Genomic DNA, 56,878 nt, shown 5'->3' with positions numbered 1-56,878 from the left:
GGGATCAACGCCGACGACTGGACTCCTCGGGAGCTGCGGCACAGCTTCGTGTCGCTGCTCTCCGACAGTGGCGTCCCCTTGGAGGAGATCTCCCGCCTCGTCGGCCACTCCGGGACCGCCGTGACTGAGGAGGTCTACCGGAAGCAGATCCGGCCCGTGATCCAGACCGGCGCGGTGGTCATGGACGGCATCTTCAAGCGGGATCTCAAGGCGTAGTCACGCAGATAGACACGCATGCAGAAACAGGTGAGGCACCTCCGAAAATCCGGAGGTGCCTCACCTGCTGTTTTGGCTGTCGGGGTGGCGGGATTTGAACCCACGACCTCTTCGTCCCGAACGAAGCGCGCTGCCAAGCTGCGCCACACCCCGATGTCGTTGTTCCGGTCTCTGCTGTTCTGCAGGTCGCGGCGACGTCGTTTACTTTAGCGGACTGTCGGCCTGAGACGAAATCCGGTTTTCGGCAGCCCGCTGTGCTGGGCTTCAGGGGGCCACGGGCGCCAGCGTCAGCAGGGTCGCCTCGGGCGGGCAGGCGAAGCGGACCGGGGTGTAGCGGTTGGTGCCGCAGCCCGCCGAGACGTGGAGGTAGGACGTGTTGCCCTCCGCCTCGTGCGTGGACAGGCCCTTCACGCGGTCCGTGTCCAGGTCACAGTTGGTGACGAGGGCCCCGTAGAAGGGGATGCAGAGCTGGCCGCCGTGGGTGTGGCCCGCGAGGACCAGCGGGTAGCCGTCCGCGGTGAAGGCGTCCAGGGTGCGCAGGTACGGGGCGTGCACGACGCCCATCGAGAAGTCCGGGCCCTCCAGGGGGCCGCCGGCCACCTCCGCGTACCGGTCGCGCTTGATGTGCGGGTCGTCCAGGCCGGTGAGGCCGATCTCCACGCCCGCCACCTTCAGCGAGCCCCGGGTGTTCGTGAGGTTCTGCCAGCCGGCCGCGTCGAAGCCCTCGCGCAGGTCCTCCCACGGGTTGTGGATGGCGCCGACGATGGGCGCGTTGCCGTTCAGCCCGTGCTTGCCCGAGATCTGCTGCTTCAGGTAGCGGGCTGGGTTGAGGAGCTTGGGGCCGTAGTAGTCGTTGGACCCGAAGACGTACGCGCCGGGGAACTCCATCAGCGGGCCGAGCGCGTCGAGGACCTCGGGGACGCCCTCCGTGTCGGACAGGTTGTCGCCCGTGTTGATGACGAAGTCGGGGCGGAGTCCGGCCAGCGACTGCAGCCAGCGGCGCTTCTTGTTCTGCCCGCTCACCATGTGGATGTCGGAGACCTGGAGCACCCGCAGCGGGCGCATCCCCGCAGGCAGGACCGGGATCGTGACCCGTCGCAGGCGGAAGGAGCGGGCCTCGAAGCCCGCCGAGTAGATCAGCCCGGCGGCGCCCGCCGCCGCGATGCCTGCCGTCACCTTCAGAGAGGCCTTCAGGGGATTCCCGTATCGCGCGCGCATGGGTCCCATCGTGTCAGACCCGCCCTGCCCCGGAAATCCGCGGGCGTCGGGCCTCCGGCACCTGCGACAATCAAGTCATGACCACGCTCAAGTCGAAGTTGCAGGACGACCTCAACGCCGCGATCAGGGAGCGCGATGAGCTCCGCTCCTCGACGCTCCGGCTGACCCTCTCCGCGATCACCAATCAGGAAGTCGCGGGCACGGAGAAGCGTGAGCTGAGCGACGACGAGGTGCAGAAGGTGATCGCCAAGGAGGCGAAGAAGCGCCGCGAGGCGGCCGAGGCCTTCGAGAAGGCGGGCCGCGCCGAGTCCGCGAGCCGCGAGGAGGCGGAGGGCGTGGTGCTCGCCGAGTACCTGCCGCAGCAGCTGTCCGACGCCGAGCTCGAGCAGATCGTCGCGCAGGCGGTCGAGGAGGCGAAGGCGGCCGGCGCCGAGGGGCCGAAGGCCATGGGCCAGGTCATGAAGATCGTGAAGCCGAAGGTCGCGGACCGCGCCGAGGGCGGCCGCGTGGCCTCCACGGTCAAGCGCCTCCTGGCGGGCTGAGCTCCGCTACGAACGGCCCGGGCACGAACGAAGAAGAGGGCGCATCCCGTGTGGGGTGCGCCCTCTTCTTCGTGTCAGTCGTGTCAGGGGGTACGTAGGGGGTGCGGGGGCCTTAGCGGCCCCAGCCGCCCCCGTGTCCGTTCCCATTCCCGTTCCCGTTTCCGCCGATCAGGTCCGGCGGGATCGAGATGTCGGGCAGCGGGTCGGTGTCGCCGTTGCCGCCGTCGTCCCCGGGCTCGGGCTTGTCGCCCTTGTCCCTGCCCTTGTCCTTCTTCTTGTCCGGGTCCGGGATGTTCACCTTGTTGAAGGTGGGCGCGTCCCGGCCGGACAGCGCGCCGGTCATCGCGTCCCGCCAGATCGGACCCGGCGTATCGGCGCCGAAGACCTTCTCGTGGGGTACGCCGCCGATGGTGATGTTGGTCATCGGTACGTTCTGCATGGCGCTGCCGACCCAGACGGCGCCGGACAGGTTCGGCGTGTAGCCGGCGAACCAGGCGTTCTTACGGCCGTCGGTGGTACCGGTCTTGCCCGCGTTGTCCCGCCCGCTGAGGCCCGCCGTCTTGCCCGTACCGGAGTCGATCACGCCACTGAGCAGCGTATTGATCTTGTCGGCGGTCGACTGCGACATCGCGCGCGAGCACTTCGACTTCGGCACGTCGAGCGCCTTGCCGTTGGGGTCGGTGATCGAGTCGATGGCGACGGGCGTGCAGTACGTGCCGCGGTTGGCGAACGCCGCGTACGCGGAGGCCATCGTCAGCGGCGAGAGGCCCGTCGAGCCGAGGGTCATCGACGAGGGCACCTCGTCGACCTTCTTGCCGTTGCCCTGCACCACGCCCAGCTTGTCGGTCATCTTCACGACCGGGCACATGCCGATGTCGCCGATCATCTGCACGAAGTACGTGTTGATGGACTTGGCCATCGCCTCCTTGAGGCGATACGGCCCGACCTCCGACTCGTTCTCGTTCTCCAGCTTGTAGCCGCCGTCGTTGACCCACGGCTTGCCGCTGCACGTCTGGACCCGGCTCGGGTACGGCATTTGGTACGGCGCCGGGTACTGCTTCGTCACCGACGTGCCCTTCTCCAGGGCCGCGGCCGCCACGAACGGCTTGAACGTCGAACCGGTCGGGAAGCCGAGGTTGGAGCCGCCGTCCCGGTAGTTGACCGAGTAGTTCATCTCGGCCTCGTTCTTGCTGACGTCGGAGCCGTACGGCTTGGACTGGCCCATGCCGAGGACCTTGCCCGTGCCCGGCTCGACGAACGCGCCCGCCGCGTCGACCTTGTCCGTCTTGTAGACGTGCTCCTTGACGGAGGAGTCCACCGCCTCCTGCGTCTGCGGGTCGAGCGTCGTCTTCACCGTCAGGCCGCCGCGGTTCCAGATCTTGGCGCGCTCCTCGGACGTCTTGCCGAAGGCCGGGGTGTTGAGGAAGGCGTTCCTGACGTAGTCGCAGAAGAACGCCGCGCCATGCTGCGCCGTGATGCAGCCGTTCTGCGGCCTGCTGACCTTCAGGCCGATCGGTGTCTCCTTGGCCTTGTCGGCCTCCGCCTGCGTGATGTCGTGCGTCTCCGCCATCCGCTGCAGCACGATGTTGCGCCGCTTCTTCGCCTCGGCCTCGTCGTTGACGGGGTCGTAGCGGCTGGGGGACTGCACGATGCCGGCGAGCATCGCCGACTCCTGGATGTTCAGGTCCTTGGCCGGCTTGGAGAAGTAGCGCTGGGCCGCGGCCTCGACGCCGTACGCCTGCTGCCCGAAGTACGTGATGTTCAGGTAGTTGTTGAGGATCTTCTTCTTGCCGACCTCGTTCTCCACCTGGATCGCGTACTTCAGCTCCTTGACCTTGCGGCCGATGGTCTGCTGAGTCGCCTGCGCCAGCTTGGTCGGGTCGTCGCCCGCCTCTTCCATGAAGACGTTCTTCACGTACTGCTGGGTGAGGGTGGAGGCGCCCTGCGAGACGCCGCCGTTCTGCGCGTTGGCGTTGATCGCGCGCAGGATGCCCTTCGCGTCGACGGCGCCGTGCTCGTAGAACCGCGAGTCCTCGATCGCGACGATCGCCTTCTGCATGTACGGCGAGATGTCGTCGAGCTTCACGACCGTGCGGTCGCGCGAGTAGACGGTCGCGATCTTCCCGCCCTCGTTGTCCAGGATCGTCGTGCGCTGGCTCAGCGGCGGGGTCTTCAACGTCGCCGGGATCTCGTCGAATCCCTCGACCGAGCCCTTGGCCGCGAGGCCGAGCGCGCCTGCCGCGGGCAGGGCGATGCCTGCCAGCACGGCGCCGGCGAGCACGCTGACTCCGAGGAACTTGGCGGCCTGTTGGGCCGGCGACGTACCGCCGCCACCGCCCGAGCGCTTCTTTCCCATACGGGGCAGCCTACGTGTCGATTCTCCGGACAGCCGTATATGCCTTGGCCTAAGCTGCACTCAACTGTCACAGCAGTGCGGTCTCGTATCAAGATGCGGGACGACCCCGAATCGTTCCCGGTACGTATGAAGTGCCTCTTGTAGTCATTCCCGGACCCTTTAGCGCGGCTTCGCGTAGGGCTCAGGGGGTGTCCGACTTCGCCTTGTGTGTCACTCGACGCCCGTTGTGACTCAAGTGAACTGTCCTGGTTTGCCGGGGTTATTACGCATGTCCCTCGGTCACTCCGTCGGGTGATCTGCCGCTCACGCATAGTCCGTTCGGACCATTCAAGATTGGGCCCGAAGGGGGTGTTGCGCTGTGCCCACCTTCCGTAACGTCCTCAACTGGCGGCGGTGAATATGCCGCTGCCGCCGTGGGGGAGCCTCGATTCGGGAGAGGACGGCGCCGGTATGGGCTGGGTAGTCGACTGGAGTGCGCAGGCGGCCTGCCGCACTACCGATCCGGACGAACTGTTCGTTCAAGGAGCAGCGCAGAACCGGGCGAAGGCGGTGTGCACGGGATGCCCCGTGCGGACCGAGTGCCTGGCGGACGCGCTCGACAATCGCGTCGAGTTCGGCGTGTGGGGTGGCATGACGGAGCGGGAGCGGCGCGCGTTGCTGCGCAGGCGTCCGACCGTCACCTCATGGCGCACGCTGCTTGAGACGGCGCGTACGGAGTACGAGCGCGGCGCGGGCCTGCTGCCCGTGGAACTGGAGAACGACGAGACGTACGAGAGGTACGCGGCCGTCGGCTAGCCGGCGCGCGCACCACTGTCCGTCGGAACTGTCGGGGCTGTCAGGTCCGTCGGAACCGTCCGTCGAACCACGGACGTACGGCTCAAGCTCCGGCCGGAGTGCCACCGGCCGCGAGCCGTTCTCCGATGTCCCTGAGGCCTGCCAGGTCGTGTACGTCACCGGGCAGGGCCGCGACCTCGGTCACGGCGACCTCGGGATGCAGCGCGGTGAAGCGGTCACGCGTGCGCTGTTCGCGCGCGACCATCTGCATGCGCTCCGCGTGCAACCGCAGCAGTCCCGCGGTCAGTTGCTCGATGCCGGGCTCGGCCGTGGGGTCGGCCCCGGATGTCTCGGGGGATGCCTCGAAGGGCGCTTCGGAAGATGATTCGGGGGGTGCCTCGGGAGTGGCACGACCCTCTTCCTTCCCGCCCGTCTGATCCACAATGCGGCGCTCGTCAAGATTTTCTGCGGCGGCAAGCGCCCGCTCGGCCGAGAGCCGGCTCGCGCCGCTGCCGTGCACCCGGTTCAGTACGAGCCCGGCCAGCGGCATCTTCTCCGCGGCCAGCCGCTCCACGAAGTACGCGGCCTCGCGCAGCGCGTCCCGCTCGGGCGCGGCGACCACGAGGAACGCGGTGCCGGGCGCCTGCAGCAGCTTGTACGTGGCGTCCGCGCGCGTGCGGAAACCGCCGAACGTCGTGTCCATCGCGGCCACGAACGTCTGCACGTCGCGCAGGAGTTGACCGCCGAGCAGCTTGCCGAGCGTGCCGGTCATCATCGACATCCCGACGTTCAGGAACTTCATGCCCGCGCGTCCGCCGAGCTTCGCCGGGGCCATGAGGAGCCGGATCAGCTTCCCGTCCAGGAACGAGCCGAGCCGCTGCGGCGCGTCCAGGAAGTCGAGCGCGGAGCGGGACGGCGGGGTGTCGACGACGATCAGGTCCCACTCGTCGCGGGACCTGAGCTGCCCCAGCTTCTCCATCGCCATGTACTCCTGCGTGCCCGCGAAGCCCGCCGAAAGCGACTGGTAGAAGGGGTTGTTCAGGATCGCCTTCGCGCGCTCCTCGTCCGCGTGCGCCTCGACGATCTCGTCGAACGTGCGCTTCATGTCGAGCATCATCGCGTGCAGCTCGCCGCCCGCGGAGTCGTCGAAGTCCTTCACCCGGCGCGGGGTGTTGTCCAGCGAGTCGATGCCCATGGACTGGGCGAGCCTGCGGGCCGGGTCGATGGTCAGAACGACGACCTTGCGGCCGCGCTCGGCGGCGCGCAGCCCGAGGGCGGCGGCCGTGGTGGTCTTGCCGACGCCGCCGCTGCCGCAGCACACCACGATGCGGGTCTGCGGGTCGTCGAGCAGCGGGTCCACGTCGAGCGTGCCCTCAGGGGTCAGCGTCATGAATGGCGTCCCGTCGAATGGCGTCCGGTCATGAATGGCGTCCTGTCCTGGATGCGGTTCCCTGAAGCTCCTGGATCCCTTGCTGTCGCAGTTCCTCGGCGAGCGTGTAGAGCCCCGAGAGGTCGAGGCCCTCGGTGAGCAACGGCAGCTCGTGCAGCGGCAGGCCCGCCTCGGCGAGCTGGTCGCGCTGGGCGCGCTCCAGGGCGTAACGCTCGGCGTACTCCCCGGCCTGCGCGAGCAGCGGGCCGACGAGCCGCTTGGCGCTGCCGAGCCCGGCGGCCGTCAGGGCCTCGGTGACCGCGGGCCGGACCTCGCCGTCGGAGGTCAGCGCCAGGGCGGGTTCCCCGAGAAGCGCGGGTCGCACCATGTTCACCATGATCCGTCCGACGGGCAGCTTCGCGGCGCGCAGCTCGGCGACCCCGTCGAGGGTCTCCTGCACCGGCATCTCCTCGAGGAGGGTCACCAAGTGCACCGCGGTCTCACGGGACTTGAGGACCCGCATCACCGCCTGCGCCTGATTGTGTATCGGGCCCATCTTGGCGAGCCCGGCCACCTCGTCGTTCACGTTCAGGAACCGGGTGATGCGGCCGGTGGGCGGCGCGTCCATGACGACGTAGTCGTACACGTAGGCGCCCTGCTTGTCCTTCCGCCTGACCGCCTCGCACGCCTTGCCCGTCAGGAGTACGTCCCGCAGGCCCGGTGCGATGGTGGTCGCGAAGTCGATCGCGCCCAGCTTCTTCAGGGCGCGGCCCGCGCCACCCAGCTTGTAGAACATCTGGAGGTAGTCCAGAAGCGCCAGTTCGGGATCGATGGCGAGGGCGAACACCTCCCCGCCACCGGGCGCGACGGCGATCTTCCGCTCCTCGTAGGGGAGCGCTTCCGTCTCGAAGAGCTGTGCGATGCCCTGTCTGCCCTCCACCTCCACAAGGAGAGTGCGCTTTCCCTCGGTCGCGAGGGCGAGCGCGAGTGCAGCGGCGACCGTGGTCTTTCCGGTCCCGCCCTTGCCGCTGACGACCTGGAGCCTGCTCACGTATTCGAGCCTAACCAGTACATCGGACATCCACGCAGCAGCCTCCGGAACGCTTCGGCCATGTCCGGACGGATACAGTCGGCCCCATGGCAAAGAAGTGGGAATACGCGACCGTGCCGCTCCTCGTGCACGCGACGAAGCAGATCCTGGACACCTGGGGCGAGGACGGCTGGGAGCTGGTCCAGGTCGTGCCGGGGCCGAACAACCCCGAGCAGCTGGTGGCGTACTTGAAGCGGGAGAAGGCCGCATGAGCGGGCAGGTGGAGGCGCGGCTCACCGAGCTGGGCCTGACCCTGCCGCCCGTCGTCCCCCCGGTCGCCGCGTACCAGCCGGCCGTGCAGTCCGGCGTGTACGTGTACACGGCGGGGCAGCTGCCCATGGTCGACGGCAAGCTGCCGCTGACCGGCAAGGTCGGCGACGAGGTCACCGACGAGCAGGCCAAGGACCTGGCCCGCACCTGCGCGCTGAACGCGCTCGCGGCGGTCAAATCCGTCGCCGGTGACCTGGACCGCATCGCGCGTGTCGTGAAGGTCGTCGGCTTCGTGGCCTCCGCCACGGACTTCACCGGCCAGCCCGGCGTCATCAACGGCGCGAGCGAGCTGCTCGGCGAGGTCCTCGGTGACAAGGGCGTGCACGCGCGCAGCGCCGTGGGCGTGGCCGTGCTGCCGCTGGACGCGCCGGTCGAGGTGGAGATCCAGGTGGAGCTCACCTCCGAGGCCTGAACTGCCGTTCTCGTACGAGAGGCCGTCCACGATCTTCGTCGTGGGCGGCCTCTCGAACATCCGGCCGTCAGCAGTTAGCCTCCGGCCATGGCAAATGGGCAGTGGTATCCCCCAGAGTGGCCGGAACGCATCCGTGCCCTCGCCGCCGGCACGCTCACACCCGCGACTCCGCGCCGCGCGGCCACCGTGATGCTGCTCAGAGACGCCTCCCCCGGTGGCCCCGAGGTGCACATGCTCCGCAGACGTACGTCGATGAAGTTCGCGGCGGGCGCCTACGCGTATCCGGGCGGCGGCGTCGACCCGCGCGACGACGACCGGCTGGTCCGCTGGGCCGGTCCTTCGCTCCAGGTGTGGGCCGAGCGGCTCGGGGTGCCGGAGCGGGAGGCCCAGGCGATCGTCTGCGCCGCCGTGCGGGAGACGTTCGAGGAGGCGGGTGTGCTGCTCGCCGGGCCGACCCCGGACACCGTCGTCGACGACACGACGGGCGAGCAGTGGCAGGCCGACCGGCAGGCGCTGATCGACCGGGACCTGTCCTTCGCCGGGTTCCTGGAGAACCGCGGCCTGGTGCTGCGCTCCGATCTGCTCGGCGCGTGGGCCCGCTGGATCACCCCCGAGTTCGAACCGCGCCGCTACGACACGTGGTTCTTCGTGGCCGCGCTCCCGGCGGGCCAGCGCACCAGCGACGACTCCTCCGAGGCCGACCGGACGGTGTGGATCATGCCGGGGCGGGCCGCGGCGTCGTACGACCGGGGCGAGCTGACGATGATGCCGCCGACGATCGCGACGCTGCGCACCCTGGAGGCGTACGACGACGTGCGCGGCGCCCTCGCGGGGGCGCAGGGGCGCGATCTCACTCCCGTACTCGCACAGGCGCGCATGGAGGACGACGAGCTGGTGCTGTCCTGGCCGGGACACGACGAGTTCACCAAGCACATCCCGACCGGCGGACAGGGCCGGAACGGGCAGAACGGGGGAACCTCCGCATGACCGAAGCAGCCGCCCTCCCGGGCCAGCCGCGCGGCGGGGTCTTCACGGGCCCCGCCACCGCCCGCGCGGTGAACGTCCTGGCGCCGAACCCGTCCGCGATGACCCTCGACGGCACCAACACCTGGATCGTCGCCGAACCGGACAGCGACCTCGCCGTCGTCATCGACCCGGGCCCGCTGGACGATGCCCACCTGCACGCGGTCATGGACGTCGCCGAGAAGGCGGGCAAGCGGGTCGCGCTCACCCTCCTCACGCACGGGCACCCGGATCACGCCGAAGGGGCGGGCCGGTTCGCCGAGTTGACCGGGACGAAGGTGCGGGCGCTCGACCCGGCGCTGCGGCTCGGCGACGAGGGCCTGGCCGCCGGTGACGTGATCACCACGGGGGGCCTGGAGCTGCGCGTCGTACCGACCCCTGGCCACACCGCCGACTCCCTCTGCTTCCACCTCCCCGCCGACCAGGCGGTGTTGACGGGCGACACGATCCTCGGGCGCGGCACGACGGTGGTCGCCCACCCGGACGGCCGCCTCGGCGACTACCTGGACTCGCTGCGCCGACTGCGCTCCCTGACGGTCGACGACGGCGTGCACACGGTCCTGCCGGGCCACGGCCCGGTCCTGGAGGACGCCCAGGGCGCCGTCGAGTTCTACCTGGCCCACCGCGCGGGCCGCCTCGCCCAGGTGGAAACAGCCGTCGAGAACGGCTACGTGTCCGCCCCCGACGTCGTGACGCACGTGTACGCGGACGTGGACCGCTCGCTTTGGCCAGCGGCGGAACTTAGCGTGAGGGCGCAGTTGGACTATCTGCGGGAGCACGGCTTGATCTAGAGCGGAGGTTCAGGCTTCCGCGGGGCCTGAGCAAATCAAGCCCCCGCGGCGATTGAGCGGCGGGGTCCGGGGCGGAGCCCCGATCTTTTCAGCCCGCTCTTCGGACGAGAGCCCGCGGGGTCCGGGGCAGAGCCCCGCGACCGCAACCACGCCGGGGCCAAGGCCGCGGGGCTCCGCAACTCACTCGCCGCCAGGCCCCACCCACCCCACGCCAAGCGCAGCGAGCCGCCGCGGATCCGCGATGATGTCGACCCCGACGACCAGGCCCTCCCGGAACGTGAAGCCGAGTACCGCGACGACCTGGCCGCGAGGCGCCTGCACGATGCCCAGGCCGTCGCCGACGAACGCCGGGTACGCCGCCTGCGCCAGCTTCCCGTAGAACGCGGCCTGCTTGGCCACGGCCAGGTTGCCCCGCAGCAGCCCGGAGGCCGTGCCGCTGCCCGCGTCGACCCGCAACAGGACGTCCGGGTCGAGGAGTTCCAGCAGCGCCTCGAAGTCGCCCACGCGCGTGGCGGCCAGCCAGGCACGGACGACCTCGCGCTGCCGCGCCAGCGGGGTGTTCCGGGGCGCGGTCGCACCCTGCACACGGCGCCGCGCCCTGCTCGCCATCTGCCGGGTCGCCGCGGGCGTGCGCTCCACGATGGGGGCGAGCTCCTCGAACGGCACGGCGAACATGTCGTGCAGCACGAAGGCGAGGCGTTCGGCGGGCGCGAGCGTGTCCAGCACGACGAGCAGCGCCAGCCCTACGGAGTCCGCGAGTTCGGCCTCGTGAACGGGGTCGGCGGGCCGGATCACCGGGTCGGGGACACGGGTCTCCGCGGGCCCGAGCGCCGCGTGCTCGAAGGGCTCCTCGCGGCGCGCCGTGCGGGAGCGCAGCATGTCCAGGCAGATCCGCCCGACGACGGTCGTCAGCCAGCCGCTCAGGTTCCGTACCTCGTCCGTATCCGCCCGCTGGAGCCGCAGCCACCCCTCCTGGACGGCGTCCTCGGCCTCACTCAGCGAACCGAGCATCCGGTACGCCACGGCACGCAGCCGCCCGCGCTCCTCCTCGAAACGGGTGACGAGATCGGGCGGCTGTGTCATGAACGGCTCCCAAATGTGCTTCTACGTAGACGGGTCCCGCCACGAGGTGTGGCGGGACCCGATCTACGTAAGCGTGTCGTGGTGTCAGCGAGAGCGCTTCGCGAGGCGCTCCACGTCCAGGAGGATCACGGCACGGGCCTCCAGGCGGAGCCACCCGCGGCCCGCGAAGTCCGCGAGCGCCTTGTTGACCGTCTCGCGGGAGGCGCCGACCAGCTGGGCCAGCTCTTCCTGCGTCAGGTCGTGCACGACGTGGATGCCCTCCTCGGACTGCACGCCGAAGCGGCGCGACAGGTCGAGGAGCGCACGGGCCACACGGCCGGGCACGTCGGAGAAGACGAGGTCGGACATCTGGTCGTTGGTCTTGCGCAGGCGCCGGGCGACGGCGCGCAGCAGCGCCGTGGCCACCTCGGGCCGGGCGCTGAGCCAGGGCTGGAGGTCGCCGTGGCCGAGACCGAGCAGCTTGACCTCGGTGAGGGCGCTGGCGGTGGCGGTGCGCGGGCCCGGGTCGAACAGCGACAGCTCGCCGATCAGCTCGCCGGGGCCGAGGACGGCGAGCATGTTCTCGCGCCCGTCGGGGGAAGTGCGGTGGAGCTTCACCTTGCCCTCGGTGACCACGTACAGGCGGTCTCCGGGGTCGCCCTCGTGGAACAGGGCGTCGCCGCGTGCGAGGGTCACCTCACTCATGGAGGCGCGGAGCTCCGCGGCCTGCTCGTCATCGAGCGCCGCGAAGAGCGGGGCGCGCCGCAGAACGTCGTCCACGAGTTTCTCTCCTATGTCGCCTGCATCGGGAAGGGACCCGATCGAATCGACCGGATCGCCCCGGTTGTCGATCATTTCCACTGCCCATTTTGCCGGACGGTCCAAACAGTGTGATCAGTCACTCGTACACAAGTCTGCCGCACCCGCGCCACAACCCGAGGGGGAGGGGGCCAATCGTGGAGCGATCCGTCGGCTTCGGGGCGGATGTCAGTGCCGGGCTTTAGGCTGGCCGGGTGTTCAAAAAGCCGGTGAGAGCGCAGGCGAAGGGGGTTGTGGCGGTGGTGAGTGACCTTGATTCCGCTGTCGGCGAACAGTGGCAGAAAGGTGCCCCCGAGGCCGTGACCCGAGGCTCGCGGACGGCGCCGGTGAGCAAGATCGGGGCCGCGCCCGTACTCAAGTCCGTGTCCGCACAGGGGAAGGCCGCCTAGCGATGTCCGCGCCCGCGAAGAAGTCCGCCGCGAAGGCGGCCACCTCGAAGAAGACGGCCCCGAAGACGGCCCCCGCGAAGGCGGCCGCGCCGAAGAAGGCCGCCCCGAAGAAGGTCGCTACGAAGGCGGCCGCCGCTCCGAAGAAGTCCGCCGCGAAGGCCGCCGCCCCGAAGCAGACGACCGCCGCGAAGAAGACCGCCGCCACGAAGACCGCCGCCCCGAAGGCTGGCGCGCGCCCCGAGTCGCACACCGCGCTCGTCCGTCGCGCCCGGAAGATCAACCGCGAGCTCGCGGAGGTGTACCCGTACGCCCACCCGGAGCTGGACTTCGAGAACGCCTTCCAGCTCCTGGTGGCCACGGTCATGTCGGCCCAGACGACGGACCTGCGGGTCAATCAGACGACGCCGGCCCTGTTCGCGAAGTACCCGACCCCCGAGGACCTGGCCGCGGCCAACCCGGAGGAGGTCGAGGAGCTGATCCGGCCGACCGGCTTCTTCCGCGCCAAGACGCGCTCGATCATGGGCCTGGCCAAGGCGCTCAGCGAGGACTTCGGCGGCGAGGTGCCCGGCCGCCTCGAAGACCTGGTCAAGCTGCCCGGCGTGGGCCGCAAGACCGCCTTCGTGGTGCTCGGGAACGCGTTCGGGAGGCCCGGCATCACCGTCGACACGCACTTCGGCCGCCTGGTGCGCCGCTGGAAGTGGACCGACGAGACGGACCCCGACAAGGTCGAGCGGGCGATCGGCGAGCTGTTCCCGAAGAGCGAGTGGACCCAGCTCAGTCACAACGTGATCTTCCACGGCCGCCGCATCTGCCACTCCCGCAAGCCGGCCTGCGGCGCCTGCCCGATCGCCCCGCTCTGCCCGGCGTACGGGGAGGGCGAGACGGACCCGGACAAGGCGGAGAAGCTGCTCAAGTACGAGAAGGGCGGCTTCCCCGGCCAGCGCCTCAAGCCCCCGCGGTCCTATCTGGACGCGGGCGGCCTCCCGGCGCCGCCCCTGGCCGGCCGGGAGGCGTGACGGACCGCATCGGAGGGCAGCAGTCGGGGCTTGGCCCAGCACACCGCGAGGGGGCGGCGATGAAGCACGTGAGCGAGATCGGCGGGATGAGCGGCGGGGCGAAGGGGGCCGCCGGGGCGCACGGCACGGCGGGGGCGCACGGGCCGGGTGGCCCGCCTCCCTCCGACGTGACGCTCCGCACCGAGGGCCTGCCCGCCTGGCTGGACCCCGTGGCCCACGCCGCCGCCACGCTCCGCGGTGAGCAGCTCAGCCGCTTCCTGCCGCCGGAGAACGGGGCGGGGCGGCAGTCCGCCGTGCTGATCCTGTTCGGCGACGGGGAGCGCGGGCCCGAGCTGCTGCTCATGGAGCGCTCCGGCTCGCTCAGATCCCACGCGGGCCAGCCCTCCTTCCCCGGCGGCGCCCTCGACCCGGAGGACGGCGACCCGCTCGGTGACGGGCCGCTGCACGCCGCCCTGCGGGAGGCGTGGGAGGAGACGGGACTCGACCCGGGCGGCGTCCAGCTCTTCGGCGTGCTGCCGAAGCTGTACATCCCGGTGAGCAGCTTCGTCGTCACGCCCGTACTTGGTTGGTGGCGGGTGCCCTCACCCGTCGCGGCGGTCGACCCGGCGGAGACGGCGCGTGTCTTCACGGTCCCCGTGGCGGATCTCACGGACCCGGAGAACCGGGCGACGACGGTCCACCCGAGCGGCCACAAGGGCCCTGCCTTCCTGGTGGAGTCGGCTCTGGTCTGGGGGTTCACCGCGGGCGTGATCGACCGGCTGCTGCACTACGCGGGGTGGGAGCGCCCCTGGGACCGATCAAAGACGGTCCCACTCGATTGGCGGTCGTGACAGGGTGGGCGCCGTGAATCACGAGCAGGGGCCGACAGGGGCGAGGCGAGATGCAAGGCGGGGCGTGAATCGGTGAACGTGCTGGACTTCCTGCTGCTCGCAGCGGCCGTGTGGTTCGCGATCGTCGGCTACCGCCAGGGTTTCGTCGTCGGCATCCTGTCGGTGATCGGCTTCCTCGGTGGCGGCCTCGTCGCGGTCTACGCGCTGCCTCTCCTGTGGGACGCGATCACCAGTGACGCGGAGGTCACCACGACCGCCGCGGTCGTCGCCGTGGTCGTCGTGATCGTGTGCGCCTCCGTCGGGCAGGCCTTCACCACGCACTTGGGCAACAAGCTGCGCAGATACATCACTTGGTCCCCGGCCCGCGCGCTCGACGCGACGGGCGGCGCGGTGGTCAACGTGGCGGCGATGCTCCTGGTGGCCTGGCTGATAGGTTCCGCGCTGGCCGGCACCACCCTGCCCACGCTCGGCAAGGAAGTACGCAGTTCGAAGGTGCTGCTCGGCGTCTCGCAGGCGCTGCCCACGCAGGCGGACACATGGTTCGCGGACTTCTCCTCGACCCTCGCGCAGAACGGTTTCCCTCAGGTCTTCAGCCCGTTCGCGAACGAGCCGATCGCCGACGTGAAGCCGCCGGACCCGGCGCTCGCGGGCAGCCAGGTCGCGCGCAACGCGAAGCGGTCCATCGTCAAGGTCGTGGGCCAGGCGCCCAGTTGCGGCAAGGTCCTTGAGGGCACCGGCTTCGTCTTCTCCGACCGCCGCGTGATGACGAACGCGCATGTGGTCGGCGGCGTGGACGAGCCCACCGTCCAGATAGGTGGCGAGGGCGTGAAGTACGACGCGAAGGTCGTGCTCTACGACTGGAAGCGCGACATCGCGGTCCTGGACGTGCCGGCCCTGCAGGCGCCCCCGCTCCGGTTCACGGGCACCGACGCGCAGCGCGGCGGCGGCGCGATCGTCGCGGGCTTCCCGGAGAACGGCGCGTACGACGTCCGTCCCGCGCGCGTGCGCGGGCGCATCACGGCGAACGGCCCGGACATCTACCACCGGGGCACCGTGCGCCGCGACGTGTACTCGCTGTTCGCGACGGTCCGTCAGGGCAACTCGGGCGGACCGCTGCTCACTCCGGACGGCCAGGTCTACGGCGTGGTGTTCGCCAAGTCGCTCGACGACTCGGAGACGGGCTACGCGCTGTCCGGTGACGAGATCAGCACCGACATCGCGCGCGGCCGCGCGGCGAACCAGCAGGTCGACACGGACGCCTGCGCGCTGTAGCCGACCAGCTGTGGAACCAGCCGTAGAACCAGCTGTGGTACCCGGCCGGATCGCCGGGTACGGAAGGGCTGTTCAGCCCCGCCCGCCGTGCCGGATCCGCGCCGACACCCACCGGGCGCGGCGCCGCAGAATGCGAGGAATGCCCAGCCGGGGATCGTGCGCCGACCAGCCGTCAGGCGCTCCTCTCCGGGGAGAGCCCAGCGTCATCGCTGGGCGGCGATTGCGTGCTGCGTCACTGTAGTCGTGCGTCCAGCCCATACCCCGACGTGTGCCCCTGCCCCATGGTCGGTAACCGCCCTCACGCTCCCCAAAATGGCGTATGCGCCGGGCAATTGGCCGTTCGAAGCACAGGTGTTCCCCCTGCCGTTCCCGCCCCAAAACAGGGCTCACCGGTCCGGTTCGGGATCCTTCAACCAGTTGACCAGTTCCTTGGAGAACGCGGCCGGATCCTCCTCGTGCGGGAAGTGTCCGAGGCCGTCGAAGAGGCGCCAGCGGTAGGGGGCCTCCACGTACTCGCCCGAGCCCGCCGCGCTGCGCGTGCGCATCACCGGGTCGAGGGAGCCGTGCACGTGCAGCGTCGGCACCCGCACGGGGCGCTTCATCCGCCGGTTGAACTGGATCCCGTCGGGGCGCGCCAGGGAGCGCACCATCCACCGGTACGGCTCGATCGAGCAGTGCGCGGTCGACGGGATGCACATGGCCTGCCGGTACGTCTTCACCGTCGCGTCGTCGGGCTGGTGCGGCCCCGACCAGTCCCGGACCAGCTTGCCGACCAACTCGCCGTCGTTCGCGAGCAGCTGACGCTCGGGCAGCCAGGGGCGCTGGAAACCCCAGACGTACGAGCCCGAGCGCGACTGCCGGTAGTCCGCCAGCATCGCCGAGCGCCACCGGCGCGGATGCGGCATCGAGGAGACCACGAGCCGGCGCACCAGCTTGGGCCGCATCACGGCCGCGGTCCAGGCGAGATATCCGCCGAGGTCATGGCCGACGAGCGCCGCGTCGGGCTCGCCGAGCGAGCGCACCACTCCCGTGATGTCGAGCGCGAGGTTCGCCGGGTCGTAGCCCCGCGGCGTACGGTCGCTGCCGCCCACTCCGCGCAGGTCCATCGCCACGGCCCGGAAGCCCGCGTCGGCGAGCGCGGCGAGCTGGTGCCGCCACGTCCACCAGAACTGCGGGAAGCCGTGCAGGAGCAGGACCAGCGGCCCGTCCCCCATCTCGGCGATGTGGAAGCGCGCACCATTGGCCGCGACGTCCCGGTGGGTCACCTTGTGCCCGCCGGGAACGTCGAGGAGCACGAAGGACGCGGGCGGCTGGGCCGAAGGAGTGGCAGGGTCCGTCATGCAGACGAGCGTGCCACAGCCTCGATGGCCTTTGTGTCATGCCCGTCCGTGGTCACCTCACGGGGGTGCGGCTTGGCGTTCTGCAGTACGCCCGCCGACTCCTTGAACGAGGCGGCGGTCTTCTGCGGACCCTTGCCCTGCTTGGCCTTCTTGGCGAAGACGACGCCGACGAGCGCGAGCAGCAAGAAGATGACCACGCTCGCGGCGAAGGACAGCAGGAAGCACCAGGCCATGTTCCAGCCGCCGTCGCCGTTGAACCCGCCGGTCCACGCGTTGATCCCGTACGCGAGCGCGAAGCTCAGCATGGGCAGCGAGAAGGTCAGGACGACCACTCCCGCCATGAACGCGCCACCACTGGTCGCGCCGCGCTTCACGTCCTTCTTCAGCTGCGCCTTCGCAAGGGCGATCTCGTCGTGCACCAGCGCGGACATCTCGGCCGTCGCCGATGCGAACAGCTGGCCGACGCTGCGTTCGGCGCCGACCGGGTTGTCGTCGGGTGCGCTCATCGCGTACTCCCCTGTTCTTCTGTGGCTGCTTCGTATGCGCGTACTGCGCGGATTCTCCGTCAGATCATGCCGGACGCTCGTCCTCGCCGCCTGCCCCGGCCGCCACTTGCGCAAGCCTTCGGTGTTCCGCGGCTTTCCGCTCGTAGATCTCGGCCATCCGAAGGTGGTACTCCGGTTTGCCCTCCTCGTAGATGTCCGGGACCCCGGAGAGGTCCTCGTCGCGCTCCTCGTCCTCCCACAGGGCCCGGTACTTGGCGTTCCTGATCTTCAGCAGCACGCTGGAGATCACCGCCGCGATCAGCGAGCCCATCAGCACGGATGCCTTGATCTCGTCGGTCAGCAACGGGTCGTCCGTGAAGGCGAGTTCCCCGATGAGCAGCGAGACAGTGAAGCCGATTCCGGCGAGCGAGGCCACCGCGAACACATCCGGCCAGGCCAGCTCGTCGGAGAGCGAGGCCTTGGTGAACCGGGCGGTCAGCCACGTACCGCCGAAGATCCCGACGGCCTTGCCGACGACGAGACCCAGCACCACGCCCAAGGTCTCCGGCTTCGTGAATACGTCGCCCAGGGCCCCGCCCGACACCGCGACACCCGCGCTGAACAGCGCGAACAGCGGCACCGCGAGCCCGGCCGAGAGTGGCCGCACCAGGTGTTCGATGTGCTCGCCGGGCGACTGCTCCTCGCCCTCCTCCCGGTGGCAGCGCAGCATCAGGCCCATGGCGACACCGGCGATGGTGGCGTGGACGCCGCTGTTGTACATCAGCCCCCAGATGACCAGGGCGAGCGGTACGTAGATGTACCAGCCGCGCACCCGCTTCTTGAGGAGCAGCCAGAAGACGGCGAGGCCGAGGAACGCGCCGCCGAGCGCGGCGAAGTTCAGGTCGTCCGTGAAGAAGATCGCGATGATCAGGATCGCGAAGAGGTCGTCCACGACGGCGAGGGTGAGCAGGAACGCGCGCATGGCGCTCGGCAGCGAGGTGCCGATGACGGCGAGCACGGCGAGCGCGAAGGCGATGTCGGTGGCGGTCGGCACGGCCCAGCCGCTCATCGAGCCGCCGCCGACCCCGTTGACGATCACGTAGACGATCGCGGGTGTCGCCATGCCGCAGAGGGCGGCGACGACCGGCAGCGCGGCGGCCTTCGGATCGCGCAGATCACCGGCGACCAGCTCACGCTTGAGTTCGATGCCGGCGACGAAGAAGAAGATCGCGAGCAGCCCGTCGGCGGCCCAGTGCTCGATGGAGAGGTCGAGGCCGAGCGAGGCGGGCCCCAGGTGGAACCCGCTGACGGCCTCGTAGCTGTGGTGCAGGGCCGGGATGTTGGACCAGACGAGCGCGGCGATCGCCGCCACCAGGAGCAGGACGCCGCCGACCGTCTCGGTGCGCAGCGCGTCGGCCACGAAGGTCCGCTCGGGCAGCGAGAGCCGGCCGAGTGCCTTGCGGTCCTGCTTGTTCTTGGGCGCGCTCACGGATCAGACCTCCGGTCGGGTACGGCTGACTGCGTTGCCGACCAGACTTCCCGGCGCACCTATTGGATCTTTGTCGCGTCGTTGACGCGACTTTTACCCTACAGGGTGCCCCGGCCTGCTTGGTGATCATCACCTTACGTACGAAACGGGCACCCGGCGCGCTCGCCGGATGCCCGTTCCCGTGGGTTCGTACGCGGATCAGTCCTCGCTGGACGCCGACGGCAGCTCGGCCTGGATCAGGTCCATCACGGAGGAGTCGGCGAGCGTCGTGACGTCACCCACCGCCCGGTTCTCCGCGACGTCGCGCAGGAGGCGGCGCATGATCTTGCCGGAGCGCGTCTTGGGCAGCTCGGCGACCGGCAGGATCCGCTTCGGCTTGGCGATCGGGCCGAGGGCGGTGCCCACGTGGTTGCGCAGGTCCGCGACCAGCGACTCGTCCTCCGCGTTCGCGCTGCCGCGCAGGATCACGAAGGCGACGATGGCCTGACCGGTCGTCTCGTCGGCGGCGCCGACCACGGCGGCCTCGGCGACGGACGGGTGCGAGACGAGCGCGGACTCGACCTCGGTGGTCGAGATGTTGTGCCCGGAGACGAGCATGACGTCGTCGACCCGGCCGAGCAGCCAGATGTCGCCGTCCTCGTCCTTCTTGGCACCGTCACCGGCGAAGTACTTGCCCTCGAAGCGCGACCAGTACGTGTCGATGAACCGCTGGTCGTCGCCCCAGATGGTGCGCAGCATCGACGGCCACGGCTCGGTGAGGACGAGATAGCCGCCCCCGCCGTCGGGTACTTCGTTGGCCTCGTCGTCGACGACGGTCGCGGAGATGCCGGGCAGGGCGCGCTGGGCGGAGCCCGGCTTGGCCTCGGTGACGCCCGGCAGCGGCGAGATCATGATCGCGCCGGTCTCGGTCTGCCACCAGGTGTCCACGACGGGGCACTTGTCGGCGCCGATGTTCTTCCGGTACCAGACCCAGGCCTCGGGGTTGATCGGCTCACCGACCGACCCGAGCACGCGCAGGCTGGACAGGTCGAACTTCGCGGGGATGTCGTCGCCCCACTTCATGAACGTACGGATCGCGGTCGGCGCCGTGTAGAGGATCGAGACGCCGTACTTCTGCACGATCTCCCAGAAGCGGCCCTGGTGCGGGGTGTCCGGGGTGCCCTCGTAGATGACCTGCGTCGCACCGTTCGAGAGCGGGCCGTACGTGATGTACGAGTGTCCGGTGACCCAGCCGATGTCGGCGGTGCACCAGTAGACGTCCGTCTCCGGCTTGAGGTCGAAGACCGCGTGGTGCGTGTACGACGCCTGCGTCAGGTAACCGCCCGACGTGTGCAGGATGCCCTTCGGCTTACCCGTCGTACCCGACGTGTACAGGATGAAGAGCGGCTGCTCGGCGTCGAAGGCCTGCGGCGTGTGCTCGGTGGACTGGCGGCCGACCGTCTCGTGCCACCACAGGTCGCGGCCCTCGGTCCAGGCGACGTCCTGCTTGGTGCGCTGCACGACGAGGACCTTCTCGACGGATACGCGGGTCAGCGCCTCGTCGACCGCGGGCTTGAGCGCCGACGGCTTGCCGCGCCGGAAGCCGCCGTCGGAGGTGATGACGACCTTGGCGTCGGCGTCCTCGATGCGCTTGGCGATGGCGTCGGCCGAGAAGCCGCCGAAGACCACCGAGTGCGCGGCGCCGATGCGCGCGCAGGCGAGCATCGAGATGACCGCTTCCGGGATCATCGGCAGGTAGACGGCGACCCGGTCACCGGCCCGAACGCCCAGCTCGGTCAGGGCATTTGCGGCCCGGCTGACCTCGTCCTTGAGCTCGGCGTAGGTGATCGCGCGGCTGTCGCCGGGCTCGCCCTCGAAGTGGATCGCGACGCGGTCGCCGTTTCCTGCCTCTACGTGGCGGTCGACGCAGTTGTACGCGACGTTGAGCTTGCCGTCCTTGAACCACTTGGCGAACGGCGGGTTCGACCAGTCGAGCGTCTCGGTCGGCTCGGTGTCCCAGGTCAGGCGGCGGGCCTGCTCGGCCCAGAAACCGAGCCGGTCAGCCTTGGCCTGCTCGTACGCCTCGGCCGTGACGTTGGCGTTCGCGGCCAGGTCAGCGGGCGGCGCGAAGCGTCGCTCCTCCTTCAAGAGGTTGGCCAGGCTTTCGTTGCTCACGACGCTTCTCCCATGCAGTGTTTGTGTCGGAGGCGACCGTTGTGTCCCAGGCCACAGCTCATCAGACCGCGCCCCCTGGTGACAAGGGGGGTCCGCGAACTGGTTTAGACCTGTACGCGTAGGGCTCCCGACCTGGTCGGGAGCCCTACGGTCTCATCTGATTGCACGGAGGCGGGGACGGGTCGGTTCAGGCCCGCGTGGCGCTGCCTTCGTCGAGGCTGCCGTCGAGGGCGGTGGCCGCGACCTGTCCGAAGACCGGGTCGGCCTCGTCGAGCAGATACGCCTGCGCCTCCCCGACGTGGAAGTACATGCCGTGCAGTTCGAGCGCGCCCCGCTCCAGTGCGCGCGCCACGCACTCGTGCTCCCGCAGGTGCTCCAACTGCTGGACGACATTGGTCAGGCAGAGCTGCTCGACCGTGTCGGCGGGCGCCCGCCCCGCGAGCCGCGCCCAGGGCAGCCCCGCGTCGGACATCCGCTCCAGGCTCGGCATCCCGTGCCGCAGCCAGCGCTTGAGCGGTGTGAGCGCCCCGGGGCCGCTCGGAGGGCTGCTCAACAGTGCCTGCATCGCCCCGCATCCGGAGTGCCCGCACACGGTGATGGACTGCACCTCGAGCACGTCCACGGCGTACTCGATGGCGGCGGCCACCGAGTCGTCCGCGCTCTCGGCGCCGGGCAGGGGCACGAGGTTGCCCACATTCCGCACGACGAAGAGATCGCCAGGGCCGCTCGACGTGATCATCGACGTGACGAGCCGGGAGTCGGCGCACGTCAGGAACAGCTGCGTGGGCTTCTGCCCCTCGCGCGCGAGCCGCGCCAGCTCCTCGCGCACCAGCGGCGCCGTATTGCGCTGGAACGCGCTGATCCCGGTGGCCAGTTGATGCCCGCCGGCCCGCCGCGGCTCGATGGCCTCGGGCTGCGCCGCCCGGTCGTGCGAGGGCCGGTCGCAGTGGTGGTTGCGCCACGGCGTCCAAGGGCGGCAGCAGGTGTGGCTGGCGCGCGCGGGTTCGGCGATCCTGGCCCCTCCCCGCCCGGCCACCTCGACCTTGCCGCCCTGCGTGGTGTGCGACTTCTGCCAGTCCTGCAGTGCCTCGTACGCGGCGTGGTCCATGAAGGACCCGTCCAGCTCCACGACGCAGTCCGCGCCGTGCGGCACCTGGTGCAGGGTCCGGCTGAGCCGGGGCACCGCGAGGAACGTCAACTGCCCACGTACGCGCACGTGGTGGACGCCGCGGGGATCCACCTCGTGCGTGATGCGGGTGCGCGCGAGGCGGTGCAGGGCGACGCCGACGGCGACCGCGACACCGAGCCCGACGCCTTCGAGCACGCCGAAGACGACGACGCCGAGGGTGGTGACCGCGTACACCAGGACCTCACGGTGGCGGGTGACCGTGCGGATGTGGTTCAGGGACACCATCTGGATGCCGACCGCCATCACCAGCGCGGCGAGCGCGGCGAGCGGGATCAGCTCCAGGACGGGGACCAGGAGCAGCGTGGCGGCTACTACCCAAACGCCGTGCAGGATCGAGGAGTTCCCGCTCACGGCGCCCGCGTTCACGTTCGCCGTACTGCGTACCGCGACCCCGGCGACGGGCAGCCCGCCGAGCGATCCGGAGACGATGTTCGACGCGCCCTGCGCGAGCAGCTCCCGGTCCAGGTTCGAGCGGCGCATCGAGGGCGGCAGGTCCGAGCGCTTGGCGGTCATCTTGTCCACGGCGACCGCCCCGAGCAGCGACTGCACGCTGCACACGAGCGTGGTCGTCAGGACGGCGGCGACGAGGCCGAGCACGGGCCCGTCCGGCAGCCCGGCGAGCGCGTGGCTGCTCCAGGAGGGCAGGTCGACCTCGGGCAGGCTGAGCCCGAGCAGCGCGGCGGTCACGCTCGCGGCGGTCACGGCGATGAGCGCGGCCGGCAGCTTGCGCGCGAAGCGGCCGATCCGCCCCGGGATGCGAGGCCAGGCGAGCAGCACGGTGAGCGTGAGCGCGCTGACGCCCAGGGCGGCGGGCTGGGCGTCAGCCAACTGCTGTGGCAGGGATGCCACGTTGGCGAGCACGGAGCTCTCGGGGTTGCCGCCGAGCATGATGTGCAACTGGGCGACGGCGATGGTGACACCGATGCCGGCGAGCATGCCGTGGACGACGGCGGGGCTGACGGCGAGGGCGCTGCGGGCCACCCGTAGGCAGCCGAGGCCGAGTTGCGCGAGACCGGCGAGGACGGTGATGGCGCAGGTGGTCCGCCATCCGTAGCGCTGGATCAGCTCGGCGGTGACGACGGTGAGGCCCGCGGCGGGCCCGCTGACCTGGAGCGGCGCTCCGCCGACGCAGCCGGCGACGATGCCGCCGACGGCGGCGGCGACGAGCCCCGACTCGAGGGGCGCGCCGGTCGCGAGGGCGATGCCCAGGGACAGCGGCAGGGCGATGAGGAAGACCGCGATGGACGCGGAGAGGTCGGCTCCCGCGATGCGGAAGCGGCGGCGCTTTGGCGGTGGACTGTGTGCGGTGCGGGCGGCGTCCGAGGGCTCGCCCGTCCGGCCGGAGTCACTGGTGTGGGTGGATACGCAGGCTGACATGGTTTCCCGTCTCCTCCGGGGTGCAGCGCGGTCGCGGAATGTGGGGTGACCCCTTGCGGTGGGCGGGGTCGATCGCGGCCGTGGTTCACGGCGTGCAGCGGCGGGATGAAATCAACGCTCAGTAGCGGTCGGTAAATGAATAGTAATGCAGAGTAAAGATTGTGGCCGGATAAAAGGTGCAAATGGGTTACTGGTTCACGCTCAGTAGTGAATAAGAAGGCTTGTCGGCTTGTCGGACTAATTCGGTCCGGCCCTCGTGTCACCGTGGCGGCGATGTCCATGCATACCGGGCATTCATCTCTTTTCACCGCCACACAAGCCGACTCCAGGAAGAAGGTGGGCGGAAGATGGCCGCCACCCACAGGACCGCCGCGAAGCGGCTCGCCGCGGGCATCACCGCCGCCGCGGCGTGCGCCGCGGCACTCGCCGGATGCGCCACCGGGAAAACCGGCGGATCCAGTGAGCACCGCACCGAGAAGACCAAGCCCCAGCAGGGCGCCCCCGGTCCGAAGAAGGCCAAGCCGGGCAGCGCGATCAAGCTGATCGGCGACGGCTCGACCGCGTACACCGGGCGGCAGCCGAACCTGCCACGGGCCGAGCGCCTCAGACCGGGGCAGAAGCCGCCGCAGTTCGTGGTCTTCTCCTGGGACGGCGCGGGCGAGGACAGCCAGAAGCTCTTCTCGCACTTCCGCAAGGTCGCGAAGGAGAACAACGCGACCATGACGTACTTCCTGAGCGGCGTGTACCTGCTCCCGGAGGGCAAGGCGGGCAAGTACCACGCGCCGCAGCACTCGGCCGGCCGCTCGGACATCGGCTTCAACGACGCCAAGGGAATCAAGGACACCGTCGAGCAACTGCGCGGCGCCTGGCTCGAGGGCAACGAGATCGGCACCCACTTCAACGGCCACTTCTGCGGCAAGAACGGTGGAGTGGGCCAGTGGTCGGTGGCCGAGTGGAAGAGCGAGATCAAGCAGGCCAAGTCGTTCGTGAAGGGCTGGAAGTCCAACTCGGGCCTGAACCGGTCCGCGCCGCTTCCCTTCGACTACGACAAGGAGCTCATCGGCGCCCGCACCCCCTGCCTGGAGGGCAAGGACAACTTCACGCGCGCCGCGAGCGAGCTCGGCTTCCGCTACGACACCAGCGGCGTCAACAACCAGGTCTGGCCCAAGAAGAAGAACGGCCTGTGGGACCTGTCGATGCAGCTCGTCCCGTTCAAGGGCCACTCCTACGAGCAGCTGACCATGGACTACAACTTCATGGTCAACCAGTCCGGCACGGCGACCCAGGGCGACCCCGCGAAGCGCGAGTACTGGGGTGACCAGATGCGCGACAGCCTGCTCGCGGGCTTCGAACGCGCCTACAAGGGCAACCGCGCGCCGCTCGTCATCGGCAACCACTTCGAGTCCTGGAACGGCGGCACCTACATGCGCGCCGTCGAGGAGACGGTCGAGCGGGTCTGCAAGAAGCCCGACGTCCGCTGCGTCTCCTTCCGGCAGCTCACCGACTGGCTCGACGCCCAGGACCCGAAGACCCTGAAGAAGCTCGGCGGCCTCGGTGTGGGCGAGAGCCCGAAGAAGGGCTGGGAGTCCTACCTCGGTGGCAAGCGGGCCCCGGCCCCGAAGGGGGTACCGGGAGCCCCGGCCGCCAAGTCGTAGGCACCGTCCGGCACTTGCTCAGGCAGTAGCCGCGACGCTCTCCCGCAGGACGAAGTCGGGGTCGACCTGGGACGCCAGGTCGACCCCGGTTTTCTCGTTGCCCCAGCTCTGGGCGTTCTTCAGGTGGAAGTGGACCATCTGGCGCGTGTAGCGCTCCCAGTCGCGAACCTCGTACGTGGCGTCGGCCGCGTCCTGAAGTGCTTGCAGGGAAGCCTTGTTGGTCGCCTCCAGGAGCTCGAAACGCGGCGGGCGGCCCTTCTCCATGGCGCGCACCCAGTCCGAGTGCCCGACGGTGACGAGCAGGTCGTCGCCGACCTCGGAGCGCAGGAACTCCAGGTCGTCCTCGTCCCGCACCTTGTTCCCCACCACCTTCAGGTCGATCCCAAAGTCCCGTGCGTAATCCTTGTACTGGCGATAGACCGAGACACCCTTGCGGGTCGGCTCGGCCACCAGGAACGTCATGTCGAAGCGGGTGAACATGCCCGAGGCGAAGGAGTCGGAGCCCGCGGTCATGTCGACCACCACGTACTCGCCCCGGCCGTCGACGAGGTGGTTCAGGCACAGCTCCACCGCTCCGGTCTTGGAGTGGTAGCAGGCGACACCGAGATCGGCCTCGGTGAAGGGCCCGGTGACCATCAAACGCACGGCCTGGCCGTCGAGTTCCACATCACGGGCGCACGCGTCGTACACCGGATTGTTCTCGCGCACCCGAAGCAGCCGCGAGCCCTCGCCGGGCGGCGTGGTCTTGATCATCGTGTCGGCCGAGGCGATCCGCGGGTTCGAGCCGCGCAGATAGTCCTTGATCAGGGGCAGCCGGGCCCCCAGCGCGGGCAGCTCGCCCGCGACGCCCTCGTCGAGCCCGAGCGCGGCCCCGAGGTGCTGATTGATGTCGGCGTCGACGGCGATGACCGGGGACCCGGTGCCGGCGAGGTGGCGGATGAACAGTGAGGACAGCGTGGTCTTGCCACTGCCGCCCTTCCCCACGAAAGCGATCTTCATGTTCACGAACGGTATCGGTATGGTCGCTGTCCGTGTCGACGTGGCGTGAAGAAGACCACTCCTTCGTGGGGCGGCGCCGCGTGGCCCGTAGGGTCGTACTCATGAGTACGACAGCCGACCCCCTCGCCGCCCTGGCCGACCTGCCGGGTGTGGCCGATTCCGTGGACTCCGTGCGCAAGGCTGTGGACCGGGTCTACGGGCACCGGGTCATGCGGCGTCGCAGCAACGAGATCACGTCCGAGGCGGCACTGCGCGGGGCGCGCGGCAGCGCGGCGCTCTCCGGTGCCGACTGGCCGCTCGAAGAGGTGCGCAGGCGCACCGACTTCAGTGGCGCCGACGGCGACAAGGAAGCGCCCACGGTCGGCGCGTCCCTGCGGTTGACCGCCGAGGCCGGTCAACTGCTCTCCATCTGGCGGCAGTCGCCGCTGCGGGTGCTCGCGCGTCTCCACCTGGTCGCGGCGGCCGACAAGAGCGACGCGGTGGGTCGGCCGCGCCTCGGGGGCGAGCCGGTCGACGAGCCGCTCGTCGAACTTCCGGTGCCGGACGCCGAGGAGGTGGCGGGCCGCCTGGAGGGGCTCTCGCAGCTGATCATCGCCGAGAGTGCGGCTCCGGCCCTGGTGAACGCCGCCATCGTGCACGGCGAGCTGCTCGCCCTGCGTCCCTTCGGCTCGCACAACGGCCTGGTCGCACGCGCCGCCGAGCGCATCGTCCTGGTGGGCAGCGGCCTCGACCCGAAGTCCGTCTGCCCGGCGGAGCTGGGCCATGCCGAACTCGGCCGGGCGTCCTACGCGGCCGCACTCGACGGCTACGTATCCGGTACGCCGGAGGGAATGGCGGCCTGGATCACCCACTGCGGCAAGGCGATCGAGCTGGGTGTCAGGGAGTCGACGGCCGTCTGTGAGGCGCTCCAGCGGGGTGCCGCGTAGCGGAAGAGGCCCGACACAAGGGTTGCGGCGGTACGAGAATTCGTACCGCCGCTGGCATGTTCACCGGGTTACCAAGCGTCCTCGAAGTGTTGCCCATCAGGTCGGGTTCTTTGCCCGTCGCCTGGTGCGGCTGGCCCGTAATCGACGGGTCGACGTCGCGTGGGTGCTCGGTGTTCATGCATCGGTCCGTGGGGCCTTTTTGCGGTTGAAGGTGTCCTCTCGGATGTCCTTGGTCTCGCGGGCCGTTGAATCCTTTGTACTCCTCCCCCGGGGGAAGCGGAAGCCCTGGCCGCACTTCTTTACTTTTAGGTTCAAATGGGGCGAACCGGGGGCCTCAATGGGCGCCCGACGTCGCACGACGCCGGCTCGCGTACCAGACAAGGCCGGCCGTGACCGCGGCCGCGCCGACCCCGGCCGCCGCGAGCAGCGCGGGCCGTGAGGGCGCGGACAGGTGGGGCAGGCGCTGCTTGAGCCGCACCGGCTTGTGGAAGTCGAGGATCGGCCACCCGCGCGCGAGTGCCTCGCGGCGCAGCGCCCGGTCCGGATTGACGGCATGCGGATGCCCGACCGAGCTGAGCATCGGCAGATCCGTCGCCGAGTCGCTGTACGCGTAGCAGCGCGCGAGGTCGTACCCCTCGGAGCGCGCCAGCTCCTTGATGGCCTCCGCCTTCGTCGGCCCGTACGCGTAGTACTCCACCTCGCCCGTGAAGCAGCCGTCGTCGCCCACGACCATGCGGGTGGCGATCACCCGGTCCGCACCGAGGAGCTCGCCGACCGGCTCGACCACCTCGGCGCCGGATGTGGAGACGATGACCACATCGCGCCCGGCGGTGTGGTGCTCCTCGATGAGGGACGCCGCCTCGTCGTAGATGATCGGGTCGATCAGATCGTGCAGCGTCTCGGCGACGATCTCCTTCACCTGCTGCACGTTCCAGCCGCGGCAGAGCGCCGAGAGATACTCGCGCATCCGCTCCATCTGGTCGTGGTCGGCGCCGCCGGCGAGGAACACGAACTGGGCGTACGCGGTGCGCAGTACGGCCCTCCGGTTGATCAGCCCGCCTTGGTAGAACGACTTGCTGAACGTGAGTGTGCTCGACTTAGCGATGACCGTCTTGTCCAGGTCAAAGAACGCCGCTGTACGAGGCGTGGAGTGAGGCAAGGAGTGGTTTTCCACGAGGCCGAGCATAGGCGCCAACCATTCGGCGTAAGCTGTGGCGCGTGGGTTTGCTTGAGAAGGCTCTCGGGTACACCATGGAAGTCACGGATCGTTCGCGACCGTGCTAACCCGGTCTGGCTCCTCCCCCCCCGAGTCGGACCGTGGGGACGACCCCCGCTCTCCCCCCCGGCGGGGGTCGTCGCATGTCCGGACCCGTTTTCGGGTCCTTTTTTCATGCCCGAACAGGGGGTTTCGAAGGCTCGCGCGCCTCGGACGCCGCGCCCGGCTCTGCTCACGCTGTGTGACCGTCGGGCTGCTCTGTGGACAGTTCCATGCCCCGTTCAAGGTGTCACCGGTATGAGTGACCGGGATATTCACAAGCCTTCTCGCGTCCACAGTTATTGACCAAGATCCACACGTTTTCCGGGATCGCTGCACGGTGATTCCGCACGCGAAGTTCAGATCCGTGTTCATGGCCGGTTTGTTATGGCCGAGCCGTGGCGGATGCGCGGTATTCGGAGCCTTGGGCACCGCCGACTTCACGTGCGGAACGGATCGTCCGCATGGGCGGGCGAGCGCGGCGAGAGGGGGACCGGACCATGGCGGGAGTCATCGAGTGCGACGCGCGGGACGTGCGACGCGCCCCGTTGATCGTGACGGAGGACGTGGAACTGCTGGACGACCTGCTGCGGCTGTGCGCAGCGGCGGGTGTACGGCCGGAGGTCGGGCACGGGGCGCCGGCGGGCAGAGGGGGCTGGGGCGGCTGGGAATCGGCGCCGCTCGTGCTGGTCGGGGACGATGCCGCGGGGCGGCTGCGCGGGGTGTCCCGACGGCGTGGCGTGATCTTGGTTGGGCGTGATCAGGACGATTCCGGGGTGTGGCGGCGGGCCGTGGAGATCGGCGCCGACCATGTGCTCGTCCTGCCCGACGGCGAGCAGTGGCTGATGGACCGGATCGCCGATGTCGCCGAGGGAGTGGGGCGGCCCGCCCTGACCGTCGGGGTGCTCGGCGGACGCGGCGGGGCCGGGGCCTCCACGCTCGCCTGCGCGCTGGCCGTGGCGTCCGCGCGGTCGGGGCGGCGCACCCTCCTGGTCGACGCGGACCCGCTCGGTGGCGGACTCGATGTGCTGCTCGGCGGCGAGGCGGTGGACGGGCTGCGCTGGCCCGCCTTCGCCGAGTCGCGGGGCCGGGTCGGCAGCACGGCCCTGGAGGAGTCGCTGCCCCGGCTGCACGATCTGCGGGTGCTCAGCTGGGACCGCGGCGATCTCGTGGCGGTGCCCTCGGAGGCGGTGCGGGCGGTGCTCGCGGCCGGGAGGCGCAGGGGCGGCGTCGTCGTGGTGGATCTGCCGCGCCGGGTCGACGCCGGATCCGTCGAGGCCCTGGCCCAGCTCGACCTGGGGCTGCTCGTGGTGCCACCGGAGCTGCGGGCCGTGGCGGCGGCGCGCCGGATGGCGGGGGCGGCGGGGATGGTGCTGCGGGACCTGCGGGTGGTGACGACGCCCGCGGGCGGAGCGGGAGGCCTCGCGGCGGACGAGGTGGCGCGGCTCGTCGGGCTGCCGCTGGCCGGTGAACTGCCCGCGGACGTCGAGGTGTTGAAGGGCGGGCCCCTCGGTCGGTTCTGCGGGGCCTTCTGGGAGCGGATGCCGGTGGCGGCGATGGAGGGGGACGCGGCGTGAACCGGGAGTGCGGGGAGCCGGTCGTGGACGGGCGGCCCGTGGAGAGCGCGCCGGCGGCCGGAGCGGTCGGCGTGCGGACGGTCGAGCAGTGGGTGCGAGGAGGGGTGTCATGAGTGCGGTGGTCGGGGCGCGCATGCTGGACGGCGTACGGCAGTGGCTCGCCGAGAACGGGTCGGAGGCGACGCCAGCGCGCGTGGCCGAGGCGCTGCGGGCGCAGGGCCGGATCCTGGGCGACGCCGAAGTGCTGGGCGCGGCGGGCATGTTGAGGTCGGAGCTGGTGGGCGCGGGGCCGTTGGAGCCGCTGCTCGCCGACCCCTCGGTGACGGACGTCCTGGTGTCGGCGCCGGACAAGGTGTGGGTCGACCGGGGAAGCGGCCTGGAGCCGGCCGACGTGTCCTTCGAAAGCGCCGTCGAGGTGCGGCGTCTTGCGCAGCGGCTCGCGGCCGTCGTGGGGCGCCGCCTGGACGACGCGCGGCCGTGGGTGGACGCCCGGCTGCCCGACGGGACCCGGCTGCACGCGGTGCTGCCACCGATCGCGGCGGGCTGCACCTGTCTGTCCCTGCGGGTCGTGCGGCCCCGGGCCTTCACCCTGGAGGAGCTGACGGCGGCGGGGACGGTGCCGCCGGGCGGCGACCGGGTGCTGCGGGCGCTGCTCGACGCGCGCCTGTCCTTCCTGATCAGCGGCGGTACGGGCACGGGCAAGACGACGTTGCTGAGTGCGCTGCTCGGTCTGGTGGGGCCGGGGGAGCGGATCGTCCTGGCCGAGGACTCCGCCGAGCTGAGGCCGGACCACCCTCATGTCGTCCGCCTCGAATCGCGCCCCGCCAACCAGGAGGGCGCGGGGGCCGTCGGCCTCGACGACCTGGTCCGGCAGGCGCTGCGGATGCGGCCCGACCGGCTCGTGGTGGGCGAGGTGCGCGGCGCCGAGGTGGTCTCGCTCCTGGCCGCGCTCAATACGGGCCACGAAGGCGGTTCCTGCACCGTTCACGCCAACGCGGCGAGCGATGTCCCGGTGCGCCTCGAGGCACTGGGAACGGCGGCCGGACTCGACCGGGCGGCGCTGCACAGCCAACTGGCCGCGGCGGTCTCCGTGGTCCTGCACCTCGTACGGGACCGGGGCGGACGGCGCCGCATCGCCCAGGTCCAGGTGCTGGAGCGGGACACGGAGGGCTGGGTACGGGCGGTACCGGCGCTGGAGTGGGGCGAGCGGGGGTTCGTGGAGAGGGCGGGGTGGGAGCGGCTCGGTGGGTTGTTGGGGGTGCGGGTGGGGTGAGGCGGGGGTGGTTGTGGGGCGTCGGGTGAGGGGCTTGAGGTGGTGGTCGTCTATGGCCCTGGAGTGAGGGCGCGTGTCCGTGCGGTGCGGGTCAGAAGGTGCGTGGGTCGGTGGGGTTGGTGGAGAGGGGTGTGTGGGTGTGAGTGGTGGGGTCTTGGGTGCTGGTTTCGGAGTGGTGACGGCCGCGTTGGGGGCGGTGGTCGTGATGCGGGCGGTGCAGGTGCGGGAGTTGGAGGTGCGGCGGGCCCGGAGGGTGTTGGGGGTCGGCGCGGACTTCGGGGTGTGGTCCGGGTGGCCGGGAGTGGGCGAGCGGTGGTGGGCGTGGGTGCGGGCGCGGCCCGAATGGTGGTGCGCGGTCGGCGGGTTGGTGGTCGGGATCGCCGGTGCCTCGGTGCTGCCGGTGGTGCTCGGCGTGTGTGCCGTGCCCGGAGTGGGACGGCTACGCGTGGCCGGGGCGGCGCGTCGGGGGAAGGAGCGGCGCGGGGAGGCGGTGATCCGGCTGTGCGGGCTGTTGGCGGGTGAGGTGCGGGCCGGGCGGCAGCCGGGGGATGCGCTGGTGGTGGCGGTGCGGGGGTCGGGGGCGTTGACCGGCGCGGGGAGCGCGGCCGTGGTGGCGGCGGCCCGGTTCGGTGGGGATGTGCCCGGGGCCCTGAGAGTGGCGGCGCGGGAGCCGGGGGCCGAGGGGTTGAACGGGTTGGCGGCGTGCTGGCGGGTGGCGGTGGACCGGGGCGCGGGCCTTGCGTCCGGTCTCGAACGGCTCGCGGACGCGCTGCGTGCTGAGCGGGATCAACGGGCGGACTTCAGGGCCCAGTTGGCGGGCCCTTCGTCGACCACGGTGATGCTCGCCGGGCTCCCCGTGTTCGCGCTGCTGCTCGGGGCGGGCATGGGGGCGCGGCCCCTGCGGGTGCTGCTGCACACGTGGCCCGGGGTCGGCTGTCTGGTGGTGGGCGGGGCGTTGGAAGCCGCCGGGTTGTGGTGGGCGATGCGGATCGTGCGAGGGGCGGAGGGGTGAGGGGCGATGAACGTTGTCCACAGGCTGGGGGCGGTGCTGTGCATCGCGGTGATGGTGATGTGGCTGGTGAGGGAGGTCGCGGCGCGGCGGGCCGAGCGGGCGTTGCGGAAGCGGGTCCGGCTCGTGTTCGAGGTGGCCGCGGCGGAGTCGGCGCGGCGGGCCGTGGGGCTGCCGGCCGTGGTGCGGCGGTGGGTGCCGGTCGCGGGGGCGGTGTGTGCCGGGTTCGTGCTGGTGGGCGGGGTGGCCGGGGTCGTGGTCGGGGTGGTCTGCGGGGTGGGGGTGTGGCGGTGGTGGCGCGTCCGGGAGGAGGGCGTGAGAGCCGGGTCGGGGGCGGCGGTGAGGGGTGCGGCCGTACGTCAACTGCCCCTGGCCTGCGACCTCTTGGCGTCCTGCTTGGCGGCGGGAGCCGGGCCCGTGGAGGCGGCGCGGGCGGTTGGTGAGGCGCTGGGCGGGCCCGTCGGGCGGGGGCTCGAGCGGGGCGCGGCGCAGGTGCGGCTCGGGGGCGAACTGGGTCTGGCGTGGCGTGAGTTGGCGGCAGTGCCGGGGGCCGATGGGCTGGTCCGGCTGTTGGAGCGGGCGGGCGAGTCCGGGGCTCCGGCGGCGGCTCCGGTGGCGCGGTTCGCCACGGAGTGCCGGGCCGAGCGGGGGCGTCGGGCGACCACGGTGGCGCGCAGGGCCGCGGTGGCGATCACGGCGCCGGTGGGCCTGTGCTTCCTGCCCGCGTTCCTGGTGGTGGGGGTGGTGCCGGTGGTGATCGGGCTGGGAGGAGGGGTCTTTGGAGGGAGATGAGGCGGGGGTGGCCCTGTTGATGACTGATGACTGATGGCTGATGGCTGTTCGAGTGAATAACGCTATGAATCAAGGGAGTTGGCATGAGTGGAACGCGTGTGGGGCGGGTCTGGGGCGAGTGGCTGCGCGGAGGGGCTCTTCGATGGGCGAGGTCGGTGCGGTCCGGGCGGCGGGACGCCGGAATGGTCAGTGCCGAGTACGCGGTGGGGCTGATCGCGGCGGTGGGCTTCGCCGGGGTGCTGTACCAGGTGGTGACGAGCGACGTGGTGCAGTCGGCGCTGCAGTCCTTGGTGGCGAAGGCGCTCCATGGCTCGTTCTGAGCCCCGTCGTGACCGGGGTTTCGTGACGGCGGAGGCGGCCGTGGTGCTGCCGGTGCTCGTGGCGTTCACGATGGCGCTGGTCTGGGTGGTGCTCGCGGCGTCGGCGCAGATCAGGTGCGTGGACGCCGCGCGGGCCGGGGCCAGGGCGGTGGCCCGGCAGGAGCCCAGGGGCGCCGCGGTGGCGGCGGCGCGGGAGGCCGCGCCGCCGGGTGCGCGGGTCGCGGTCGGCCGGGAGGGCGATCTGGTGCGGGTGACGGTGCGGGCGAGGTCTGTTGGGCCGGGAGCGCTCGGGGTGGAACTGGGCGCGGAGGCCGTGGCGGCGGCGGAGGAGGAGGCGACGTGAGGGGGCGGGGCGACCGCGGGTCGGCGACCGTATGGGTCGCGATGGCGATGGCCGCGGTGGGCGTGGTGGTCGGGGCGGTACTGGCCATGGGGCAGGCGATCGAGGCCCGACACCGCGCGGGCTCGGCGGCGGACCTGGCGGCGCTTGCGGCGGCGGACCACTGGGCGGACGGGAGAACGAAGGCGTGCGCGCTGGCCGGGCGGGTGGCGCGGGCGCAGGGGGCGGATGTGGTGCGGTGCGCCCTGCGCGGGGAGGTGTCGAACGTGACCGCGACGGCGGGCCACGGGGCGTTCCGCTCGGAGGTCCGGGCACGGGCGGGCCCACCGGGCCCGACGCCGTCGTGAGGTGCGCGCGGCACCGGGGGCCGCCTTGCCCACCCTGCCGCCCAAGGCGGGGCGGCAGCCGCCCGATGCGCCCCAGGCGGCGGGTGGGCAATTCAAGCCCCGCTTTGGGACGAGACTCGCGGGGTCCGGGGCGGAGCCCCGAGTCCGTAACGCCGGTTCGGCAAAATCAGCCCCGCCGGCGTTTGAGGCGCGGGGTCCGGGGCGGAGCCCCGTGGCGTAGGAGCGGTCGACCGCAACGGAACGGCCGAGGCGCACCCACCTACCCCGCCGCCCCCTCCAGCAGCACCGACAGGAGCCGCACCGCCCCCCGCTTGTGCAACGGCTCGTTGCCGTTGCCGCACTTCGGGGACTGGATGCACGAGGGGCAACCGGCATCGCAGTCGCAGGAGGCGATGGCCTCACGGGTGGCGGTCAGCCACTCGCGGGCGGTGTGGAAGGCGCGTTCGGCGAAGCCCGCGCCGCCGGGATGACCGTCGTAGACGAAGACCGTGGGAAGGAGCGTGTCCGGATGGAGCGGCATCGAGACGCCACCGATGTCCCAGCGGTCGCACGTGGCGAAGAGGGGCAGCAGGCCGATGGAGGCGTGTTCGGCGGCGTGCAGGGCGCCGCCGAGGATCTCGGGGTTCACGCGGGCCGCATCCAGCTGGTCCTCCGTGACCGTCCACCACACCGCGCGGGTGCGCAGCGTACGAGGAGGGAGATCGAGCTTGGTCTCGCCGAGGACCTCGCCGGTGATGAGTCGGCGGCGGAGGTAGCCCACGACCTGGTTCGTGACCTCGACCGAGCCGTAGCACAACCTGCCGTCGCCCCAAGGGACTTCGACGTCGGTCTCCAGGATGGAGATGGCCGTGGTGTCGCGGGCGGTGGTCGAGTAGGTGGGGTTCGCTGTTTCGACCAGGGCGACGTTGTCGTCGAGGTCGAGCTTCTTCACCACGTACGTGCGGCCCTGGTGGAGGTGGACCGCTCCGTCGTGGACCGTGGTGTGGGACGAGCCCGCGTCGACCGTGCCGAGCAGCCGGCCCGTGCCGGCCTCGACGACCTGCACAGGAGGACCGCCCTCGCCGCGGATGTCCGCCAGGTCCGCCGCGGACTCGCGGCGCGTCCAGTGCCAGGCCTTCGTGGCGTTGCGGCGCCGCAGCAGCTTCGCCGCCTCCAGTTGCGGAAGGAGTTCCTCGGTCGCCGGGCCGAACAGCTTCAAGTCGGGTTCCGTCAGCGGGATTTCCGCCGCCGCCGCGCACAGGTGCGGAGCCAGGACGTACGGGTTGTCCGGGTCGAGGACCGTCGACTCGACCGGCTGGTCGAAGAGGGCCTCGGGGTGGTGGACCAGATACGTGTCCAGGGGGTCGTCGCGGGCCACCAGGACCGCCAGCGCCCCCTGGCCCGAGCGCCCGGCCCGGCCGGCCTGCTGCCACAGGGACGCGCGCGTACCGGGGTAGCCGGAGATCAGTACGGCGTCCAACCCCGAGACGTCGATGCCGAGTTCGAGGGCGGTGGTGGCGGCGAGGCCGAGCAGCTCGCCGGAGTGCAGGGCCGCTTCGAGGGCGCGGCGTTCCTCGGAGAGATAGCCGCCGCGATAGGCCGCGACCCGCCGGGCGAGCGAGCGGTCGACCTCGGCGAGCCGCTCCTGCGCGATCACCGAGATCAGCTCGGCGCCACGCCGGGAGCGTACGAAGGCGACGGAGCGCACGCCCTGGACCGCGAGGTCGGTCAGGAGGTCCGCCGTCTCGGCCGTCGCCGTGCGCCGCACCGGAGCGCCCTTCTCGCCCTGCATCTCCGTCAACGGGGGCTCCCAGAGCGCGAAGACCAGCTCGCCGCGCGGGGAGGCGTCGTCCGCGACCTCGAGGACCGGCAGACCCGTCAACCGCTGGGCGGAGGCGGCCGGTTCGGCCGAAGTGGCCGAGGCCAGCAGGAAGACCGGGTCGGAGCCGTAGCGGGCACATATGCGGCGCAGTCTTCGCAGCACCTGCGCCACGTGCGAGCCGAAGACGCCGCGATACGTGTGGCACTCGTCGATCACGACGTACTTGAGCGCCTTGAGGAAGGAGGACCAGCGCGGGTGCGAGGGCAGGATGCCCCGGTGCAGCATGTCCGGGTTGGTGAGGACGTAGTTCCCGAACTGGCGTACCCACTCGCGTTCCTCGAACGGGGTGTCGCCGTCGTAGACCGCTGGCCGAATCGCCGTACCGAGCGGTTGTGAAAGTTCCTTCACCGATCGGCACTGGTCCGCCGCGAGCGCCTTCGTCGGGGAGAGGTAGAGCGTGGTCGCGCCGCGCCCGTTCGGTGCCTCGGATCCGTCGAGCAGGGTCGACAGGACCGGGACCAGATACGCGAGCGACTTGCCGGAGGCCGTGCCGGTGGCGACGACCACCGAATCGCCGTCCAGGGCGTGCTCCGCCGCGAGTGCCTGGTGGGCCCAGGGGTGCGCGATTCCGGCGGTCTGTACGGCCGCGATGACCTCGGATCGGATCCGATCGGGCCAGACGGCATGACGGCCGGGGCGAGGGGGCAAGTGCTCCGTATGGGTGATGCGCGCAGCCCTGCTCGGACCCGAGGCGAGCCGGTCCAGGACCGCACCGGGAGAGGGGCGGTCTGGGGCGGATGCCGAGGGTCGATCGGATCGGTGATTCTTGGCCATCGGCACCGAGTGTGTCACTGGCGTGACGGACAATGCTCTCAAGGCGTCGTGCACGCCTGCCGGTAAGTGATTGAATGCCATCGCGGCTGGCGAACCGTCCCGGGGGATCAAGCCGAGGTGTCCCCGAGGGGCGACCGCTCGATAGCAAGGTGCTGGAGGATCCGTGGACCTGTCCCTGTCGACCCGTACCGTCGGCGATCGTACGGTCGTCGAGGTCGGTGGCGAAATCGATGTATATACCGCGCCCAAGCTGCGCGAGCAGCTGGTCGAGCTGGTGAACGACGGCAGTTTCCACCTTGTCGTCGACATGGAGGGCGTGGATTTCCTCGACTCCACCGGGCTCGGCGTGCTGGTCGGCGGCCTGAAGCGCGTGCGTGCCCATGAGGGCTCGCTGCGCCTGGTGTGCAACCAGGAGCGCATTCTCAAGATCTTCCGTATCACCGGACTGACCAAGGTGTTCCCGATCCACACCTCGGTCGAGGAAGCCGTCTCGGCGACCGACTGATCCGGTTGATGCCGGTGGCGACACCGGCGGAGACAAGGGGATCGGGCGGCCCAGGCCGGCCGGTCCCCGGGAGCACGCTCGTACAACCGTGGGCCCGTCTGTCCGAGGGGGATGCATGGCCACTGTCGAACTCCGCTTCAGCCCTCTGCCCGAGCACGTCAGGACGGCCCGTCTGGTGGCGGCAGCCGTGGCGCGCAGGTCGGGCGTGGACGAGGCCGTGCTCGACGAGGTCAGGCTCGCCGTCGGTGAGGCCTGCAGCCGCGCTGTCGGGCTGCACCAGAGCAGCGGCATCTCGGCGCCGGTGCGGGTGGCCCTGATCGAGGAGGAGAAGCAGTTCTCCATCGAGGTCGGTGACGAGGCGCCGCGCACGCCGCACCAGTCGGACGCGGCGGGCTCCGGCGACGATCTGGAGGCCGAGGGTGAGGACGAGATGGGTCTCGCCGTCATCAGCGGCCTCGTGGACGATGTCGAGGTCACCGCGGAGACGGACGGCGGACTCATTCGGATGAGTTGGCCGACGCTGCCGACGACGCTTCCGTAGCGCGCCGAGCGCTCCGCGCGCTGCCCGGAGATCTTTCGAAGAGGCCCGGTTCACCAGTCGGTGAACCGGGCCTCTTCGGTATTTCCTGAGGTCGATCAACCAATCGACCAATGTCGATCAACCAATCGACCAATGTCGATCAACCAATCGGCCAATAAAGGATCTTCGCTAATGCCTTCAGGGGGTTAGTAATTCCGCCTCGGTCTGCCGGGCGAGGTTCACCGAACATTTGCTGGGTAGGAAACAATTCCGTTTGCCGCGCCCTGTTTTGATCAGGGTCCGCTCCCTACAATCCGTCCACATCTTGAGCTCAGTCCAAGCGTCAAGGAGGACGAATGGCGGAGCCCTCTACCCCTGCTACGTTCGCAGCCGCAGTTCTGACCGACGACAACAGATTGATCGTCGTCGTCATCGCCGTCGTCGCGCTCGCGGCGCTCGCCGTGGCCGGAGTCCTGGTGCGCCAGGTACTCGCGGCCGGTGAGGGCACGGACTCGATGAAGGAGATCGCAGGCGCGGTCCAGGAAGGCGCGAAAGCCTATCTGGGTCGGCAGCTGCGAACACTCGCCGTATTCGCCGTCGTGGTGTTCTTCCTGCTCATGCTGCTTCCGGCGGACGATTGGAATCAGCGCGCGGGCCGGTCGATCTTCTTCTTGATCGGCGCGGTGTTCTCGGCCGTCACCGGCTATATCGGAATGTGGCTCGCGGTGCGCAGCAATGTGCGCGTCGCCGCCGCCGCACGAGAAGCGACCCCGGCGGAAGGCGAGCCGGAAAAGGATCTCACCGCGGTATCGCACAAAGCAATGAAGATCGCTTTCCGTACGGGTGGCGTCGTCGGCATGTTCACGGTGGGGCTCGGCCTGCTCGGCGCCTCCTGTGTCGTGCTCGTCTACGCGGCCGACGCGCCCAAGGTCCTGGAGGGCTTCGGGCTCGGCGCCGCGCTGATCGCGATGTTCATGCGTGTCGGGGGCGGCATCTTCACCAAGGCCGCCGACGTCGGCGCCGACCTGGTCGGCAAGGTCGAGAAGGGCATTCCGGAGGACGATCCGCGCAATGCCGCGACCATCGCCGACAACGTGGGCGACAACGTCGGAGACTGCGCGGGAATGGCCGCCGACCTCTTCGAGTCGTACGCCGTCACGCTGGTCGCCGCGCTGATCCTCGGCAAGGCGGCCTTCGGCGACGCGGGCCTGGCGTTCCCGCTGATCGTGCCCGCGATCGGTGTCGTCACGGCGATGATCGGCATCTTCGCCGTCGCGCCGCGCCGCTCCGACCGCTCGGGGATGAGCGCCATCAACCGCGGCTTCTTCATCTCCGCGGTGATCTCGGTCGTGCTCGTGGCCATCGCCGTCTACACCTATCTGCCGGGGTCGTACGCCGACCTGGACGGCGTCACGGACGCGGCGATCAGCGGCAAGGCGGGCGACCCACGGGTCCTCGCGGTCGTCGCCGTGGCGATCGGCATCGTGCTCGCGGCCCTCATCCAGCAGCTCACCGGGTACTTCACCGAGACGAGCAGGCGGCCGGTCAAGGACATCGGCAAATCGTCGCTGACCGGGGCCGCGACCGTCGTGCTCGCCGGCATCTCCATCGGCCTCGAATCGGCCGTCTACACCGCGCTGCTGATCGGGCTCGGCGTCTACGGGGCGTTCCTGCTCGGTGGTGCGTCGATCATGCTCGCCCTGTTCGCGGTCGCCCTGGCCGGTACGGGGCTGCTCACCACGGTCGGCGTCATCGTCGCCATGGACACCTTCGGCCCGGTCTCCGACAACGCGCAGGGCATCGCCGAGATGTCCGGCGACGTCGAGGGCGCGGGCGCGCAGGTGCTCACCGACCTGGACGCCGTCGGCAACACGACGAAGGCCATCACCAAGGGCATCGCCATCGCGACCGCCGTGCTCGCGGCAGCCGCGCTGTTCGGCTCGTACCGGGACGCGATCCTCACCGCGGCCAGAGACGTCGGGGAGAAGGTCGGCGACGGCGGGCCGATGAACCTCGTGATGGACATCTCGCAGCCCAACAACCTGGTGGGGCTCATCGCCGGAGCCGCGGTGGTGTTCCTCTTCTCCGGGCTCGCCATCAACGCGGTCTCGCGGTCGGCGGGTTCCGTGGTCTACGAGGTGCGCAGGCAGTTCCGTGAGCACCCCGGGATCATGGACTACACGGAGAAGCCGGAGTACGGGCGTGTGGTCGACATCTGCACGAAGGACGCGCTGCGGGAGCTCGCCACGCCCGGGCTGCTCGCCGTTCTTGCGCCGATCGCGGTCGGCTTCACGCTCGGCGTCGGCGCGCTCGGCGCGTATCTCGCTGGGGCGATCGGGACGGGCACGCTGATGGCCGTCTTCCTCGCCAATTCCGGCGGCGCGTGGGACAACGCCAAGAAGCTCGTCGAGGACGGGCACCACGGCGGCAAGGGCAGCGAGGCGCACGAGGCGACGATCATCGGCGACACGGTCGGCGACCCGTTCAAGGACACCGCGGGCCCCGCCATCAACCCGCTTCTGAAGGTGATGAACCTCGTGGCGCTGCTCATCGCGCCCGCGGTGGTCAAGTTCAGCTACGGGGAGGATGCGAGCGTGGGCGTGCGGATCGCGGCCGCGGTCGTCTCGCTCGCCGTGATCATCGGTGCCGTGTACATGTCCAAGCGGCGCGGCATCGCGGTCGGCGGGGACGACGACGGGGACCCGGGAGGCACCGGACGGGTGCCGGAGCAGGCGGATCCTGCCGTGGTCTCCACGACACGTACGTAAGGAAGTGCGTAAGAAACGTGCGTACGTGACCTGAGTGCGCGTCAGTACGACAACAGGTGGGCGGACAGCGTCTTTTGACGGGCTGTCCGCCCATCGTTGTGTTCTGGCGTAGTTTCCTTACGTCTGCGGGGCGGGCCCTTCCGGTTTCAGTGAGCCTTATCTCTCTTGGTGCAAATGGCTGCTAAAGGTCAATAAAGTGGTCGTATAGGACACCCGGCGTGCGATTGTCGTGTGCGTGGCGTGTAAGTTCCGGGGCCGAGAGCCATGGAAGGGACCAATCCGGTGAACAAGAAGCTTGCTGCCGCACTGTCCGGCGGTGCGGTACTGGTACTGGCGTTGTCGGGCTGCAGCGACGACAGCAACGAGAAGCTGGACTCCTGGGCCAAGCAGGTCTGCGACAAGGTCCAGCCGCAGGCCAAGAAGATCGAGGCCGCGAACACCGCGATCCAGAAGGAGACCTCGGACAACAGCGAACCCGAGCAGGTCCAGAGGACCGACTCGAAGGCGTTCCAGGACATGTCCGACGCGTACAAGGCGATCGGTGACGCGGTCGACAAGGCCGGGGCCCCGCCGGTCGACGGCGGTGACAAGAAGCAGCAGAACGCCGTCAAGGAACTGGACAAGATCTCGACGTCGTACGCCGACCTGAAGAAGAAGGTCGACAAGCTCGACACCGGTGACCAGGCGAAGTTCGCCGAGGGACTCAAGGACATCGCCGGCCAGCTGGACACGCTGAGCCAGGACGGCAGCGACGCGCTCAAGAACCTCGAGGAGGGGGACGTGGGCAAGGCGATGGCGAAGCAGGAGAGCTGCAAGAGCGCTTCCGCTACGCCTTCGGGGTCCTAGGTCCCACGTTTTCTTCTGCGCCCCCGGGGTTGCGCCATTGCCGCGCTGCGCCGGGGGTGCGTCGTGTTTTCTGCGGCCTGCACCGGGGGCTGTGCCCACCCGTTCCGCCGTGCGGAACGCCTGCCCACAGCCGGTGCGGGTCACAATGGTGGGGTGAGTTCTTCCGCTGCTGTATCGCTGCCCTCTGTTGATCGAAATGACGTCGTCAGGTCTCTGCGTGACGCGTTGGTTTCTGCCGAGTTCACTGCCGATGGGCTGCTCGAGCTGCTCGGGGCGTCCGCCTACGCGGCGCTCGCGCGCAGCGAGACCGTGCCCGCTCTGCGGGCCACCCGGGGCGAGCGGCCCCTGGAGACGCTCGTCCGGCTCTTCCTGTTGCAGCAGCCCGCGCCGCGCGAGCGCGTGGCCGAGGTGCTGCCGCTCGACGCGTGCCTGGAGAGCGGGTGGCTGCGGGCCGTCGGGGGCGACGAGGTCGCGGCGAGCGTCGACGTGCGCCCGTACGGCGGCCCGGAGGGCGAGGACTGGTTCATCGTGTCCGACCTCGGGTGCGCGGTCGGGGGCGCCGGAGGCATCGGCAGCAGCGAGGAGGGCGTCGTGCTCGGGGTCGGCGGGGCGTCCACGACGCTCGCCGGGATCACCGTGCGTACGCCCGTCGGCTCGGCCCTCGACCTCGGCACCGGATCCGGGATCCAGGCGCTGCACGCGGCGCGCCACGCCACGCGGGTCACCGCGACCGACCTCAACCCGCGTGCGCTGCACATGACCGCGCTGACCCTCGCGCTGTCGGGCGTGCAGGCCGCCGAGCTGCGGGAGGGGTCGCTGTACGAGCCCGTGGGCGACGCCACGTACGACCTGGTCGTCTCCAACCCGCCGTTCGTGATCTCCCCGGGAGCCCGCCTCACCTACCGGGACGGCGGCATGAGCGGGGACGATCTGTGCCGCTCGGTCGTTCAGGGGGCAGGGGAGCACCTGAACGACGGGGGGTACGCGCAGTTCCTGGCCAACTGGCAGCACGTGGAGGGGGAGGAGTGGGCCGAGCGGCTGCGCTCCTGGGTGCCGCGCGGTTGTGACGCCTGGATCGTGCAGCGCGAGGTGCAGGACGTCGCGCAGTACGCCGAGTTGTGGCTGCGCGACGCCGGTGACCACCGCGGCGACCCGGCCGAGTACGCGGCGCGGTACGACGCGTGGCTCGACGAGTTCGAGGCGCGCAAGGTGCGGGCCGTCGGCTTCGGCTGGATCACGCTCAGGAAGACCGCCGCCGAAGAGCCCTCCATCGTCATCGAGGAGTGGCCGCACCCCGTCGAGCAGCCGCTCGGCGACGCCGTGCGCGCGCACTTCGAGCGGGTCGACTGGCTGCGGGCGCACGACGACGCGGCGCTGCTCGGCGCGCACTTCAAGCTGGCCGGCGAGGTCGTGCAGGAGCAGGTCGGGCTTCCGGGCGCCGAGGACCCGGAGCACGTCGTGCTGCGGCAGGGGCGCGGGATGCGCCGCGCGACGAAGGTGGACACGGTCGGCGCCGGGTTCGCGGGCGTCTGCGACGGCTCGCTGAGCGCCGGGACGATCCTGGACGCCATCGCCCAACTCATGGGCGAGGACCCGGTGTCGCTGCGCGACCGCACGCCCGCGCAGATCCGGACGCTGGTCGAGCAGGGGTTCCTGGAGCCGTTCACGCCCGTCGAATGAGACCGGTCGGCCGCTCTTCGCCTTGTGGCGCCCGGGAGTTCATCCGGGGTTCGGCTACCCGTGTCAGCGTCGCCCGCCTGGGTACCGGAAATCGGTCCGTAGCTGGGGGAGGCAAGGCGATGGAGAGTGTTCCCGCGGTGTTCGCAGGCGCGGTGTTCGGATTGTTCGGGGCAGGCCTGTTGGCGTGGACCGGGGCGCGCGCGGCGCACCGTGAGCCGGTGGCGTACGGGGTGCGCCCCGTGACGTCGGTGGTGCTCGCGAGTGCGGCCGGGGCGGGAGCCCTGGCGCTCGCCGTGTGGTGCTTCGGCCAGGTCTAGGCCGGCCTGCGGCGGTCCGTCCGGGCGCCGTTCAGGAGCGGCTCGGACGCTGCCCCGAAGCTGCCCCGGCGCCGCTCAGAACACGTTGCGCAGCACCGCCCAGATCAACGCCCCGACCAGGATCACGGTCGCGCCGCGCCCCCCGATCGACGGCGACCAGCGGCGGCCGCGCAGCCCCTCGTACGCCCAACGCCCCAGCAGGGCAAGGGCGAAGGGGGCGGCGAGCAGCAGCGCGCCGTTGTCGTGCCAGGCCATGGCGTACTGACCGTGCATCAGGTCGTAGACCATCCGCGTTCCGCCGCACGCCGGGCAGAGCAGGCCCGTGGTGATGCGGAAGGGGCAGCCCGGCAGGAAGTGGCCCGGCTCGTGCGGGTCCGTGCCGTACAGGTACAGCGCGGCTCCCGCCCCCGCCGCGAGCACCCCGAGCGGGGCCGCCGCAGGGGCGTCGAGCGCGCTCCTGAGGCGGGCCGTGGGGGATGCGGTGCGGGGCACGGGTCAGGAGTCCCGCAGCAGACGGCCCTGGGAGTCGGTGGCGTTGCCGCCGGCGAGCATCATGATGCCGTCGATCAGGCCCCAGATGCTGCCGAAACCGCAGGTCACCACGGACACGATGAGCATCGCGACGGCCATCCCGGTGTGCCCGGTGTAGAAGCGGCCCGCGCCGAACGCGCCGAGGAAGATGCCGAGGAGACCCGCGGCGAGCTTCGTCTTGTCCGAGTACGGGCGGCCGTACGGGTCGTAGCCGTAGGGCGCGGCAGGGTCGTAGGGCATGCCCATGCCGGGGCCCATGTTCGGGGCGCCCATGCCGGGGCCCGGCGGGGGCGGGTACGCGCCGCCGCCGGCCGGGGCGGAGCCGGGGTAGGGGTAGCCGTAGCTGGGCTGACCGGCCTGACCGGGCTGGCCCTGCGGCGTGCCGTAGCCGGGCTGGCCCTGCGGCGGGGCGGGCTGACCGGGCTGACCAGGAGGCGGCGTGCCGTAGCCGGGCTGCGAGCCCTGCTGCGGGTAGCCGTACGGGCCGCCCTGCTGGCCCGGCTGGTCCGCCGGGGGCTGGTTGTACGGGTTCCCGCCCGACTGGTCCTTGGGAGGCTGGCCGTACGGATTGTTCTCGGACATGTCGGGAAGCTCCTGGATAGTGATGCCTTGGGGACGAGCCGGAGGCTCCCCGCGGGCTCCCCCAGCCATGCGCCATCTTGTCAGGAAGGGATAAACGGGGGAGTCCGAGGGCACGAGACCGCTACTCGATGGGGACGTTCACCACTGCTCAATGGGGACGTTCGCCACAGGAACCCGGCGCACGGGACGCCCCTGCCGACACCCGGAGGCCAGGCGTCCGCTCAGCGGTCCGGGGGCAGGATCACGAGGAGTCGGGTTACCGTTCCGAGTGGCTGCTGCGTGCTTTTCCCGTTTGACACACCGGCGGGAGGTACCGTCACACTCCGCAGCAGTGCCGCAGAAACGGCACGATCCCGCGGGAGAAAGCCATCGAAGAGGCCCCGAACCGCCGACCGGAGAGAAGAGCGAAGTTGTCCCCGACCAGCGAGACCGCACAGGGCGGCCGCCGACTCGTCATCGTCGAGTCGCCCGCCAAGGCGAAGACGATCAAGGGCTATCTCGGCCCCGGATACGTCGTCGAAGCGAGCGTCGGGCACATCCGCGACCTCCCCAACGGCGCGGCCGAAGTCCCGGACAAGTACACGGGCGAGGTGCGCCGCCTCGGCGTGGACGTCGAGCACGACTTCCAGCCCGTCTATGTCGTGAACAGCGACAAGAAGGCGCAGGTCAAGAAGCTCAAGGACCTGATGAAGGACTCCGACGAGCTCTTCCTCGCAACCGATGAGGACCGCGAGGGCGAAGCCATCGCGTGGCACCTCCAGGAAGTCCTCAAGCCGAAGATCCCGGTCCACCGGATGGTCTTCCACGAGATCACCAAGGACGCGATCCGGGCCGCCGTCGCGAACCCGCGTGAGCTGAACAAGAAGCTGGTCGACGCCCAGGAGACCCGCCGTATCCTCGACCGCCTCTACGGCTACGAGGTCTCGCCGGTCCTGTGGAAGAAGGTCATGCCGCGCCTGTCGGCGGGCCGCGTCCAGTCCGTCGCCACCCGCCTCGTCGTCGAGCGCGAGCGCGACCGCATCGCCTTCCGCTCGGCCGAGTACTGGGACCTGACGGGCACGTTCGCGACGGGCCGCGCCGGTGACTCCTCCGACCCGTCGTCGCTGGTCGCCCGCCTCAGCGCGGTCGACGGAAAGCGCATCGCACAGGGCCGCGACTTCGACTCGCTGGGCCAGGTGAAGGCCAGCTCGGCGAACACGCTGCACCTCGACGAGACGAACGCCCGTGCGCTCGCCGCCGCCCTGGAGAACACGCAGTTCTCCGTACGCTCCGTCGAGTCCAAGCCGTACCGCCGCTCGCCGTACGCCCCGTTCCGTACGACGACGCTGCAGCAGGAGGCCTCGCGCAAGCTGGGCTTCGGCGCGAAGGCGACCATGCAGGTCGCCCAGAAGCTGTACGAGAACGGCTTCATCACCTACATGCGTACGGACTCCACGACGCTGTCGGACACGGCCGTCGCGGCCGCCCGTTCGCAGGTCACGCAGCTCTACGGCAGCGACTACCTGCCGGACAAGCCGCGTACGTACGCCGGCAAGGTCAAGAACGCGCAGGAGGCGCACGAGGCGATCCGCCCCTCCGGCGACCGCTTCCGCACGCCCGCCGAGACCGGCCTGACCGGCGACCAGTTCAAGCTGTACGAGCTGATCTGGAAGCGCACCGTCGCCTCCCAGATGAAGGACGCGGTCGGCAACAGCGTCACGGTGAAGATCGGTGGCACGTCCGCCGACGGCCGCGACGCCGAGTTCAGCGCCTCCGGCAAGACGATCACCTTCCACGGCTTCCTGAAGGCCTACGTGGAGGGCGCCGACGACCCGAACGCGGAGCTCGACGACCGTGAGCGCCGGCTTCCGCAGGTCGCCGAGGGCGACGGCCTGTCCGCCGAGGAGATCACGGTCGACGGCCACGCAACCAAGCCGCCCGCGCGCTACACCGAGGCCTCGCTCGTCAAGGAGCTCGAAGAGCGCGAGATCGGCCGCCCGTCTACGTATGCGTCCATCATCGGGACCATCCTGGATCGCGGTTACGTCTTCAAGAAGGGGACGGCGCTCGTGCCCTCCTTCTTGTCGTTCGCCGTCGTCAACCTGCTGGAGAAGCACTTCGGCCGGCTGGTCGACTACAGCTTCACCGCCTCCATGGAGGACGACCTCGACCGCATCGCGCGTGGCGAGGCGCAGGCCGTGCCGTGGCTGCGGCGCTTCTACTTCGGTGAGGGTTCGGACGGCCAGGGCGGCGCCGCGGACGCCGGGAACGGCGACGGGGACCACCTCGGCGGTCTCAAGGAGCTCGTGACCGACCTGGGCGCGATCGACGCCCGCGAGGTCTCGTCGTTCCCCGTGGGCAACGACATCATGCTGCGCGTCGGCCGCTACGGCCCGTACATCGAGCGCGGCGAGCGCGACTCCGAGAACCACCAGCGCGCCGACGTACCCGAGGACCTCGCGCCCGACGAGCTGTCGGTGGAGTACGCCGAGGAGCTGCTCGCCAAGCCGAGCGGCGACTTCGAGCTGGGCGCGGACCCGGAGACCGGGCGTCAGATCATCGCCAAGGACGGCCGCTACGGCCCGTACGTCACCGAGGTGCTCCCCGAGGGCACCCCGAAGACCGGGAAGAACGCGGTGAAGCCGCGGACCGCCTCGCTCTTCAAGTCCATGGCGCTCGACACGGTGACGCTGGCCGACGCCCTGAAGCTGATGTCGCTGCCGCGCGTCGTCGGCCAGGACGCCGAGGGCGTCGACATCACCGCGCAGAACGGCCGGTACGGCCCGTACCTGAAGAAGGGCACGGACTCGCGCTCCCTGGAGACCGAGGAGCAGCTCTTCAGCATCACGCTGGAAGAGGCCCTGGAGATCTACTCCAAGCCGAAGCAGCGCGGTCGCGCGGCCGCCAAGCCGCCGCTCAAGGAGCTCGGCACCGACCCGGTCAGCGAGAAGCCCGTCGTGGTGAAGGACGGCCGCTTCGGCCCGTACGTCACCGATGGCGAGACCAACGCGACGCTGCGCTCGGCGGACTCCGTGGAGGAGATCACGGCGGAGCGCGGGTTCGAACTGCTCGCCGAGAAGCGGGCGAAGGGTCCGGCCAAGAAGAAGACGGCCGCCAAGAAGGCGCCCACCAAGAAGACCGCCGCGAAGAAGACGACGGCGAAGAAGACGGCCGCCAAGAAGACGACCACGGCGAAGAAGACCGCGGCCAAGAAGACGACGACCGCGAAGAAGACCGCCGCCAAGAAGACGGCTCCGGCCGAGTAGTCGGCCGCTCAGCGGAATGAACGCCTCCCCGTGAACCATGCGGGGAGGCGTTCACAGCGGGAACACACCTTCGGTGTGTCGGCGGGTCCCTATAGGCTGGACGAATGACCCGTGCCGAGCAGCCAACGGACCCCAACACGGCCCCAGACGACGCCCTGGTCGCGGACTCCCGAGAGCGTGCGGTGCGCGCCTTGTTGCGCGTACCTCAGTTGAAGCGACTGTGGTCGGCGCAACTCGTCGGCGGAGTCGGCGACGTGATCGGGTTGCTCGTCCTCGTGGTGCTGGCGGTGCAGACGGCCATCCCCGAGGAGTCCTTCGGTGGTGGATACCGGGGCGTGGCCTTCGCCGTCGCCGCCGTGTTCGGGGCGCGGATCCTGTCGACGCTGTTGTTCGGTGCCGTCCTGCTCGGACCGCTGACCTCGCTGACGACGCCCGGCGGGCCGCTCGACCGGCGCTGGACCATGGTCGGCGCCGACGGAGTGCGCGCCGCGCTGCTCATCGTCGCTCCCCTGTGGATCGACTGGGTGCCGGACAACGCGCTGGCGATCCTCCTCGTGACGGCGTTCGTCGCCGGGGTCGCCGAGCGGTTCTGGACCGTCGCCAAGACGAGCGCGGCGCCCGCGCTGCTGCCCCCGCCGCCGCTGGAGGGCGCGGCCGTACGGCCGTTGCCCGACCACACGGACGCGCTGCGGCGGCTCTCGCTGCGCACCGGATTCATCGCCGTGCCGCTCGGCGCGGCCGGCCTCGTCCTCGTGACCCTGGTGCAGAACCTGATCGGCGCGGGCGTGGACTGGTTCGCCGTGCACCAGGTGGCGCTGTCGTCCTACGTAGGGGCGGGTCTGTTCGCCGCCTCCCTGTCGGTCGTGTTCTTCCTGGAGCTGCCCGCCACGCAGACCCCGCGCGCGCGGTCGCCGCTGGAGGGGCTGCGCAGGCCCAGCACCGGTACGGGCGTGGACAAGGGCCGCACCGGCGCGATCCGGCTGCTCGTGCTCGCCTGCTCCTGCGTCGCCGGGGCGATCTCGGCGGCCGTCGCCGTCTCCGTGCTGCACGCCAAGGACCTGGGCGGTGGCCCGGTCACATTCGGCCTGTTCGTGCTCGGCCTGACCGGCGGCACCGTCATCGGTATCCGCACGGCGCCCAAGGTGCTGCCGACGCTCTCGCGGCGCCGCCTCTTCGCGCTCGCCATCGCGTTCACGGGTATCGCGCTGCTCGCCGCGGGCCTGGTGCCCGACGTGACGAGCGTGATCCTCCTCGTGACGATCGCCGGAGTCACCGCGGGCATCGCGGCGAACACCGGACACGCGCTGCTCGACCAGGAGACCGAGGAGTTCCGGCGGGCGCGCACCACCGAGCACCTCCAGGCCGTCGTACGCGTGTCCGTCGCGCTCGGCGCGCTGCTCGCGCCCGTCCTTGCCGCGCTGATCGGTCCGCACCACCTGGAGAGCGGAAAGTTCGTCTTCGCGCACGGGGGCGCCGCGTTCACGCTGATGCTCGTGGGCGCGCTGCTGCTGCCCGTCGCCGCGCTGGTGCTCGCCAAGGCCGACGACCGCAGCGGGGTGCCGCTGCGGCACGACCTGCGGGACGCGCTGCTCGGCGGGAACGACCCGGTGCAGGCCCCGGCCTCGACCGGCTTCTTCATCGCCCTGGAGGGCGGGGACGGCGCCGGGAAGTCGACGCAGGCCGAGGCGCTCGCGGAGTGGATCCGCGACAAGGGCCACGAGGTCGTCCTCACGCGCGAGCCGGGCGCCACGCCGGTCGGCAAGCGGCTCCGGTCCATCCTGCTCGACGTCTCGTCGGCCGGTCTCTCGCACCGCGCGGAGGCGCTGCTGTACGCCGCCGACCGCGCGGAGCACGTCGACACGGTCGTCCGGCCCGCGCTGGAGCGCGGCGCCGTCGTCATCTCCGACCGGTACATCGACTCGTCCGTCGCCTACCAGGGCGCAGGGCGCGACCTGTCGCCGACCGAGGTCGCCCGCATCAACCGCTGGGCCACCAGCGGTCTCGTACCGAACCTGACCGTGCTGCTCGACGTCGATCCGGAGGCCGCGCGCGAGCGGTTCACCGAGGCGCCGGACCGACTCGAGTCGGAGCCGCTGGAGTTCCACACGCGCGTGCGCTCCGGTTTCCTGACGCTGGCGGCGGGCGACCCCGGCCGCTACCTGGTGGTCGACGCCGGCCAGGAGCCGGAGTCCGTCACGACCGTCATCCGGCACCGGCTCGACGTACTCCTCCCGCTCTCCGAGGCCGAGATCAAGGCGCAGGAGGAGGCCCGCAAGGCCGCCGAGGAAGAGGCGCGCCGCAAGGCCGAGGAAGAGGCCGCCCGCAAGGCGGAGGAGGAGCGCCTGGAGCGCGAGCGCCAGGAGCAGCTCGCCAAGCTGCGCGCCGAGGAGGAGGAGCGCAAGCGCCGCGAGCTGGAGGAGGCGCAGCGCCTGGAGGCCGAGCGGCAGGCCGAGGAGGCCCGGCAGCGCGCCGAGGAGGAGCGCCGCAAGGCCGAGGAGGAGCGGGCCCGCCTGAAGGCCGAGGCAGAGGCACGCGCCGCCGAGCAGGAGCGGCTTCGTAAGCAGGCCGAGGACGAGGCGCGGCTCCGGGCCGAGGCCGAGGAGCGGCGCCTGGAGAAGCAGCGCAAGGCCGAAGAGGCGCTGCTGCGCGCGGAGGAGGCGCGGCGGCTCGCCGCTCGGGCCGCGGAGGAGGCGCAGCGGAGCGCGAGCGCGCCCACCACGAACCTGCGCAAGGTGGAGCTGCCGAGCGAGGCGCCGCGCGACCGGGCTCCGGAAGCCGACGTCCCGGACAACGAGACGACCGTGCCGACGCCGATCGTCGACTTCACCAAGGCCCCCGAGCCCTCGGAGGCCGAGGAGACCACGGTGCTGCCGCGGGCGAACGACCCGCGGGACGCCGAGGAGACGACGCAGCTGCCGCAGCCGCCCGTGCCCGGCGCGGCGGACGAGACGGCGGTCCTTCCCCAGGTGTCCGAGCCCGCGGACCGGGTGCCGAGCGGTTACTTCCGCGACGAGCGGCCGGCTCGTTCCGGCCCGGACGGGCCCAACGAGCGGACGGCGGAGCTGCCGCAGGTCGACGAGAACGGCAAGCCGCGGCGGCCTCGGCCCGACTGGGCGGAGGAGACGCCGCTGGACGACCTGCCGTCGTTGGCGGACGAGTTGCTCGGTGGCCGTGAGGACGAGGACGACCGGGGGCGGCGCCGGTAGGGCAGCGCGGTTGGCCACGGTTCGGGCGATGTCAGTGGTGACCGGCACAATGGGTCTCACTGGGGCTCGGCAGTAGCAAGGGACGGTGGCCGCATGGCCGTATGGGACGACCTGGTCGGTCAGGAGCGGGTGATCGCGGAGCTGTCCGCGGCCGCGCGGGACGCGGACGCCCTGGTGACGGCGGCCACCGCGCACACCCCGCCGCCGGCTTCGTCGAAGATGACGCACGCGTGGCTGTTCACCGGTCCGCCGGGGGCCGGCCGGGAGACCGCGGCCCGCGCGTTCGCCGCCGCCCTCCAGTGCGTCAGCCCGGACCGCGCGCTCGGCGGCGCCCCCGGCTGCGGGTTCTGCGACGGCTGCCACACGGCGCTGCTCGGCACGCACGCGGACGTGTCGACGGTGGCCGCGGTCGGCACCCAGATCCGCGTCGACGACATGCGTGACACGGTCCGCAAGTCGTACACCTCACCGGCCGTCGGTCGCTGGCAGGTGATCCTCGTGGAGGACGCCGAGCGGCTCAACGAGAAGTCGGCGAACGCGGTCCTGAAGGCGGTGGAGGAGCCGGCTCCGCGCACGGTGTGGCTGCTGTGCGCGCCTTCGGTGGAGGACGTATTGCCGACGATCCGCTCCCGCTGCCGCCTGCTCACCCTGAGCACGCCCGCAGTCTCCGCGGTCGCCGACATGCTCGTGCGACGTGACGGCATCGAGCCGGACGTCGCGGCGGCCGTCTCCCGTGCCACGCAGGGCCACATCGAGCGGGCCCGCCGTCTGGCCACGGACCCGCGCGCGCGGGAGCGCAGGGCCGCCGTCCTGAAGGTGCCGCTGCGCGTCGAGGAGATCGGCGGCTGCCTCAAGGCGGCGCAGGAACTGGTGGACGCGGCCGCCGAGGACTCCAAGCAGCTCGCCGAAGAGGTCGACACCAAGGAGACCGAGGAGCTGAAGGCGGCGATGGGCGCGCAGAGCGGCGGCCGGATGCCGCGCGGCACGGCCGGTGTCATGAAGGACCTCGAGGACATGCAGAAGCGGCGCCGCACGCGCTCGCAGCGCGACAGCCTCGACCTGGCGCTCACCGAGCTGACGGTGGTCTACCGGGACGTGCTCGCGATGCAGCTCGGCTCGCGCGTGGACCTGGCCAACGTCGAGATCCAGGACACGTTGGAGCGGGTCGCCCGCAGTACGTCGCCGGAGTCGACGCTCCGTCGGATCGAGGCGATCGGGGCGTGCAGGGTGGCGTTGGACGGGAATGTGGCGCCGCTGCTGGCGGTGGAGGCGATGACGGTGGCGCTGCGGGCGGGGTAGTCGTGGGGTGCCCGGCGGAGCTTGATTGCGCAAGGTGACCAGCCGCGCGCGGAGCGTTACGCTCGGCCGATGTACTCCTGGCGCCTCCCCCTCATCTCACGCCGCCGACCCGCCGTACTCGCCGCCGCTGCCGGGGTGGCCCTCGCCGCCATCTCCGCCTGCGCCTCGGGCAGTTCGGGTGCTCCGGGTTCCTCGCTCGCCGCGTTGCCCCGGGCCACGCCGGCCGATCTGGCCCCGTATTACGACCAGGCCCCGAAGTGGCACGAGTGCGGCGTGCCCGGATTCGAATGCGCCACCCTCAAGGCGCCGCTCGACTACGACAAGCCGTCCGCCGGTGACATCGACCTCGCCGTCTCCCGGAAGAAGGCCACGGGTCCCGGCAAGCGCCTCGGTTCGCTCCTGGTCAACCCGGGTGGGCCCGGCGGCTCGGCGATCGGCTACCTCCAGTCGTACGCGGGCATCGGCTACCCGGAGAAGGTCCGCGCCCGCTACGACATGGTCGCCGTCGACCCGCGCGGCGTCGCCCGCAGCGAGCCCGTCAAGTGCCTGGACGGCAAGCGGATGGACGCGTACACGCAGACCGACGTCACCCCGGACGACACGGCAGAGCAGGCCCGCCTGACCGCCGCCTACAAGAGCTTCGGCGCCGGCTGCGAGGCGTCGAACCGCACGTCGGGCCGGGTCCTGCCGCACGTCTCCACGGTCGAGGCGGCCCGCGACATGGACCTCGTACGCGCGGCGCTCGACGACGGGAAACTCAACTACGTAGGCGCCTCGTACGGGACGTTCCTGGGGGCGACGTACGCGGGTCTGTACCCGGAGCGGGTCGGCCGGGTCGTCCTCGACGGCGCGATGGACCCCTCCCTGCCCGCGCGTGAGATGAACGAACAGCAGACCGCCGGCTTCGAGACGGCGTTCAAGTCCTTCGCGAAGGACTGCGCGAAGCGGTCCGACTGCCCCCTCGGCACCGGCACCCCCGACCGGTCGGGCAAGCGCCTCAAGGACTTCTTCACCACCCTCGACCGCTCGCCGATCGGCACCGGGGACCAGAGCGGCCGCAAGCTCGGCGAGGCCCTCGCCACGACCGGCGTGATCGCCGCGATGTACGACGAGGGGGCCTGGCCGCAGCTGCGCGAGGCTCTCACCGCGGCCATGAAGCACAAGGACGGCGCGGGCCTGCTCGCCCTCTCCGACAGCTACTACGAGCGCGACCCCGACGGCACGTACTCGAACATGATGTTCGCCAACGCCGCGGTGAACTGCCTGGACCAGCCCCCGTCCTTCACCTCGCCCGCGGAGGTCGAGAAGGCGCTCCCCGACTTCGAGAAGGCCTCCCCGGTCTTCGGCAAGGGCCTCGCCTGGTCCTCCCTGAACTGCGGCTACTGGCCGGTGAAGGCGACGGGCGAAGCCCACCGCATCACCGCCGAAGGCGCCGCCCCCATCGTCGTGGCCGGCACCACCCGCGACCCGGCCACCCCCTACCGCTGGGCGAAGTCCCTCGCCGCCCAGCTCTCCTCCGGCCACCTCCTCACGTACGACGGCGACGGCCACACGGCGTACGGCCGCGGCAGCGACTGCGTGGACGGAGCGATCGACGACTACCTGCTGACCGGCACCCCGCCGACCGACGGAAAGCGCTGCTCGTAGTGCGTGTCCCCTGGCCACAAAGGCTGTGCGGAGCACCCCTGTGGAGCGTGTAGGATTGGCGACGTTGCTGACGCACTCCGGTGCGCGCGGCGGCGCCGCCTTAGCTCAGATGGCCAGAGCAACGCACTCGTAATGCGTAGGTCTCGGGTTCGAATCCCGAAGGCGGCTCAGACTGAAACCCCGGGTCGGATTCCATTCCGACCCGGGGTTTTGTCGTTCCTGGTCAGAACCTGCGCAGCGGGGACGAGTTTCCAACCGGTACGGGGAGCGTTTGGGTGAGCAGCGAATCGGCTGTGGATGAGGGCCGGGGCGGCGTCGGTGCGGCGGAGTGTGACGGGGGGTTCTTCCGGGCCGGGAGGTTCGTCGTTGTGGCGGCTCCCTTTGCGCTCGTGGTGCTGACCGCCGCGTGGCTGTTCCTGGGGGCGACGGGGGTGCGCGACGTTGTCGTGCGGTGTGCGCTGGGGGTGCTCGCCGTGTGCGTGGTGATCCTGGGTGCGGCGGTGGTCCGCGACGGAGGGCGGTCCCGCCGGGAGACCTACCGGCGGGCCGTGCGGGCCGCCTCGGGGGCGGTGGGGCGCGGCGAAGGCGCTATGCCGGCGGCGCTCGGTGGGGCGGGCCGACTGTCGGTGCGTGCGGTGAGTGTGCTGGTCGCCGTTCCGGCGCTGTTGGCCCTGTGGGTGTCGGTGGGCGCCGCCGACGCGCGCGGTTCGGGCACGAGTGCCGTGCTGGCCGAGGAGGGCGCGGTCATCGAGCGGCTTCCGATCGCCAGGATCGAGAACGAGGTCGCGGAGGGCTCCAGCCCGCGCGCCGGTGCCACGGCCGACTTCACCGTGTCGCTGCCCTCGGCGAGCGGCGGGGACGGGGTGCCGGCGTCGTTCGAGGCGACCACCAACCGGCGCCAGGAGGTCGGCGCCGAGTTGTACGTGGCGTACGTTCCCGAGCGGCCCGGGTTGGGTGCCGTCGGTGACGATCAGCGGGCTGATGTGGAGCGGCAGCTCGATGGCCGGGCCGTGGAAGTCGGCACCGGGTGGGTGATCGCCGGGTTCTGGGTGCTGGTCACGCTCGGCCTGGTCGCCGGCTGGCTGACCGGCAGCACCCGCCGTCGCGCCCGCACCGTCGGCCCCGAGTGGCAGGCCCTGCGGGTCACCGTCACCGGAGCGGGCGAGCACGTCGACGCCCCTCCGGCCGGCGGAGCGTCGGCGGCCGACGAGCGCAAGCGGCGGGAGAACACCCGGCGGTTGAAGGGCCTGGTGCTCCAGGGCCGGGACAGGGAGGACACGGAGGTCCCGTTCCACTCCCAGATGTCCAGCGAGGTTGCCGGACATGTCCTCCGCGGCAGTCACGCCTGGCTGCTGTGGGATCCGCGACGGCGCCGTGGCCGCGACATCCTGGCCGACCTGGTCGGCGACGACGGTTGGCAGCTGCCCGGGGCGGTCCCGGTCCCGGTGGCCGAGCGCACCGTCAAGGCGGGCCACACACACCCTGCCCAGCCCGACCCGCAGCGCCGTGTCCGGCTCCTCGACCTCGGCGCGGGCTGGCTCACGACGGCCTCCCTGTCGGTCCTGCTGACCTGGGCGGTCTCCCTCGGCTGCCTGGCCGCCCTGCTCCTGATCCCGGACGCAGGCGGCTGGCGCCCGTGGACCGCCGCGGTGGGACTGCTGGTCCCCGTCCTCGGCTTCCTCGTACAGGGGACGCCCCGCGAAGACGACGACGGCACGAGCTGATTCGTCGGTGAGCGCTCGTGCGCACCGGTCACTTGGCGTCCGCGTAGCACTCCACGACCGCCACCGTGAACGGGAAGCGCACCGGCGTTTCGCCGAAGGCGATCCGGCCGGCCAGGTCGGCTGCTTCGCGGATCGCCTCGCTGACCCGGTCCGTCTCCTCGGCCGGACAGTGCACGATCACCTCGTCGTGTTGGAAGAAGACCAACTCGGCTGCCATGTCCGTGAGTTCGCGGCGCAGCGCGGCGAGGACGAGCAGGGTCCAGTCGGCGGCGCTGCCCTGCACCACGAAGTTGCGGGTGAAACGGCCGCGGGCACGGGAGTTCGACGAGGCGTAGCCGTACGTCAACCCGCCCGCGTCCGACGGCTGTTCGGGCTCGTCTTGGGGGATGCCGGCCTCGTCGGGATCGGCGGAGCCCACGGCGGGCGGGCAGGTGCGGCCCAGCCATGTGCGCACGAGACGGCCTTCCTCGCCCGCGCGCGCCGCCTCGTCGACGTATGCGACGGCCTGCGGAAAGCGGCGTCGCAGCAGCGCCAGGTTCTTCAGGCCGTCGCCCGAGGTCTGCCCGTATATGGCGCCGAGCACGGCCAGCTTGGCCTGGCCCCGGTCACCGGCGAACGCCCGGTCGGAGACCGCTTGGTAGAGGTCGGCGGCCTGGCCCGAGACCTCCATGAACGCCGGGTCGCGGGAGATCGCGGCCAGGACGCGTGGTTCCATCTGGTCGGCGTCGGCCACGACGAGCCGCCAGCCGGGGTCGGCGATCACCGCGCGGCGGATGACCTTGGGGATCTGCAGGGCCCCTCCGCCGTTCGTCGTCCAGCGGCCGGAGACGGTGCCGCCGGGCAGGTACTCGGGTCTGAAGCGGCCCTCCCTGACCCAGTCCTGGAGCCAGGACCAGCCGTGGGCTGTGTAGATCCGGTACAGCTTCTTGTACTCGATCAGGGGCGGTACGGCCGGGTGGTCGATGCCCTCGATCTCCCAGCGGCGGGTCGAGGTGAGCTTGATGCCGGCGTGGGCGAAGGCCTTGATCACGTCGGCGGGGAGGTCGGGGCGCACCGGTCTGCCGAACGCCGCCGACACCTCGTCCGCCAGCTCGGCCAGGCGGCGTGGCTCGCCGCCGCCTCCGTAGCGTTCGCCGAGCAGTTCCTGCAGTACGGACCTGTGCACGTCCGCGCGCCACGGCAGGCCTGCCGCGTGCATTTCCGCCGCCACCAGCATGCCTGCCGACTCGGACGCGGTGAGCAGCCGCATCCGGCCCGGCTGGGCGGTCGCCTCGTGGCGGCGCTGCTGCTCCGCGTATACGTCGACGAGATCGGTCAGCGGGACGTCGACGGGTGGGCGGGGCTCGAAGAGGGAGGACTGGGAGCCGGGGGCGGCGACGCGGGGCGGGGGGTCGGGT

Annotated in this window: 47 protein-coding genes and 2 tRNA genes (1 of these 49 cut by a window edge); 31 read left to right on the top strand and 18 right to left on the bottom strand. The window is 70.9% G+C overall.

The window, feature by feature from the left end; translation table 11 throughout:
• A protein-coding gene (locus ACYSUO_RS38690; protein WP_461780893.1) for a tyrosine-type recombinase/integrase crosses the window boundary here: on the top strand, positions 1–216 show its 3' portion. Its footprint begins 951 nt before the window's first position; the window shows 216 of its 1,167 coding nt (coding positions 952–1,167); its start codon lies off the left edge, out of view; the stop codon is at positions 214–216.
• 79 nt (positions 217–295) lie between these two features.
• Here ACYSUO_RS38690 and ACYSUO_RS38685 read toward each other — a convergent pair.
• Together ACYSUO_RS38685 and ACYSUO_RS38680 are read right to left on the bottom strand one after the other, a co-directional pair.
• Positions 296–369: transfer RNA gene (locus ACYSUO_RS38685), tRNA-Pro, on the bottom strand.
• Positions 370–480: 111 nt separating this feature from the next.
• A complete protein-coding gene (locus ACYSUO_RS38680; RefSeq protein WP_461780892.1) occupies positions 481–1,434 on the bottom strand; it encodes a metallophosphoesterase in 954 nt (317 codons plus the stop codon).
• A gap of 77 nt (positions 1,435–1,511) precedes the next feature.
• Between ACYSUO_RS38680 and ACYSUO_RS38675 the strand changes: the two genes are divergently transcribed.
• Complete coding sequence (locus ACYSUO_RS38675; RefSeq protein WP_461780891.1) at positions 1,512–1,976, top strand: GatB/YqeY domain-containing protein; 465 nt, start codon at positions 1,512–1,514, stop codon at positions 1,974–1,976.
• Between the two features lie 112 nt (positions 1,977–2,088).
• On the opposite strand, the gene ACYSUO_RS38670 is transcribed toward ACYSUO_RS38675, so the two are convergent.
• The gene (locus ACYSUO_RS38670; RefSeq protein ID WP_461780890.1) at positions 2,089–4,332 is read right to left on the bottom strand and encodes a transglycosylase domain-containing protein; all 2,244 of its coding nucleotides are present in this window, start codon (positions 4,330–4,332) and stop codon (positions 2,089–2,091) included.
• Between the two features lie 450 nt (positions 4,333–4,782).
• On the opposite strand from ACYSUO_RS38670, the gene ACYSUO_RS38665 reads away from it, so the two are divergent.
• Complete coding sequence (locus tag ACYSUO_RS38665) at positions 4,783–5,127, top strand: WhiB family transcriptional regulator (RefSeq protein ID WP_266711459.1); 345 nt, start codon at positions 4,783–4,785, stop codon at positions 5,125–5,127.
• 82 nt (positions 5,128–5,209) lie between these two features.
• Here the strand turns inward: ACYSUO_RS38665 and ACYSUO_RS38660 are convergent, their stop codons facing one another.
• Positions 5,210–6,496, bottom strand: a complete 1,287-nt coding sequence (locus tag ACYSUO_RS38660; RefSeq protein WP_461780889.1) for an ArsA family ATPase — start codon at positions 6,494–6,496, stop codon at positions 5,210–5,212.
• Positions 6,497–6,524: 28 nt separating this feature from the next.
• Positions 6,525–7,526 (bottom strand): ArsA family ATPase, encoded by a 1,002-nt coding sequence (locus ACYSUO_RS38655; protein ID WP_461780888.1) that lies wholly within the window; start codon positions 7,524–7,526, stop codon positions 6,525–6,527.
• Between the two features lie 86 nt (positions 7,527–7,612).
• Between ACYSUO_RS38655 and ACYSUO_RS38650 the strand changes: the two genes are divergently transcribed.
• The 4 genes from ACYSUO_RS38650 (at position 7,613) to ACYSUO_RS38635 (ending at position 10,061) form a co-directional block, all read left to right on the top strand.
• The gene (locus ACYSUO_RS38650; protein WP_107498797.1) at positions 7,613–7,777 is read left to right on the top strand and encodes a DUF4177 domain-containing protein; all 165 of its coding nucleotides are present in this window, start codon (positions 7,613–7,615) and stop codon (positions 7,775–7,777) included.
• Positions 7,774–8,247, top strand: a complete 474-nt coding sequence (locus tag ACYSUO_RS38645) for a RidA family protein (RefSeq protein WP_266711452.1) — start codon at positions 7,774–7,776, stop codon at positions 8,245–8,247. Before ACYSUO_RS38650 ends, ACYSUO_RS38645 begins: the two co-directional genes overlap by 4 nt.
• An 87-nt stretch (positions 8,248–8,334) precedes the next feature.
• On the top strand, positions 8,335–9,234 hold the full coding sequence (locus tag ACYSUO_RS38640; protein ID WP_461780887.1) for an NUDIX hydrolase: 900 nt from the start codon (positions 8,335–8,337) through the stop codon (positions 9,232–9,234).
• A complete protein-coding gene (locus ACYSUO_RS38635) occupies positions 9,231–10,061 on the top strand; it encodes an MBL fold metallo-hydrolase (RefSeq protein ID WP_461780886.1) in 831 nt (276 codons plus the stop codon). The genes ACYSUO_RS38640 and ACYSUO_RS38635 overlap by 4 nt, the downstream gene beginning before the upstream one ends.
• Positions 10,062–10,241: 180 nt before the next feature.
• On the opposite strand, the gene ACYSUO_RS38630 is transcribed toward ACYSUO_RS38635, so the two are convergent.
• The gene (locus tag ACYSUO_RS38630; RefSeq protein ID WP_461780885.1) at positions 10,242–11,144 is read right to left on the bottom strand and encodes a sigma-70 family RNA polymerase sigma factor; all 903 of its coding nucleotides are present in this window, start codon (positions 11,142–11,144) and stop codon (positions 10,242–10,244) included.
• Between the two features lie 84 nt (positions 11,145–11,228).
• Positions 11,229–11,903, bottom strand: coding sequence for a Crp/Fnr family transcriptional regulator (locus ACYSUO_RS38625; protein ID WP_356387200.1), 675 nt, complete (start codon positions 11,901–11,903; stop codon positions 11,229–11,231).
• 430 nt (positions 11,904–12,333) lie between these two features.
• Here ACYSUO_RS38625 and nth point away from each other — a divergent pair, with 430 nt between their 5' ends.
• From nth to ACYSUO_RS38610, 3 genes are all read left to right on the top strand, one after another.
• Complete coding sequence (gene nth, locus ACYSUO_RS38620) at positions 12,334–13,347, top strand: endonuclease III (protein ID WP_461780884.1); 1,014 nt, start codon at positions 12,334–12,336, stop codon at positions 13,345–13,347.
• Positions 13,348–13,406: 59 nt separating this feature from the next.
• On the top strand, positions 13,407–14,177 hold the full coding sequence (locus ACYSUO_RS38615) for an NUDIX hydrolase (RefSeq protein ID WP_461780883.1): 771 nt from the start codon (positions 13,407–13,409) through the stop codon (positions 14,175–14,177).
• Positions 14,178–14,249: 72 nt separating this feature from the next.
• Positions 14,250–15,449 carry a MarP family serine protease gene (locus ACYSUO_RS38610; protein ID WP_461780882.1) on the top strand — a complete coding sequence of 400 codons (1,200 nt, stop codon included), beginning with the start codon at positions 14,250–14,252 and terminating at the stop codon, positions 15,447–15,449.
• A 386-nt stretch (positions 15,450–15,835) separates the two neighbouring features.
• Here ACYSUO_RS38610 and ACYSUO_RS38605 read toward each other — a convergent pair whose 3' ends face one another.
• The 5 genes from ACYSUO_RS38605 to ACYSUO_RS38585 all read right to left on the bottom strand — a co-directional run bounded on the left by ACYSUO_RS38605 (position 15,836) and on the right by ACYSUO_RS38585 (position 23,483).
• Positions 15,836–16,789: an alpha/beta fold hydrolase gene (locus ACYSUO_RS38605; RefSeq protein ID WP_461780881.1), complete on the bottom strand. Its 954-nt coding sequence runs from the start codon at positions 16,787–16,789 to the stop codon at positions 15,836–15,838.
• A complete protein-coding gene (locus ACYSUO_RS38600) occupies positions 16,786–17,295 on the bottom strand; it encodes a phage holin family protein (RefSeq protein WP_461780880.1) in 510 nt (169 codons plus the stop codon). The genes ACYSUO_RS38605 and ACYSUO_RS38600 overlap by 4 nt, the downstream gene beginning before the upstream one ends.
• A gap of 64 nt (positions 17,296–17,359) precedes the next feature.
• Positions 17,360–18,763 (bottom strand): Na+/H+ antiporter NhaA, encoded by a 1,404-nt coding sequence (gene nhaA / locus ACYSUO_RS38595; protein WP_461780879.1) that lies wholly within the window; start codon positions 18,761–18,763, stop codon positions 17,360–17,362.
• A gap of 198 nt (positions 18,764–18,961) precedes the next feature.
• On the bottom strand, positions 18,962–20,917 hold the full coding sequence (gene acs / locus ACYSUO_RS38590) for an acetate--CoA ligase (protein WP_461780878.1): 1,956 nt from the start codon (positions 20,915–20,917) through the stop codon (positions 18,962–18,964).
• 187 nt (positions 20,918–21,104) lie between these two features.
• Positions 21,105–23,483: a SulP family inorganic anion transporter gene (locus tag ACYSUO_RS38585; RefSeq protein WP_461780877.1), complete on the bottom strand. Its 2,379-nt coding sequence runs from the start codon at positions 23,481–23,483 to the stop codon at positions 21,105–21,107.
• A gap of 347 nt (positions 23,484–23,830) precedes the next feature.
• On the opposite strand from ACYSUO_RS38585, the gene ACYSUO_RS38580 reads away from it, so the two are divergent.
• Positions 23,831–25,138 carry a polysaccharide deacetylase family protein gene (locus ACYSUO_RS38580; RefSeq protein ID WP_461780876.1) on the top strand — a complete coding sequence of 436 codons (1,308 nt, stop codon included), beginning with the start codon at positions 23,831–23,833 and terminating at the stop codon, positions 25,136–25,138.
• A gap of 18 nt (positions 25,139–25,156) precedes the next feature.
• Here ACYSUO_RS38580 and ACYSUO_RS38575 read toward each other — a convergent pair whose 3' ends face one another.
• Positions 25,157–26,137, bottom strand: coding sequence for an ATP-binding protein (locus tag ACYSUO_RS38575; RefSeq protein ID WP_461780875.1), 981 nt, complete (start codon positions 26,135–26,137; stop codon positions 25,157–25,159).
• Positions 26,138–26,238: 101 nt separating this feature from the next.
• On the opposite strand from ACYSUO_RS38575, the gene ACYSUO_RS38570 reads away from it, so the two are divergent.
• Positions 26,239–27,063 (top strand): Fic family protein, encoded by an 825-nt coding sequence (locus ACYSUO_RS38570; RefSeq protein WP_461780874.1) that lies wholly within the window; start codon positions 26,239–26,241, stop codon positions 27,061–27,063.
• A 334-nt stretch (positions 27,064–27,397) separates the two neighbouring features.
• Here the strand turns inward: ACYSUO_RS38570 and ACYSUO_RS38565 are convergent, their stop codons facing one another.
• Complete coding sequence (locus ACYSUO_RS38565; protein WP_461780873.1) at positions 27,398–28,249, bottom strand: HAD family hydrolase; 852 nt, start codon at positions 28,247–28,249, stop codon at positions 27,398–27,400.
• A gap of 569 nt (positions 28,250–28,818) precedes the next feature.
• On the opposite strand from ACYSUO_RS38565, the gene ssd reads away from it, so the two are divergent.
• The 7 genes from ssd to ACYSUO_RS38530 all read left to right on the top strand — a co-directional run bounded on the left by ssd (position 28,819) and on the right by ACYSUO_RS38530 (position 33,976).
• Complete coding sequence (ssd, locus tag ACYSUO_RS38560; RefSeq protein ID WP_461780872.1) at positions 28,819–29,895, top strand: septum site-determining protein Ssd; 1,077 nt, start codon at positions 28,819–28,821, stop codon at positions 29,893–29,895.
• 109 nt (positions 29,896–30,004) lie between these two features.
• Positions 30,005–31,168, top strand: a complete 1,164-nt coding sequence (locus tag ACYSUO_RS38555; protein WP_461780871.1) for a TadA family conjugal transfer-associated ATPase — start codon at positions 30,005–30,007, stop codon at positions 31,166–31,168.
• Positions 31,169–31,373: 205 nt separating this feature from the next.
• Complete coding sequence (locus ACYSUO_RS38550; RefSeq protein ID WP_461780907.1) at positions 31,374–32,180, top strand: type II secretion system F family protein; 807 nt, start codon at positions 31,374–31,376, stop codon at positions 32,178–32,180.
• Positions 32,181–32,186: 6 nt separating this feature from the next.
• On the top strand, positions 32,187–32,969 hold the full coding sequence (locus ACYSUO_RS38545; protein ID WP_461780870.1) for a type II secretion system F family protein: 783 nt from the start codon (positions 32,187–32,189) through the stop codon (positions 32,967–32,969).
• An 83-nt stretch (positions 32,970–33,052) separates the two neighbouring features.
• Complete coding sequence (locus ACYSUO_RS38540) at positions 33,053–33,289, top strand: DUF4244 domain-containing protein (protein ID WP_461780869.1); 237 nt, start codon at positions 33,053–33,055, stop codon at positions 33,287–33,289.
• On the top strand, positions 33,276–33,632 hold the full coding sequence (locus ACYSUO_RS38535) for a TadE family type IV pilus minor pilin (RefSeq protein WP_461780868.1): 357 nt from the start codon (positions 33,276–33,278) through the stop codon (positions 33,630–33,632). Before ACYSUO_RS38540 ends, ACYSUO_RS38535 begins: the two co-directional genes overlap by 14 nt.
• Positions 33,629–33,976 carry an Rv3654c family TadE-like protein gene (locus tag ACYSUO_RS38530; protein WP_461780867.1) on the top strand — a complete coding sequence of 116 codons (348 nt, stop codon included), beginning with the start codon at positions 33,629–33,631 and terminating at the stop codon, positions 33,974–33,976. The genes ACYSUO_RS38535 and ACYSUO_RS38530 overlap by 4 nt, the downstream gene beginning before the upstream one ends.
• A gap of 259 nt (positions 33,977–34,235) precedes the next feature.
• On the opposite strand, the gene ACYSUO_RS38525 is transcribed toward ACYSUO_RS38530, so the two are convergent.
• Positions 34,236–36,692 (bottom strand): DEAD/DEAH box helicase, encoded by a 2,457-nt coding sequence (locus ACYSUO_RS38525; RefSeq protein WP_461780866.1) that lies wholly within the window; start codon positions 36,690–36,692, stop codon positions 34,236–34,238.
• An 82-nt stretch (positions 36,693–36,774) separates the two neighbouring features.
• On the opposite strand from ACYSUO_RS38525, the gene bldG reads away from it, so the two are divergent.
• The 6 genes from bldG (at position 36,775) to ACYSUO_RS38495 (ending at position 43,247) form a co-directional block, all read left to right on the top strand.
• Positions 36,775–37,116 carry an anti-sigma factor antagonist BldG gene (gene bldG / locus ACYSUO_RS38520; RefSeq protein WP_125514212.1) on the top strand — a complete coding sequence of 114 codons (342 nt, stop codon included), beginning with the start codon at positions 36,775–36,777 and terminating at the stop codon, positions 37,114–37,116.
• Positions 37,117–37,231: 115 nt separating this feature from the next.
• Positions 37,232–37,657 carry an ATP-binding protein gene (locus ACYSUO_RS38515; protein WP_461780865.1) on the top strand — a complete coding sequence of 142 codons (426 nt, stop codon included), beginning with the start codon at positions 37,232–37,234 and terminating at the stop codon, positions 37,655–37,657.
• 335 nt (positions 37,658–37,992) lie between these two features.
• Positions 37,993–40,404 (top strand): sodium-translocating pyrophosphatase, encoded by a 2,412-nt coding sequence (locus tag ACYSUO_RS38510; RefSeq protein WP_461780864.1) that lies wholly within the window; start codon positions 37,993–37,995, stop codon positions 40,402–40,404.
• 264 nt (positions 40,405–40,668) lie between these two features.
• Complete coding sequence (locus ACYSUO_RS38505) at positions 40,669–41,250, top strand: small secreted protein (protein WP_461780863.1); 582 nt, start codon at positions 40,669–40,671, stop codon at positions 41,248–41,250.
• 153 nt (positions 41,251–41,403) lie between these two features.
• Entirely contained in the window at positions 41,404–42,930 is a 1,527-nt protein-coding gene (locus ACYSUO_RS38500; protein WP_461780862.1) for a DUF7059 domain-containing protein, read from the top strand.
• Positions 42,931–43,049: 119 nt separating this feature from the next.
• Entirely contained in the window at positions 43,050–43,247 is a 198-nt protein-coding gene (locus ACYSUO_RS38495; RefSeq protein WP_461780861.1) for a hypothetical protein, read from the top strand.
• Positions 43,248–43,322: 75 nt separating this feature from the next.
• On the opposite strand, the gene ACYSUO_RS38490 is transcribed toward ACYSUO_RS38495, so the two are convergent.
• Entirely contained in the window at positions 43,323–43,739 is a 417-nt protein-coding gene (locus ACYSUO_RS38490) for a DUF2752 domain-containing protein (RefSeq protein ID WP_461780860.1), read from the bottom strand.
• A 3-nt stretch (positions 43,740–43,742) separates the two neighbouring features.
• Positions 43,743–44,360, bottom strand: coding sequence for a TM2 domain-containing protein (locus tag ACYSUO_RS38485; RefSeq protein WP_461780859.1), 618 nt, complete (start codon positions 44,358–44,360; stop codon positions 43,743–43,745).
• A gap of 410 nt (positions 44,361–44,770) precedes the next feature.
• On the opposite strand from ACYSUO_RS38485, the gene topA reads away from it, so the two are divergent.
• The 6 genes from topA to ACYSUO_RS38455 all read left to right on the top strand — a co-directional run bounded on the left by topA (position 44,771) and on the right by ACYSUO_RS38455 (position 55,481).
• Positions 44,771–47,605 (top strand): type I DNA topoisomerase, encoded by a 2,835-nt coding sequence (gene topA / locus ACYSUO_RS38480; RefSeq protein WP_461780858.1) that lies wholly within the window; start codon positions 44,771–44,773, stop codon positions 47,603–47,605.
• 104 nt (positions 47,606–47,709) lie between these two features.
• Positions 47,710–50,811, top strand: coding sequence for a dTMP kinase (tmk, locus tag ACYSUO_RS38475; protein ID WP_461780857.1), 3,102 nt, complete (start codon positions 47,710–47,712; stop codon positions 50,809–50,811).
• 93 nt (positions 50,812–50,904) lie between these two features.
• A complete protein-coding gene (locus tag ACYSUO_RS38470; protein WP_461780856.1) occupies positions 50,905–52,110 on the top strand; it encodes a DNA polymerase III subunit delta' in 1,206 nt (401 codons plus the stop codon).
• Between the two features lie 69 nt (positions 52,111–52,179).
• Positions 52,180–53,757 carry an alpha/beta hydrolase gene (locus tag ACYSUO_RS38465; protein WP_461780855.1) on the top strand — a complete coding sequence of 526 codons (1,578 nt, stop codon included), beginning with the start codon at positions 52,180–52,182 and terminating at the stop codon, positions 53,755–53,757.
• Between the two features lie 94 nt (positions 53,758–53,851).
• Positions 53,852–53,925 (top strand) — tRNA-Thr (locus ACYSUO_RS38460).
• 200 nt (positions 53,926–54,125) lie between these two features.
• Positions 54,126–55,481: a hypothetical protein gene (locus ACYSUO_RS38455; protein ID WP_461780854.1), complete on the top strand. Its 1,356-nt coding sequence runs from the start codon at positions 54,126–54,128 to the stop codon at positions 55,479–55,481.
• Positions 55,482–55,509: 28 nt separating this feature from the next.
• Here the strand turns inward: ACYSUO_RS38455 and ACYSUO_RS38450 are convergent.
• The coding region (locus ACYSUO_RS38450) for a bifunctional 3'-5' exonuclease/DNA polymerase (RefSeq protein WP_461780853.1) at positions 55,510–56,878 on the bottom strand (1,369 nt) is incomplete at its 5' end.

Source organism: Streptomyces sp. UC4497 (genome assembly GCF_054871485.1).
This window is presented reverse-complemented; position numbering and strand designations above follow the sequence as displayed.

What these genes read in the sequence shown, in the direction of transcription:
- ACYSUO_RS38680 (WP_461780892.1), bottom strand. Translation starts at nt 1,434, where the DNA reads ATGCGCGCGCGATACGGGAATCCCCTGAAGGCCTCTCTGAAGGTGACG.
- ACYSUO_RS38675 (WP_461780891.1), top strand. Translation starts at nt 1,512, where the DNA reads ATGACCACGCTCAAGTCGAAGTTGCAGGACGACCTCAACGCCGCGATC.
- ACYSUO_RS38670 (WP_461780890.1), bottom strand. Translation starts at nt 4,332, where the DNA reads ATGGGAAAGAAGCGCTCGGGCGGTGGCGGCGGTACGTCGCCGGCCCAA.
- ACYSUO_RS38665 (WP_266711459.1), top strand. Translation starts at nt 4,783, where the DNA reads ATGGGCTGGGTAGTCGACTGGAGTGCGCAGGCGGCCTGCCGCACTACC.
- ACYSUO_RS38660 (WP_461780889.1), bottom strand. Translation starts at nt 6,496, where the DNA reads ATGACGCTGACCCCTGAGGGCACGCTCGACGTGGACCCGCTGCTCGAC.
- ACYSUO_RS38650 (WP_107498797.1), top strand. Translation starts at nt 7,613, where the DNA reads ATGGCAAAGAAGTGGGAATACGCGACCGTGCCGCTCCTCGTGCACGCG.
- ACYSUO_RS38645 (WP_266711452.1), top strand. Translation starts at nt 7,774, where the DNA reads ATGAGCGGGCAGGTGGAGGCGCGGCTCACCGAGCTGGGCCTGACCCTG.
- ACYSUO_RS38640 (WP_461780887.1), top strand. Translation starts at nt 8,335, where the DNA reads ATGGCAAATGGGCAGTGGTATCCCCCAGAGTGGCCGGAACGCATCCGT.
- ACYSUO_RS38635 (WP_461780886.1), top strand. Translation starts at nt 9,231, where the DNA reads ATGACCGAAGCAGCCGCCCTCCCGGGCCAGCCGCGCGGCGGGGTCTTC.
- ACYSUO_RS38630 (WP_461780885.1), bottom strand. Translation starts at nt 11,144, where the DNA reads ATGACACAGCCGCCCGATCTCGTCACCCGTTTCGAGGAGGAGCGCGGG.
- nth (WP_461780884.1), top strand. Translation starts at nt 12,334, where the DNA reads ATGTCCGCGCCCGCGAAGAAGTCCGCCGCGAAGGCGGCCACCTCGAAG.
- ACYSUO_RS38615 (WP_461780883.1), top strand. Translation starts at nt 13,407, where the DNA reads ATGAAGCACGTGAGCGAGATCGGCGGGATGAGCGGCGGGGCGAAGGGG.
- ACYSUO_RS38605 (WP_461780881.1), bottom strand. Translation starts at nt 16,789, where the DNA reads ATGACGGACCCTGCCACTCCTTCGGCCCAGCCGCCCGCGTCCTTCGTG.
- ACYSUO_RS38600 (WP_461780880.1), bottom strand. Translation starts at nt 17,295, where the DNA reads ATGAGCGCACCCGACGACAACCCGGTCGGCGCCGAACGCAGCGTCGGC.
- ACYSUO_RS38585 (WP_461780877.1), bottom strand. Translation starts at nt 23,483, where the DNA reads ATGTCAGCCTGCGTATCCACCCACACCAGTGACTCCGGCCGGACGGGC.
- ACYSUO_RS38580 (WP_461780876.1), top strand. Translation starts at nt 23,831, where the DNA reads ATGGCCGCCACCCACAGGACCGCCGCGAAGCGGCTCGCCGCGGGCATC.
- ACYSUO_RS38575 (WP_461780875.1), bottom strand. Translation starts at nt 26,137, where the DNA reads ATGAAGATCGCTTTCGTGGGGAAGGGCGGCAGTGGCAAGACCACGCTG.
- ACYSUO_RS38570 (WP_461780874.1), top strand. Translation starts at nt 26,239, where the DNA reads ATGAGTACGACAGCCGACCCCCTCGCCGCCCTGGCCGACCTGCCGGGT.
- ACYSUO_RS38565 (WP_461780873.1), bottom strand. Translation starts at nt 28,249, where the DNA reads ATGCTCGGCCTCGTGGAAAACCACTCCTTGCCTCACTCCACGCCTCGT.
- ssd (WP_461780872.1), top strand. Translation starts at nt 28,819, where the DNA reads ATGGCGGGAGTCATCGAGTGCGACGCGCGGGACGTGCGACGCGCCCCG.
- ACYSUO_RS38555 (WP_461780871.1), top strand. Translation starts at nt 30,005, where the DNA reads ATGAGTGCGGTGGTCGGGGCGCGCATGCTGGACGGCGTACGGCAGTGG.
- ACYSUO_RS38550 (WP_461780907.1), top strand. Translation starts at nt 31,374, where the DNA reads ATGCGGGCGGTGCAGGTGCGGGAGTTGGAGGTGCGGCGGGCCCGGAGG.
- ACYSUO_RS38545 (WP_461780870.1), top strand. Translation starts at nt 32,187, where the DNA reads ATGAACGTTGTCCACAGGCTGGGGGCGGTGCTGTGCATCGCGGTGATG.
- ACYSUO_RS38540 (WP_461780869.1), top strand. Translation starts at nt 33,053, where the DNA reads ATGAGTGGAACGCGTGTGGGGCGGGTCTGGGGCGAGTGGCTGCGCGGA.
- ACYSUO_RS38535 (WP_461780868.1), top strand. Translation starts at nt 33,276, where the DNA reads ATGGCTCGTTCTGAGCCCCGTCGTGACCGGGGTTTCGTGACGGCGGAG.
- ACYSUO_RS38525 (WP_461780866.1), bottom strand. Translation starts at nt 36,692, where the DNA reads ATGGCATTCAATCACTTACCGGCAGGCGTGCACGACGCCTTGAGAGCA.
- ACYSUO_RS38515 (WP_461780865.1), top strand. Translation starts at nt 37,232, where the DNA reads ATGGCCACTGTCGAACTCCGCTTCAGCCCTCTGCCCGAGCACGTCAGG.
- ACYSUO_RS38510 (WP_461780864.1), top strand. Translation starts at nt 37,993, where the DNA reads ATGGCGGAGCCCTCTACCCCTGCTACGTTCGCAGCCGCAGTTCTGACC.
- ACYSUO_RS38505 (WP_461780863.1), top strand. Translation starts at nt 40,669, where the DNA reads ATGGAAGGGACCAATCCGGTGAACAAGAAGCTTGCTGCCGCACTGTCC.
- ACYSUO_RS38495 (WP_461780861.1), top strand. Translation starts at nt 43,050, where the DNA reads ATGGAGAGTGTTCCCGCGGTGTTCGCAGGCGCGGTGTTCGGATTGTTC.
- ACYSUO_RS38485 (WP_461780859.1), bottom strand. Translation starts at nt 44,360, where the DNA reads ATGTCCGAGAACAATCCGTACGGCCAGCCTCCCAAGGACCAGTCGGGC.
- tmk (WP_461780857.1), top strand. Translation starts at nt 47,710, where the DNA reads ATGACCCGTGCCGAGCAGCCAACGGACCCCAACACGGCCCCAGACGAC.
- ACYSUO_RS38470 (WP_461780856.1), top strand. Translation starts at nt 50,905, where the DNA reads ATGGCCGTATGGGACGACCTGGTCGGTCAGGAGCGGGTGATCGCGGAG.
- ACYSUO_RS38465 (WP_461780855.1), top strand. Translation starts at nt 52,180, where the DNA reads ATGTACTCCTGGCGCCTCCCCCTCATCTCACGCCGCCGACCCGCCGTA.